The sequence below is a fragment of the Micromonospora thermarum genome, assembly GCF_012034245.1.
In the GTDB taxonomy this organism is placed as follows: domain Bacteria; phylum Actinomycetota; class Actinomycetes; order Mycobacteriales; family Micromonosporaceae; genus Micromonospora; species Micromonospora thermarum.
Window position 1 is genome coordinate 1 of sequence record NZ_JAATEO010000009.1, and the last position, 57,430, is coordinate 57,430.

General features: G+C 74.5%; 51 protein-coding genes, 1 tRNA gene and 1 pseudogene (1 of these 53 cut by a window edge). 35 read left to right on the forward strand and 18 right to left on the reverse strand.

Annotated features, from left to right (window positions below; all coding sequences use genetic code 11):
- Positions 1-557, reverse strand: a 557-nt coding sequence (yczE, locus tag HCJ94_RS10170) for a membrane protein YczE (RefSeq protein WP_168000733.1), incomplete at its 3' end; no start/stop codon positions are given.
- Between the two features lie 58 nt (positions 558-615).
- Between yczE and yczR the strand changes: the two genes are divergently transcribed.
- Entirely contained in the window at positions 616-2,073 is a 1,458-nt protein-coding gene (gene yczR / locus HCJ94_RS10175; RefSeq protein WP_168000734.1) for a MocR-like transcription factor YczR, read from the forward strand.
- Between the two features lie 100 nt (positions 2,074-2,173).
- Entirely contained in the window at positions 2,174-3,484 is a 1,311-nt protein-coding gene (locus HCJ94_RS10180; RefSeq protein WP_168000735.1) for a low temperature requirement protein A, read from the forward strand.
- 84 nt (positions 3,485-3,568) lie between these two features.
- Here HCJ94_RS10180 and HCJ94_RS10185 read toward each other — a convergent pair whose 3' ends face one another.
- The 3 genes from HCJ94_RS10185 to HCJ94_RS10195 form a co-directional block, all read right to left on the reverse strand.
- Positions 3,569-5,392: an AMP-dependent synthetase/ligase gene (locus HCJ94_RS10185; RefSeq protein ID WP_168000736.1), complete on the reverse strand. Its 1,824-nt coding sequence runs from the start codon at positions 5,390-5,392 to the stop codon at positions 3,569-3,571.
- A gap of 138 nt (positions 5,393-5,530) precedes the next feature.
- Complete coding sequence (locus HCJ94_RS10190; protein ID WP_168000737.1) at positions 5,531-6,472, reverse strand: terpene synthase family protein; 942 nt, start codon at positions 6,470-6,472, stop codon at positions 5,531-5,533.
- Positions 6,473-6,599: 127 nt separating this feature from the next.
- Positions 6,600-7,229 carry a TIGR03085 family metal-binding protein gene (locus HCJ94_RS10195; protein WP_168000738.1) on the reverse strand — a complete coding sequence of 210 codons (630 nt, stop codon included), beginning with the start codon at positions 7,227-7,229 and terminating at the stop codon, positions 6,600-6,602.
- A 247-nt stretch (positions 7,230-7,476) separates the two neighbouring features.
- Here HCJ94_RS10195 and HCJ94_RS10200 point away from each other — a divergent pair, with 247 nt between their 5' ends.
- The 6 genes and pseudogenes from HCJ94_RS10200 to HCJ94_RS29590 all read left to right on the forward strand — a co-directional run bounded on the left by HCJ94_RS10200 (position 7,477) and on the right by HCJ94_RS29590 (position 13,446).
- The gene (locus tag HCJ94_RS10200) at positions 7,477-9,363 is read left to right on the forward strand and encodes an ABC transporter ATP-binding protein (protein WP_168000877.1); all 1,887 of its coding nucleotides are present in this window, start codon (positions 7,477-7,479) and stop codon (positions 9,361-9,363) included.
- Between the two features lie 108 nt (positions 9,364-9,471).
- A complete protein-coding gene (locus tag HCJ94_RS10205; protein WP_168000739.1) occupies positions 9,472-11,247 on the forward strand; it encodes an ABC transporter ATP-binding protein in 1,776 nt (591 codons plus the stop codon).
- Between the two features lie 65 nt (positions 11,248-11,312).
- The gene (locus HCJ94_RS10210) at positions 11,313-12,068 is read left to right on the forward strand and encodes a DUF2470 domain-containing protein (protein ID WP_168000740.1); all 756 of its coding nucleotides are present in this window, start codon (positions 11,313-11,315) and stop codon (positions 12,066-12,068) included.
- A 113-nt stretch (positions 12,069-12,181) separates the two neighbouring features.
- On the forward strand, positions 12,182-12,667 hold the full coding sequence (locus HCJ94_RS10215) for an SCP2 sterol-binding domain-containing protein (RefSeq protein WP_168000741.1): 486 nt from the start codon (positions 12,182-12,184) through the stop codon (positions 12,665-12,667).
- Positions 12,668-12,686: 19 nt separating this feature from the next.
- Positions 12,687-12,920, forward strand: a pseudogene (locus HCJ94_RS30055) (glycogen debranching N-terminal domain-containing protein); the annotation flags it as partial.
- Positions 12,921-13,011: 91 nt separating this feature from the next.
- The gene (locus HCJ94_RS29590) at positions 13,012-13,446 is read left to right on the forward strand and encodes a hypothetical protein (RefSeq protein WP_373684235.1); all 435 of its coding nucleotides are present in this window, start codon (positions 13,012-13,014) and stop codon (positions 13,444-13,446) included.
- 73 nt (positions 13,447-13,519) lie between these two features.
- Here HCJ94_RS29590 and HCJ94_RS10225 read toward each other — a convergent pair whose 3' ends face one another.
- The 3 genes from HCJ94_RS10225 to HCJ94_RS10235 form a co-directional block, all read right to left on the reverse strand.
- Complete coding sequence (locus HCJ94_RS10225) at positions 13,520-14,116, reverse strand: TetR/AcrR family transcriptional regulator (RefSeq protein WP_168000742.1); 597 nt, start codon at positions 14,114-14,116, stop codon at positions 13,520-13,522.
- 101 nt (positions 14,117-14,217) lie between these two features.
- Positions 14,218-14,973 carry an ABC transporter permease gene (locus HCJ94_RS10230; protein WP_168000743.1) on the reverse strand — a complete coding sequence of 252 codons (756 nt, stop codon included), beginning with the start codon at positions 14,971-14,973 and terminating at the stop codon, positions 14,218-14,220.
- Positions 14,970-15,707 (reverse strand): ABC transporter ATP-binding protein, encoded by a 738-nt coding sequence (locus tag HCJ94_RS10235; RefSeq protein WP_168000744.1) that lies wholly within the window; start codon positions 15,705-15,707, stop codon positions 14,970-14,972. The genes HCJ94_RS10230 and HCJ94_RS10235 overlap by 4 nt, the downstream gene beginning before the upstream one ends.
- A 166-nt stretch (positions 15,708-15,873) precedes the next feature.
- On the opposite strand from HCJ94_RS10235, the gene hisI reads away from it, so the two are divergent.
- The 3 genes from hisI (at position 15,874) to HCJ94_RS10250 (ending at position 18,549) form a co-directional block, all read left to right on the forward strand.
- Positions 15,874-16,323: a phosphoribosyl-AMP cyclohydrolase gene (hisI, locus tag HCJ94_RS10240; protein ID WP_168000745.1), complete on the forward strand. Its 450-nt coding sequence runs from the start codon at positions 15,874-15,876 to the stop codon at positions 16,321-16,323.
- Positions 16,320-17,867, forward strand: a complete 1,548-nt coding sequence (locus tag HCJ94_RS10245; RefSeq protein ID WP_168000746.1) for an anthranilate synthase component I — start codon at positions 16,320-16,322, stop codon at positions 17,865-17,867. Before hisI ends, HCJ94_RS10245 begins: the two co-directional genes overlap by 4 nt.
- A gap of 103 nt (positions 17,868-17,970) precedes the next feature.
- Positions 17,971-18,549, forward strand: a complete 579-nt coding sequence (locus tag HCJ94_RS10250) for a Trp biosynthesis-associated membrane protein (protein ID WP_168000747.1) — start codon at positions 17,971-17,973, stop codon at positions 18,547-18,549.
- Between the two features lie 51 nt (positions 18,550-18,600).
- Here HCJ94_RS10250 and HCJ94_RS10255 read toward each other — a convergent pair whose 3' ends face one another.
- Positions 18,601-18,858, reverse strand: a complete 258-nt coding sequence (locus HCJ94_RS10255) for a hypothetical protein (protein WP_168000748.1) — start codon at positions 18,856-18,858, stop codon at positions 18,601-18,603.
- 493 nt (positions 18,859-19,351) lie between these two features.
- Here HCJ94_RS10255 and trpC point away from each other — a divergent pair, with 493 nt between their 5' ends.
- The 3 genes from trpC to trpA are packed head-to-tail and all read left to right on the forward strand — an operon-like array spanning position 19,352 to position 22,230.
- Entirely contained in the window at positions 19,352-20,155 is an 804-nt protein-coding gene (gene trpC, locus HCJ94_RS10260; RefSeq protein ID WP_196255915.1) for an indole-3-glycerol phosphate synthase TrpC, read from the forward strand.
- Positions 20,156-20,186: 31 nt separating this feature from the next.
- On the forward strand, positions 20,187-21,422 hold the full coding sequence (trpB, locus tag HCJ94_RS10265; protein ID WP_168000750.1) for a tryptophan synthase subunit beta: 1,236 nt from the start codon (positions 20,187-20,189) through the stop codon (positions 21,420-21,422).
- 4 nt (positions 21,423-21,426) lie between these two features.
- The gene (gene trpA, locus HCJ94_RS10270; protein WP_168000751.1) at positions 21,427-22,230 is read left to right on the forward strand and encodes a tryptophan synthase subunit alpha; all 804 of its coding nucleotides are present in this window, start codon (positions 21,427-21,429) and stop codon (positions 22,228-22,230) included.
- A 139-nt stretch (positions 22,231-22,369) separates the two neighbouring features.
- On the opposite strand, the gene HCJ94_RS10275 is transcribed toward trpA, so the two are convergent.
- Positions 22,370-22,873, reverse strand: coding sequence for an NUDIX hydrolase (locus HCJ94_RS10275; RefSeq protein WP_168000752.1), 504 nt, complete (start codon positions 22,871-22,873; stop codon positions 22,370-22,372).
- A gap of 104 nt (positions 22,874-22,977) precedes the next feature.
- Here HCJ94_RS10275 and lgt point away from each other — a divergent pair, with 104 nt between their 5' ends.
- Together lgt and HCJ94_RS10285 are read left to right on the forward strand one after the other, a co-directional pair.
- The gene (lgt, locus tag HCJ94_RS10280; protein WP_168000753.1) at positions 22,978-24,177 is read left to right on the forward strand and encodes a prolipoprotein diacylglyceryl transferase; all 1,200 of its coding nucleotides are present in this window, start codon (positions 22,978-22,980) and stop codon (positions 24,175-24,177) included.
- 14 nt (positions 24,178-24,191) lie between these two features.
- Positions 24,192-25,379, forward strand: a complete 1,188-nt coding sequence (locus HCJ94_RS10285; protein ID WP_168000754.1) for an FAD-dependent oxidoreductase — start codon at positions 24,192-24,194, stop codon at positions 25,377-25,379.
- A gap of 287 nt (positions 25,380-25,666) precedes the next feature.
- Here HCJ94_RS10285 and HCJ94_RS10290 read toward each other — a convergent pair whose 3' ends face one another.
- The gene (locus HCJ94_RS10290; protein WP_168000878.1) at positions 25,667-26,503 is read right to left on the reverse strand and encodes a GNAT family N-acetyltransferase; all 837 of its coding nucleotides are present in this window, start codon (positions 26,501-26,503) and stop codon (positions 25,667-25,669) included.
- Between the two features lie 155 nt (positions 26,504-26,658).
- Between HCJ94_RS10290 and gltB the strand changes: the two genes are divergently transcribed.
- The 8 genes from gltB (at position 26,659) to HCJ94_RS10330 (ending at position 42,474) form a co-directional block, all read left to right on the forward strand.
- A complete protein-coding gene (gene gltB / locus HCJ94_RS10295; RefSeq protein ID WP_168000755.1) occupies positions 26,659-31,347 on the forward strand; it encodes a glutamate synthase large subunit in 4,689 nt (1,562 codons plus the stop codon).
- Positions 31,340-32,848: a glutamate synthase subunit beta gene (locus HCJ94_RS10300; RefSeq protein ID WP_168000756.1), complete on the forward strand. Its 1,509-nt coding sequence runs from the start codon at positions 31,340-31,342 to the stop codon at positions 32,846-32,848. Before gltB ends, HCJ94_RS10300 begins: the two co-directional genes overlap by 8 nt.
- Positions 32,849-33,062: 214 nt before the next feature.
- Positions 33,063-34,514 (forward strand): MFS transporter, encoded by a 1,452-nt coding sequence (locus HCJ94_RS10305; RefSeq protein ID WP_168000757.1) that lies wholly within the window; start codon positions 33,063-33,065, stop codon positions 34,512-34,514.
- 173 nt (positions 34,515-34,687) lie between these two features.
- Positions 34,688-35,485: an SGNH/GDSL hydrolase family protein gene (locus HCJ94_RS10310; RefSeq protein WP_168000758.1), complete on the forward strand. Its 798-nt coding sequence runs from the start codon at positions 34,688-34,690 to the stop codon at positions 35,483-35,485.
- Positions 35,486-35,561: 76 nt separating this feature from the next.
- On the forward strand, positions 35,562-38,297 hold the full coding sequence (locus tag HCJ94_RS10315) for a type 1 periplasmic-binding domain-containing protein (RefSeq protein WP_309227214.1): 2,736 nt from the start codon (positions 35,562-35,564) through the stop codon (positions 38,295-38,297).
- Positions 38,298-38,473: 176 nt separating this feature from the next.
- Positions 38,474-41,137: an FtsK/SpoIIIE domain-containing protein gene (locus HCJ94_RS30910; RefSeq protein ID WP_168000759.1), complete on the forward strand. Its 2,664-nt coding sequence runs from the start codon at positions 38,474-38,476 to the stop codon at positions 41,135-41,137.
- Positions 41,138-41,139: 2 nt separating this feature from the next.
- Entirely contained in the window at positions 41,140-41,979 is an 840-nt protein-coding gene (locus HCJ94_RS10325; RefSeq protein WP_168000760.1) for a hypothetical protein, read from the forward strand.
- Between the two features lie 72 nt (positions 41,980-42,051).
- Positions 42,052-42,474, forward strand: a complete 423-nt coding sequence (locus HCJ94_RS10330) for a hypothetical protein (RefSeq protein ID WP_168000761.1) — start codon at positions 42,052-42,054, stop codon at positions 42,472-42,474.
- Positions 42,475-42,486: 12 nt separating this feature from the next.
- Here HCJ94_RS10330 and HCJ94_RS10335 read toward each other — a convergent pair whose 3' ends face one another.
- Complete coding sequence (locus tag HCJ94_RS10335) at positions 42,487-42,672, reverse strand: hypothetical protein (RefSeq protein WP_168000762.1); 186 nt, start codon at positions 42,670-42,672, stop codon at positions 42,487-42,489.
- A 253-nt stretch (positions 42,673-42,925) separates the two neighbouring features.
- On the opposite strand from HCJ94_RS10335, the gene HCJ94_RS10340 reads away from it, so the two are divergent.
- On the forward strand, positions 42,926-43,144 hold the full coding sequence (locus HCJ94_RS10340; protein WP_168000763.1) for a winged helix-turn-helix domain-containing protein: 219 nt from the start codon (positions 42,926-42,928) through the stop codon (positions 43,142-43,144).
- Positions 43,145-43,178: 34 nt separating this feature from the next.
- Here HCJ94_RS10340 and HCJ94_RS10345 read toward each other — a convergent pair whose 3' ends face one another.
- Together HCJ94_RS10345 and HCJ94_RS31150 are read right to left on the reverse strand one after the other, a co-directional pair.
- A complete protein-coding gene (locus tag HCJ94_RS10345; RefSeq protein ID WP_168000764.1) occupies positions 43,179-43,607 on the reverse strand; it encodes a nitroreductase family deazaflavin-dependent oxidoreductase in 429 nt (142 codons plus the stop codon).
- A 70-nt stretch (positions 43,608-43,677) separates the two neighbouring features.
- Entirely contained in the window at positions 43,678-45,018 is a 1,341-nt protein-coding gene (locus HCJ94_RS31150; protein ID WP_168000765.1) for a pentapeptide repeat-containing protein, read from the reverse strand.
- A gap of 247 nt (positions 45,019-45,265) precedes the next feature.
- Here HCJ94_RS31150 and HCJ94_RS10355 point away from each other — a divergent pair, with 247 nt between their 5' ends.
- The 6 genes from HCJ94_RS10355 (at position 45,266) to HCJ94_RS10380 (ending at position 50,900) form a co-directional block, all read left to right on the forward strand.
- Positions 45,266-46,087, forward strand: coding sequence for an esterase/lipase family protein (locus tag HCJ94_RS10355; RefSeq protein WP_168000766.1), 822 nt, complete (start codon positions 45,266-45,268; stop codon positions 46,085-46,087).
- A 187-nt stretch (positions 46,088-46,274) separates the two neighbouring features.
- A complete protein-coding gene (locus HCJ94_RS10360) occupies positions 46,275-46,640 on the forward strand; it encodes a YciI family protein (RefSeq protein WP_168000767.1) in 366 nt (121 codons plus the stop codon).
- A gap of 231 nt (positions 46,641-46,871) precedes the next feature.
- Positions 46,872-48,320: a pyruvate kinase gene (gene pyk / locus HCJ94_RS10365; protein ID WP_168000768.1), complete on the forward strand. Its 1,449-nt coding sequence runs from the start codon at positions 46,872-46,874 to the stop codon at positions 48,318-48,320.
- Between the two features lie 70 nt (positions 48,321-48,390).
- Positions 48,391-49,260, forward strand: a complete 870-nt coding sequence (locus HCJ94_RS10370; RefSeq protein ID WP_373684246.1) for an acyl-CoA thioesterase — start codon at positions 48,391-48,393, stop codon at positions 49,258-49,260.
- A gap of 83 nt (positions 49,261-49,343) precedes the next feature.
- Entirely contained in the window at positions 49,344-49,814 is a 471-nt protein-coding gene (locus HCJ94_RS10375; RefSeq protein WP_168000770.1) for an RrF2 family transcriptional regulator, read from the forward strand.
- Positions 49,815-49,952: 138 nt separating this feature from the next.
- A complete protein-coding gene (locus HCJ94_RS10380) occupies positions 49,953-50,900 on the forward strand; it encodes a sulfite exporter TauE/SafE family protein (protein ID WP_168000771.1) in 948 nt (315 codons plus the stop codon).
- 120 nt (positions 50,901-51,020) lie between these two features.
- Here HCJ94_RS10380 and HCJ94_RS10385 read toward each other — a convergent pair whose 3' ends face one another.
- On the reverse strand, positions 51,021-52,454 hold the full coding sequence (locus tag HCJ94_RS10385; protein WP_240944119.1) for a pyridoxal phosphate-dependent decarboxylase family protein: 1,434 nt from the start codon (positions 52,452-52,454) through the stop codon (positions 51,021-51,023).
- An 83-nt stretch (positions 52,455-52,537) separates the two neighbouring features.
- Between HCJ94_RS10385 and HCJ94_RS31445 the strand changes: the two genes are divergently transcribed.
- Positions 52,538-52,684 (forward strand): rhamnogalacturonan lyase family protein, encoded by a 147-nt coding sequence (locus tag HCJ94_RS31445; RefSeq protein ID WP_373684247.1) that lies wholly within the window; start codon positions 52,538-52,540, stop codon positions 52,682-52,684.
- Between the two features lie 170 nt (positions 52,685-52,854).
- Here the strand turns inward: HCJ94_RS31445 and HCJ94_RS10390 are convergent, their stop codons facing one another.
- Together HCJ94_RS10390 and HCJ94_RS10395 are read right to left on the reverse strand one after the other, a co-directional pair.
- Positions 52,855-53,853: an LLM class flavin-dependent oxidoreductase gene (locus HCJ94_RS10390; RefSeq protein WP_373684248.1), complete on the reverse strand. Its 999-nt coding sequence runs from the start codon at positions 53,851-53,853 to the stop codon at positions 52,855-52,857.
- Positions 53,854-53,899: 46 nt separating this feature from the next.
- Positions 53,900-54,379, reverse strand: coding sequence for an Lrp/AsnC family transcriptional regulator (locus tag HCJ94_RS10395; protein WP_168000773.1), 480 nt, complete (start codon positions 54,377-54,379; stop codon positions 53,900-53,902).
- 102 nt (positions 54,380-54,481) lie between these two features.
- Here HCJ94_RS10395 and HCJ94_RS10400 point away from each other — a divergent pair, with 102 nt between their 5' ends.
- Positions 54,482-55,642, forward strand: coding sequence for a trans-sulfuration enzyme family protein (locus HCJ94_RS10400; RefSeq protein ID WP_168000774.1), 1,161 nt, complete (start codon positions 54,482-54,484; stop codon positions 55,640-55,642).
- 31 nt (positions 55,643-55,673) lie between these two features.
- Here the strand turns inward: HCJ94_RS10400 and HCJ94_RS30070 are convergent, their stop codons facing one another.
- A complete protein-coding gene (locus HCJ94_RS30070; protein ID WP_240944120.1) occupies positions 55,674-55,862 on the reverse strand; it encodes a hypothetical protein in 189 nt (62 codons plus the stop codon).
- Between the two features lie 592 nt (positions 55,863-56,454).
- Positions 56,455-56,538 (reverse strand) — tRNA-Leu (locus HCJ94_RS10410).
- Between the two features lie 96 nt (positions 56,539-56,634).
- Here HCJ94_RS10410 and HCJ94_RS10415 point away from each other — a divergent pair.
- A complete protein-coding gene (locus HCJ94_RS10415) occupies positions 56,635-57,255 on the forward strand; it encodes an ANTAR domain-containing response regulator (RefSeq protein WP_168000775.1) in 621 nt (206 codons plus the stop codon).
- A 51-nt stretch (positions 57,256-57,306) separates the two neighbouring features.
- Positions 57,307-57,430: the 5' portion of a hypothetical protein gene (locus tag HCJ94_RS30750; protein ID WP_309227215.1), read on the forward strand. 1,055 nt of this gene lie beyond the right edge of the window; the window shows 124 of its 1,179 coding nt (coding positions 1-124); its start codon is at positions 57,307-57,309; its stop codon lies beyond the right edge, outside the window.

A 57,430-nucleotide genomic window follows, 5' to 3' on the forward strand; every position in this document is an offset into this window, starting at 1 on the left:
GTCAGGGCGTACGCCACCGTGCCCACGCCGACCGTGCCGCCGAGCAACCAGCCCAGCGCCAGCACGGTCACCTCGATGGTCGTGCGAACCAGCCGGATCGAGAAGCGCGGGCGGCGGGCGACGAACCCGGTCATCAGGCCGTCCCGGGGCCCGGGGCCGAGCCGCGCGCCGATGTAGAGGCCGGTGGCCGCCCCGTTGGCGACGATCCCGCTGACCAGCAGGGCCACCCGGGCGGCGAACGGCAACTCCTGGGGCAGCAGCGGCAGCGTGGCGTCGACCACCAGGCCGATCACCACCACGTTGCTCACCGTGCCGACGCCCGGCCGCTGCCGCAGCGGGATCCACAGCAGCAGCACGAGCGCACCGACCGCGATGGTCACCGTGCCGAAGGAGAGCCCGGTCCGCTCCGAGACGCCCTGGTGGAAGACGTCCCACGGATCCAGACCGAGACCGGAGCGGATCATCAGGGCCATGCTCACGCCGTAGAGGACGAGCCCGGCGTAGAGCTGGGCCAGCCGCCGTGCCGGCCGGTACCGGAGATTGCCAATCGCAGCCACGCATGCCACCCTAGGTGCCAATTGGTGAGGGGGAAGAGCCAATATCGTGGGAGTGGCCATGATGAGTCAGGTCCGAGGGGCCCAATTGGCCCGGCTGCTCGGCCAGTGGCACGCGCTGCCGGGCCGCCGGCGCAGCCCCGACTACGCCGCGCTGGCCGGCGCCGTCCGCGGGCTGCTCGCCGACGGCCGGCTGCCGCTGGGCGTACGCCTGCCCGCCGAACGCGAGCTCGCCGAGGCCCTGCGGATCAGCCGCACCACGGTGACCGCCGCGTACCGGGAGCTGCGGGAGAGCGGCCACCTCGCCAGCCGGCGGGGCGCCGGCAGCTGGACCATGCTCCCCGGCAACCACCGGATGGCCGGCACCGGCCTGTGGACCCCACTCGACGACCGCGACATGATCGACCTCGGGGTCGCCGCGCTGGCCGCCCCGCCCGAGCTGCTGCCCGCCGCCCGGGCCGCCGCCGAGGACCTGCCCTGCTACCTGGGCGGGGCCGGATACCACCCGACCGGCATCATCGAGCTGCGGGAGGCGATCGCCCACGCGTACGCCCAGCGGGGCCTGCCCACCTCGCCCGAGCAGATCATGGTCACCAGCGGCACCCAGCACGCCCTGGACCTGGTCCTCCGGCTCGCGCACAGCCCCGGCGGCAGCGTCCTGGTCGAGGCGCCCAGCTACCCGAACGCCCTGGCCGCCCTCGCCGCCCGGCGGGCGCGGATCACCACCCACGGCCTCGCCCTCGACGAGCCCGGGTGGGACGCCGACCTGCTCCTCGGCACCCTGCGCCAGGGTCGGCCCAAGCTCGCCTACCTGATCCCCGACTTCCAGAACCCGACCGGTCACCTGATGCCGGCATCGCTGCGGGAGCGGCTGGTCGCCACCGCGCACGCCGTCGGCACCGACCTGATCGTCGACGAGTCCTTCGTGGACCTGCCGCTGGACGGCACGGTGGTGCCGCCGCCGACGGCGAGCTTCGACCGGCACTCCCGGGTGGTCACGGTGGGTGGGATGAGCAAGCCGTACTGGGGCGGCCTGCGCATCGGCTGGATCCGCGCGTCCGCCCCGCAGGTGCAGCGCCTCGCCGCCGCCCGGGTCGGGGTCGACATGGCCAGCCCGGTGCTGGACCAGCTCGTCGCCGTCCACCTGCTCGCCCAGGCCCCGGCGATCGTGGCGGCCCGCCAGGCGCAGCTCACCGCCCAGCGCGACGCGCTGCTCGGCGCCCTCGCCGAGCGCCTGCCGGACTGGCGGGTGACCGTGCCGCACGGCGGGGTCACCCTCTGGGCCGAACTCGACGGGCCGATCTCCAGCGCCCTCGCCCGGGCCGCCGAGGAGGTCGGCGTACGCCTGGCGCCCGGTCCCCGGTTCGGCCTGGACGGCACGCTGGAGCGCTTCCTCCGGCTGCCGTTCACCCTGCCCGTCGCGGACCTGGTGGAGGCCGTCGGCCGGATCGCCGCCGTCCGGTACGACCTGGACCGCGCCGGCCGCCCACAGTGGCGGGAGCCGGCCGTCATCGCCTGAGGCGTCCCCGGTCACGCCGGTGGGCACCGGGGGCATGTGCGGGGGCGCTGGGTCGGTCAATCCCGCCTGCCCGCACCGCCCCGGCTGAGAGACTACGCAGGTGGAGAGCGTTCGGGGGACGCCATGGCCGCGCGGTGTCCAGCCGAGCGCGCCGGGCTCCCGGGCCACCCGCCTGGAGCTCTTCTACGACCTGGTGTTCGTCTTCGCCTTCCTCAACGTCACCACGGCCGTTGCCGGCAACCCGACCGTGCGCGGCCTGGTTCAGGGCCTGCTGGTGCTGGCACTGCTGTGGTGGGCCTGGACCGGCTTCGCGGTGCTGGGCAACCTCGTCCGTACGGACCAGGGCGTCGTCCCGTTCGTCGGGTTCGCGGCCACGGCCACGGCCTTCGTGTTCGCCCTCGCCATGCCGAAGGCGTTCCGGGAACTCCCCGGCGGCCTGCCGGGGCCGCTGGTGTTCGCGGTCTGCTACTTCCTGATCCGGGTGAGCCAGGTGGCGGTCTTCGGCTGGATGGTCCGGTACGAGCGCTCGCGGTTCCGCCGGCTTCTGCCGGTGGCGCCGGTGCTGGTCGCCACCGGATTCCTCCTCGTCGCCGCGGTGCTGCCGCAGCGGTTCGCCGAAGACCGCGTCGAGCAGGTCGTCCGGCTCGCGCTCTGGCTCGCCGCCATCGGCGTCGAGTACGGGTCGGGACTGGTCCTGCCCGGCACCGGCTGGACCGTGCTCTCCGCCGGGCACTGGGCGGAGCGCCACGCGTTGATCATCCTGGTGGCGCTCGGCGAGACGATCATCGCCCTCGGGATCGGACCCGGCTTCATCACCGGACTGCCGTTGAGCTGGCCAATCATCATCGCGGCGCTGCTCGGCATCGCCGTGGTGGCCGCCCTGTGGTGGGCGTACTTCGACACGCTGGCGCTGGCCTCCGAGCAGACGCTGCACCGGGCCCGGGTTCCGGGAGTCCGCGCCGCTCTTGCCCGGGACGCCTACACCTACCTGCACCTGGTGCTGGTGGCGGGGATCATCCTGCTCGCGCTCGGCCTCAAGGGCCTGTTGGAGGAGGGCGCCGATCCGTCCACGCCGACCTGGGGGCTGCCGCTGCCCGGCTTGGATCTGCTGACGCTCTACGGCGGCGTGGCGCTCTACCTGCTCGGCCTGGTCGCGCTCGGCCTCCGGGTCCTGGGGACCGTGCGCTGGCCGTCGGTGACGGCGGTGGTGCTGCTCGCCGTGCTGGTGCCGGTGGCCGCTTCGCTGGGAGAGATGCTCGCGCTCTCCGTGCTCGCCCTGGCCACCGTCACGGTGGTCGCCGTGCAGACCGTCGTCGACGCGCAGCTGCGGCGGGACGTGCGGGAGGTGGCGCTGCGGGAGCAGGTCACGGCGGAGGCCGACCAGACCGCGTGGCGGGGCCGCCACCTGTGACCCGGTACGGCGGCGGCCCCGCACCCCCGGTACGGCGGCGGCCCCGCACCCCCGGTCGGGGTGCGGGGCCGACGGTCGGACCGCTCAGATCTCGGCGAGCGTGCCCTCGTACATCTTGTCGATCTCGGCGGCGAAGTTCTTCTCCACGCCGCGCCGCTTGATCTTCAGCGACGGGGTGATCTCGCCGTCCTCGATGGTCAGGTCACGCGGCAGGATCGTGGCCTTCTTGATCGTCTCCCACCGGTTCAGCTTGGTGTTGAGCTGCGCGACGTACTCGTCGACCATGGCCTGGGCCTCCGGCGAGGAGACGATCTCGGCATAGCTCCGGCCCTCCAGCGGGGTGCCGGCCGCCCAGCCCTTGATCGCGTCCGGGTCGAGGGTGACCAGCATGGTGCAGTAGTTGCGGGCCTGCCCGATCACCACCGCCTGCGACGTGTACGGGCAGGTCGCCTTGAACATGCCCTCGATGTGCGACGGCGCGATGTACTTGCCGCCGGACGTCTTCACCAGGTCCTTCTTGCGGTCGGTGATCCGCAGGTAGCCCCTCTCGTCGAGGGTGCCGATGTCACCGGTGCGGAAGAACCCGTCCTCGGTGAACGCGGCGGCGGTCTCCTCGGGCAGGTTGTGGTAGCCGCGCATCACCGGCCGGCCCTTGATCAGGATCTCGCCGTCGGTGTCGATCCGGCACTCGAGGTCGCCCAGCGCCCTGCCGACGCTGCCGATCTGGAGCCCCTCCGGCGGGTTGACGAAGTTGCCGGCGCTGGTCTCGGTGAGGCCGTAGCCCTCGGAGATCGGCAGGTTGGCGGCGGCGAAGAAGGTGGCGATCTCGGGGCTGAGCGGCGCCGCGCCCGAGACGAGCACCCGGATCCGGCCGCCCAGGCGGGCCTGGAGCTTGCTGAACACCAGCTTCTCGGCCACCGTGTACTTCAGCTTCAGCCCGGCCGGGACCGGCTTGCCGGCCTGCTCCAGGGCGACCTTCTCCTTGCCGACCCGGACGCCCCAGGCGAAGATCTTGGCCTTCGCGCCGCCGGCGTCCTGGGCGGTGGTGACCGCCTTGTTGTAGACCTTCTCGAAGATCCGGGGGGCGCCGCACATCAGCGTGGGCTTGACCACCGCGAGCAGCTCGACGAGCTTGTCCACCCGGCCGTCGACGTACGTCGGCAGGCCGACGTGGGTCGCCCCGCAGAGCAGTGTCTTGCCGAACGAGTGGGACAGCGGCAGCCACAGGTACTGCAGGTCGTCCTCGCGCAGCAGCCCGAGCTCGGCCTGTGCCACGCCCTCCCAGCACCAGCCGCCGTGCAGCAGCTCGACGCCCTTCGGGCGGCCGGTGGTGCCGGAGGTGTAGATCAGGGTGGCCAGGTGGTCCGGACCGATGCCGGCGACCAGCATGTCGACCAGGTCCGGCTCGGCGGCGAGGGCGCGGGCCCCCTGCTCCTCGAGCTCCGCGAGGGTGAGCTGCGGTACGGCCGCGGCCGGGTCCGCCGCGCCGTCGAAGAGCACGACGTGCGTGAGCCTCGGCAGCTCCGCGCCGGCGATCTTCGCGGCCTGGGCCGGGTTCTCGGCGAACAGCACCCGGGACCCGGAGTCGGCGATGATGTAGGTCGCGTCCTCCGGCTCGGTGGTGGGGTAGACGGTGGTGGTCGCGCCGCCGGCACACATGATGCCGAAATCGGCGAGCACCCACTCGAGTCGGGTGTTCGCCAGGATCGCCACCGGATCCTCCTGACCGACGCCCAGGCCGTGCAGCCCGGCGGCGATCGCCTTGGCGCGGTGGGCCACCTGCTCCCAGTTCAACCAGACCGGCGAGTCGTCCGGGCCCGGGTGGCCGAAAGCGCGGCGGTCGGGACTCGCCGCCACGCGCTTGAGGAACATGTCAGGGATGGAACGGTACGGTACATCGAGAGCCATCGCTGTAGCCGCCTTCGGGGGTGGTGGCGTGACGGGCGTCACGCCAATGTTCGTTACCGAAGAGTATTGCCTGCCCCCGGCCATCGGCTAGCCCTCCCTGCGCCCGCGCCCCACGTCCCACCAGGTGGAACGTGCCGGTCAGGCGTACCGGGCCGCCGTCCGCGACCAGTCGTAGGTGGCGCGGATCCAGGCGCGCCGACTGCGCAGGACCGTCCGCAGCACGTCGTCCCCGGTCGCCCAGAGCGCCGACTCCGCCTCCAGGTACGCCGCCAGCCCTCCGTTGAACCGGTCGGCCGCGGCCCGCAGCGCCGCGGCCTCGTCGCCGCCGGACCCCTCGGCGAGCACGGTGACCAGGTTGTGCGCGTCCCGGCTGCCGCGGGTCTCCTTGCCGTACGAGAAGAGGTCGTTGCACCAGCAGACCAGGTCGGCGGCGAGCAGGTTGAGGGCGGCCAGGGCCGGGTCGGCACGCCGACCCGGCTCCGGCAGCCCGCCGGCGGCCAGGTCGGTGAGGGTGAAGCTGGGCTGCACCGCGCCGGTGTGCCGGCGCATCTGCACGTACTCGTCGAGAACGGGTATCCGGCCGTGTTCCCGGTTGGCCGCCTCCCACAGCAGCGCGAGCAGGTAGTCGCGGACCTGGCTCGTGAAGCGCAGCAGCAGGTCGGGCGGGCCGTGCTGGCGGACCCGCCGGCAGAGGTCGTCCAGCGCGTCGCCCAGCGGGCCGGTGCCGGTCGGCAGTGCCGCCCCCGGGTCGCCCTGCCGGTCCAGCACGTCGAGCAGCGCCGCGACGGTCGGGGCCAGTCGGGTGGGCGCGGCGCCCAGACCGTCCTCGTCGCAGGCGTCGTCCATGACGAACAACCAGGTGATCAGGTCGGCCAGCAGGCGGACCCGCTCGACCGGACCGGCGGGGCAGGCGCGCCCGGCGAGGCCGGCGGCGTCCGCCCGGCGGAGCCGCTGCCCGCTAGTGATCAGTCCGAAGCGTTGCGCCCAGGCGATGCTCTCCCCACCCAGACGCGCCGTCTCGGCGTGCGGTCCGGCAGGGAAGGGCGGCTCGTGAAGCGCCGAGACCGCGAAGGTCCGCATGGTGCTCCCCCTGTCGCGCCGCCCCGGGGCGGGCGGCGCGGCACAGCGTACGGGAGGACGGCATCGGCCGTGGTCGTTGGGGGCGAGGGAGTCCCGGGATATTGTGTGACCGTTTGCGTACAGGCTGTTATATGCCCAGGCGGGCGCCCCGCAACCGGTCGGCGAGGGGCGTCGACCCGTCGACCTGCACGCGCGCCGCGCGCTGTCGGCCGGTCAGGAAGAGCACCAGTTCGCCGGGCGCGCCCACCACCCGGACCGGTTCACCGCCCCGGCCGACGGACAGCCCCCCGTGCCCAGGGGCCTGCACGAACACGTCGGCCGGGAAGCGGCGCAGCGCCACCCGGGCCAGCGGGGCGGCCCGCTTCCACAGCGCCCGGTGCAGCGCGACCGGCAGGTCGCGGGGCAGCCAGTCCGGCCGGGCCCGGCGGACGTCCTCGTGATGGACGAAGAACTCCAGCCTGTTGGCCAGCTCGTCGGTCAGCGGGTTGCTGACCGGGCTCCACGCCGGCGGGCGGCGCACCTGGTCGACCAGTTGGGGCCAGGGCCGGGCGGCGATGTGGCGGCGGACCCGCTCCGCGTACCCCCGCAGCGGCGGGAGCAGGATGCCGCCGGCGGCGTCCGGGCGCCGCTCCCGCAGCACCAGGTGGGCGGCGAGGTCCCGCGTGCTCCAGCCCTCGTTGAGCGTCGGTGCGTCCGGTCCGAGCGTCTGCAGGAGATCGGCGAGCGCCTCGCGCTCCGATCGGGCGTGCCGCGGCATGCATCGATGGTAGGCCCCGTCGCCCCGCGGGGCGGGATCCCGGACCCGCGGTGGCGCGGGCCGGGGCGGGGGACGGCTCCTCCTCCGCCGCCGGGGCTCCGGCCGGGTCGGTGAGCACGGCCACCGCGCCGGCCGCCGTCCGGGCCCGGGCGAAGGGGTGACGGTGGACATGCCCGCCCGGGTCGGCGGACCTGGCCCCGACACGTAAGGATGGGAGAGATAATTGCGGCTTACGGCGGGGGAGAGCGTGGCGAGCGGGACGAGTCGGGACGTGCTCTGGCGGGGACTGGCCGTCCTCGGCCGGGCGATCCGGGAACAGCCGCGGATCTTCGCGGTCGCCGTGACCGGCAGCGTGCTCTTCGGGCTGATGGTCATCGCCAGCGCGTACGTGGTCGGCGCGGTGGTCGGCGACGTGGTGGTGCCGGCGATCGCGGACGGGTCGGCGGAGGTCGGCGTGCTCGCCCTGGCCGCCGTCGCGCTGTTCGGCATCAGCGTGCTGCGGGTGGTCGGCATCTTCGGCCGGCGGCTCGGGGCCGGCTACATGCAGTTCCGCCTCCAGGCCGCGTACCGACGCCGGGTCACCCGGCGCTACCTCGACCTGCCGCTGTCCTGGCACCACCGCAACGCCACCGGCACCCTGCTCTCCAACGCCAACTCCGACGTCGAGGCCGCCTGGTACCCCATCGCGCCCCTGCCCTTCGCCGTCGGCACGCTGGTGATGCTGGTCGGCGCGGTGGTCTCGCTGTTCGTGACCGACTGGGCCCTCGCGCTGGTCGGTCTCGCCGTCTTCCCGGCGCTCTTCGCGCTCAACGTGGTCTACTCGCGCCGGATGGCTCCCCGCCAGGCCCGGGCGCAGCGGCTGCGCGCCGAGGTGAGCGGCATCGCCCACGAGAGCTTCGACGGCGCCCTGGTGGTCAAGACCATGGGGCGGGAGGCGCAGGAGACCGAGCGGTTCGGCGCCCGCGCCCGCGAGCTGCGGGACGCGCTGGTGTCGGTCGGGCGGCTGCGCGGCGTCTTCGACCCGATGCTGGAGACCCTGCCGAGCCTCGGCACGCTCGCGGTGCTGGTGGTCGGCACGTTCCGGCTGCGGGAGGGCGCGATCAGCGTCGCCGAGCTGGTCAGCGTGGCGTTCCTGTTCACCGTGCTGGCGTTCCCGGTGCGCGCCATCGGCTGGGTGCTGGCCGAGCTGCCGCGCAGCGTCGCCGGCTGGGACCGGGTCCGGCGGGTGCTCGACGCCACCGGCGAGATGCCGTACGGCGACCGGGTCCTCGACCCCGCCGACCCTCGGCCGGCCACCCTCACCTTCGCCGACGTCCACTTCGCGTACGAACCGGCCGAGGCGCACCTGCCCGGCGCGGAGGTGCTCGGCGAGGTCAGCTTCACGGTGCCCGCCGGGAAGACGGTCGCCCTCGTCGGGCCGACCGGCGCCGGCAAGTCCACCGTCGCCTCGCTCGCCGTCCGGCTGGTCGACCCACGCGCCGGCACCGTCGCGATCGACGGGGTCGACGTGCGGGACCTCACCGCCGCCTCCCTCGCCGGCACCGCCGCGCTCGTCGCGCAGGTGCCGTTCGTCTTCGACGACACCGTCCGCGCGAACATCACCCTGGACCGCCCGGGCATCGGCGACGACGACGTCTGGGCGGCGCTGCGGCTGGCCGAGGCCGACGGATTCGTCGCCGCCCTCCCCGACGGGCTGGACACGCGGGTCGGCGAGCGGGGCACCTCGCTCTCCGGCGGCCAACGGCAACGGCTCACCCTGGCCCGCGCACTCGCCGGCCGGCCGCGCCTCCTCGTGCTCGACGACGCCACCAGCGCGGTCGACCCCCGGGTGGAGGCCGCGATCCTGGCCGGGCTGCGCTCGACAGCCTCTAGCCCGGGGGCGCCGGGCGCGTCGATCCTCGTGGTCGCGTACCGGCGGGCGACCATCGCGCTTGCCGACGAGGTGATCTACCTGGAGCAGGGCCGGGTGATCGCCCGGGGCACGCACACCGAGCTGCTCGCCACCGTCCCCGGCTACGCCGACCTGGTCACCGCGTACGAGCAGGCCGAGGTCGAGCAGGCCGAGCAGCGCACGTACGACGACGAGGTCACGCCGCCGCTGGCCTCCGGCCTGGAGATGGAGGTGGACCGGTGAGCGCGAGGAGTGAGCTCGCGAGCCCCGCAGTCGCGAACGGAGGGCGGGCCCGGTGAGCGCGAGGAGTGAGCTCGCGAGCCCCGCAGTCGCGAACGGAGGGCGGGCCCGGTGACGGTCTCGGAGGCACCGGAGGCGACCGAGACGACCTGGCGGACGCTGCGGCGTGGCCTGGCGCTCTCCCCGGAGCTGCGGGTCGGCCTGGCCGGCACGCTCGGCCTGGCGCTGGTCTACATGGTCGGCCGCGCGGCCGTGCCGGTGGCGGTGCAGCAGGGCATCGACAACGGCATCGCCGGCGGCCTCAAGCTGGACGTGGTGTGGACGGTCGTGGCCGTCACCGCCGCGGTGCTCGCGGTCACCACCACGTGCGGCTACCTGATGATGCGCCGGCTGTTCACGGTCAGCGAGACGGCGCTGGCCAACGTGCGGGTCCGCGCCTTCCGGCACGTGCACGACCTGTCGATGCTGCACCAGCAGTCCGAGCGGCGGGGCTCGCTGGTGTCCCGGGTGACCAGCGACGTCGACCAGATCACCCAGTTCCTCCAGTGGGGCGGTGTGATCCTGCTGATCAACCTCGGCCAGCTGGTGGTGACCACGGCGGTCATGCTCGCGTACTCCTGGCAGCTGACCCTGGTGGTGCTGGCCGCGTTCGGTCCGGCGGTCTTCGTGATCCGGCGCATCCAGCGGCGCCTCGCCGGGGCGTACGGGGTGGTCCGGCAGCGCACCGGCACGCTGCTCGGTGCGATCGCCGAGAGCGTGGTGGGCGCGCCGGTGATCCGGGCGTACGGGATCGCCGGGCGGACCGCGCGTCGGCTCGACGAGGCGATCGACAACCAGCGGCGGGCCCAGCAGCGGGCCATCCGGATCAGCATCCTGGGCAGCTCGGTCGGCGAGATCGCGGCCGGGGTGGCCCTCGCCGGCGTCGTGGTGCTCGGGGTGCTGCTCGGCGCCGACCGCACGCTGAGCGTCGGCGAGGTGACCGCGTTCCTGTTCCTGGTCACGCTCTTCATCCAGCCGGTGCAGATCGCCACCGAGGTGCTCAACGAGGCGCAGAACGCGATCGCCGGCTGGCGCCGGGTGCTCGACGTGCTGGACGTCGCGCCGGACGTCGCCGACCCGGGCGAGCTGGGGCGCGACCTGCCGCCGGGGCCGCTGGACATCCGGTTCGCCGGGGTGGGGTTCGCGTACCCGGGCGGCGCGCCGGTGCTGCACGACATCGAGGTGGAGATCCCGGCGAAGAGCCGGGTGGCGGTGGTCGGCGAGACCGGCAGCGGCAAGACCACGTTCGCGAAGCTGCTCACCCGCCTGATGGACCCGACCGAGGGGGACGTGCTGCTGTCCGGGGTCCCGCTGCGGGAGGTCCGGTTCGGGTCGCTGCGCTCGCGGGTGGTGATGGTGCCGCAGGACGGGTTCCTGTTCGACGCCACCGTCGCGGAGAACGTTCGGTTCGCCCGGCCGGAGCTGACCGACGACGAGTTGGCCGCCGCCTTCACGGAGCTGGGGCTGGCCGACTGGCTGGACGGGCTGCCGGCCGGCCTGCACACGCCGGTGGGGGAGCGCGGCGAGGCGCTCAGCGTCGGCGAGCGGCAGCTGGTCGCGCTGGCCCGGGCGTACGTCGCCGACCCGGACCTGCTGGTGCTCGACGAGGCCACCAGCGCGGTCGACCCGGCCACCGAGGTGCGGCTGCAGCGCACGCTGGACGCGGTGACCCGGGGCCGGACGACGCTCGCCATCGCGCACCGGCTCTCCACGGCGCAGGCCGCCGACGAGGTGATCGTGGTGGACCGGGGCCGGATCGTGCAGCGCGGCCCGCACGAGGAGCTCGTCCGGGACCCCGAGTCGGTGTACGGGCTGCTCTACGCCTCCTGGTTGGAGCAGACCAGGTAGACGTGGCCGGGTCGGTGCTCTACCCTCCGAGTTAGGTGAGCCTAACCTACTGAGGAGGTCGTGCCATGCGGCCCAGCCCCGCCGAGATCGTCCGTACCCTCGTCGCGGGCCGGCTGCCCGGCCTCGTCCACGTGGCCCACCGCCCCGGCCCGCACCACGTCCGGCACGTCACCGACCCCGACGGCCGGGTGCTGCTGCTGGTGCCGGTCGTCAGCGACCTCGCCGCCGCGCTGCGGCCCACCGCCGGCGGCTGCGAGGTGGCGGCCGTCCTGGACGTGCTCGACCTGCCCCCGGCGGCCGGGGCGCCCGCGCTCGGCCGCGCCTGGGTCTCCGGGTGGGCCCGGCAGCTGCACGGCGCCGAGGCGCGGGCGGCGGCGGTGGACTTCGCCGCCGTCGACGCCACCGGTGACCTGCTCGACGTCGGCACCCGGTTCCGGCTGTTCCGCTTCGAGGTGGTCGAGGCCCGCTGGGAACGCGCCGGCTCCGTCCGGCGGATCGACCCCGGGGCGTACGCCGAGGCGGAGCCGGATCCGCTGCACCCGGTCGAGGCGGCGCTGCTGGCCGACCTCGCCGTCCACCACGCCGAGCAGCTCTCCGCGTACCTGTGCCGGCAGCTCGGCCTGGTCGACGGTGGTGCCGGCGCCGGGCCCCGGGTGGTGCGGCTCGACCGGTACGGGCTGCTCGTCGCGTACGGACGGCCGGGCGTTCCGCGCCGGGCCCGGCTCGCCTTCCCCCAGCCGGTGGCCGACCACGCCGAACTGGCCCGGCTGCTGCACCCGATGCTCTGCCCGCACGCCGGCGTCGGAGAGCGACGCCGGTAGGCACTCCTGCCGCCGTCCGAGGGCGTGCGGCGACGGTCCCGCAACGGTCCTCGAAACCGCCCCGAGGGGCGTTGGCACCCGCCTAGACTGCGGTGGGGTGCGTGGGGGGATCTATGGGCGAGGCCGTCGATGCGTTTTTCCTCGCGCTGGGGCAACGCGGTCGTGCGGAGTTGCCGCCGCGGATTCGAGGAAGCATCCGCGTGGACCTTGTCGACGGCGGTCACACCGATCACTGGCACGTGGACATGACCTCCGACGACGCGGTCGTCGTCACGCGGGAGGCGAAGCCCGCAGACACGGTGATGACGGCCACGCACGAACTCTTCGAGCGGTTGATCCGCGGTGACACGCCGTTGGTCGCCGCGCTGTTCCGCAACGAGGCGACGTCCGCGGGTGACCCCCGTCTGATCCTGACGTTCCGGCGGTTCTTCCCCGCACCGTCCGGCACGCTCGACCCACGGGAGGTGGCCCGGCGGCAGGCGCTGCACGGGCACGTGTGGCGGGAGCGTCTGCGGAAGACGGCCCCCGTGACGCCGGGAGAGGAGATCGATCAGCATCCTCGACGGCAACACCTTCCTCGTTTGCGACGGGCGGGGTGACGTCGATCCGTCACCGAGCGTGCCGACGGGCCTGTTCTCCTACGACACCCGCTTCCTGTCCACGTGGCGGCTGAGACTGGACGGGGAGCGCCTGCGCGCGCTGTCGGTCGACGACATCCGGTACTTCGAGAGCCGGTTCTTCCTCGTGCCCGGGGAGCCCACCCACTACGTCGACGCGAAGGTGTCGGTGATCCGCGACCGGACGATCGGCGGCAGTTTCGTCGAGGACCTCGCCGTCCTCAACCACGGCGACCGCGAGGTGGACCTGACCGTGCGCGTCGACATGGGCAGCGACTTCGCCGACATCTTTCGAGGTCAAGAACCCGCAGCCCAGGAAGGCGCCGGTGGCGGCGATCGTGGAGGAGGGCCAGCTCCGGCTGTGCTACCGGCGCGACCGCTTCCACCGGGAAACCGTGATCTCCACCGACGCCGCCGCCGCGCTCATCGACGCCGCCGAGTACTTCCACGGCCGACTGCCCGAGGCCTTCGCCGGCTACCCGCGAACCCGCACCACGTACCCGGTCGAGTACCCCACCGCGTGCAGCCCGCAGGCCTGGTCGACGGGAACTCCACTGCTGCTGCTGCGCGTCCTGCTCGGCCTCGAACCGCAGGGCGAACACCTCATCGTGGACCCCGAGCTGCCCACCGGCATCGGGCGTATCGAGCTGCTGAACATCCCCGGCCGCTGGGGCAGGATGGACGCCTTCGGCCGCAGCCGCACCCCGGAGGAGGAGGAACTGGACCGGACCCGCTTCCGGGCGCGCCCGCAGGCGCTCTAGGACCGCAGCCGACGCCGAACCCAGGGCCGGAACCGCCCGCGGCCGGTCCCGGCGGCGAAGGCCCGGCCCCGACTCAGGTCGACAGGTCGCCGGTGAGGTAGCGCTGCACGGTCGGGCCGATCGTGGCGACCAGCGTCTCCGGCGCCGCGGAGGCGACGGGTTCCAGCCGGACCACGTACCGCATCATCGCCAGACCGACCAGCTGGCTGGCCACCAGTGAGCCGCGCAGCGGCAGCTCCGCCGGGTCGATGTCGAGGTGGTCGAGGACCCGGCGGAGCACCTGGGTGGTCAGGAACTCCCGCACCAGCCGGGCGGTCCACTCGTTGCTGACCGCCGAGCGCAGCAGGGCCAGCCCGGCCGCGCCGGCCGGCGAGTCCCAGACGCCGAGGAAGGTGCGCACCAGTCGCTCGCCGACGCGCTCGCGGTCGCCGGTGAGCACCTTCGGCAGCACCTCCCGGGGGTCGACCGGCGCCTCCATCGCGGCCAGGAAGAGCTGGTCCTTGCTGCCGAAGTAGTGGTGCACGAGCGCCGGGTCGACCTGGGCGGCGGCGGCGATGGACCGGATCGAGGCCGCGTCGAAGCCCCGCTCGGCGAACGCGGCGCGCGCCGCCTCCAGGATCGCCGCCCGGGTGTCCGGGTTGCCGGGTCGCCGTCCGGTCCGCCGCCTCATCGCCGCCCTTCGCTCGTGTCGTTCCGGTCGCCGCCGGCCGTCGCCGTGTCCCGGCCGTCGCCGCCGGACCCGTCGGCGGGCCCGACGGCGACACCGCCGGATCAGCCGCTGCGCCGCCGCAGGGTGGCCGCGGCCAGCACCAGCGCCAGGACCGCGGCCCCGCCGACGATCGCCAGGTCCCGCCACATCGTGCCGGTCGGCTCGGCGTGCGCGCCGACCTCCTGCAACGCCTCGACCGCGTACGACAGGGGCAGCGCGTCGCTGACCGCCTGGAGCCAGCCGGCCATCTCGTCCCGGGGCACGAAGAGCCCGCAGAGCAGCAGCTGCGGGGCGACCACGACCGGCATGAACTGTACGGCCTGGAACTCGGTGCGGGCGAAGGCGCTGCAGAACAGGCCGAGCGCGACGGCGAGTACCGCGTTGACGGCCGCGACGAGGATCACGAGGCCGCTGCTGCCGGCGGTGTCGAGGTCGAACAGCCAGTACGCGACGGCCGACGCCACCGTCGCCTGCACGACGCCGGCCAGGCCGAACGCGATGCCGTACCCGAAGAGCAGGTCGAGCTTGCCCAGCGGGGTGGTGAGCAGGCGCTCCAGCGTGCCGGTCGTGCGCTCGCGCAGCATCGCGATGCTGGTCACCAGGAACATGATGATGAAGGGGAAGAACCCCAGCATCACCAGCGCGATCCGGTCGAAGGTCGACGGCCGCCCCGGCGGCGTCGGCTGGTCGACGAACATGTAGTAGACCAGCGCGAGCAGCACCGCGGGCACGATCAGCAGGAGCGCCACCGTGCGCCGGTCGTGGCGCAGCTGGCGCAGGATGCGGCCGGTGGTGGCCGCCAGGATCCGGGGGTTCACGACGCCTCCTGTCGGGCCGTGCCGGCCTCGCTCGCGCGGATCATCCGGAGGAACGCCTCCTCCAGGTCGTCGACGCCGGTCGCCCGGCGGACCGCGTCCGGGGTGTCGTCGGCGATGAGCCGCCCCTCGCGGATCAGCAGCAGCCGGTCGCACCGGGCCGCCTCGTCCATCACGTGGCTCGAGACCAGCAGGGTGGTGCCGGCCGCCGCCATCGCGTGGAACCGGGCCCACAGCTCGGCCCGCAGCACCGGGTCCTGCCCGACGGTCGGTTCGTCGAGCACGAGCAGCTCGGGTTCGCCGACCAGCGCGCAGGCCAGCGAGGCCCGGCTGCGCTGGCCGCCGGAGAGGGTGCCGACGAGCTGGGTGGCCGCCCCGCTCAGCCCGACGTCGGCCACCGCCCGGTCGGCGTCGGCGGCGCCGCGCCCGTGCAGCGCCGCGAAGTAGCGGGCGTTCTCGCGGACGGTCAGGTCCACGTACACGCTCGGCGCCTGGGTCAGGTAACCCACCCGGCGACGCAGCTCGGGAGCGCCGGCGGGACGACCCAGCACGGTCACCGAGCCGGACGTGACGACCTGCACCCCGACGACGGCCCGCATGAGCGTGGTCTTGCCGCTGCCGCTCGGGCCGAGCAGACCGGTCACCGCGCCGCGCGGCACCGTCGCGTCGATGCCGTGCAGCACCCGCCGCCCGCCCCGGTCCACGACCAGGTCACGGACGGCGATCGCGTCCTCCATGGCGCACCTCCCCAAAACTCATCAACTGTTGAACTCAACGCTAGGTGAGATTCCGTCCCGCTGGCAAGGGGCTGTCGCGGTTGTGTTTCCGGCCCCCGTGGCACGTGTCCCGCCGCGCCGGGAGCCCCCGGCGGTGTCCAGGGCGCGTACGGGAGAATGGGTGACTGTGCCCGTACCTGACGCGCCGGTGACCGGCGCCGAACGCAGCCCGGACCCGGCCGGCGGCCCGGCCCGGCCCTCCCGCCTGGACCCGGCCATCGCCGCGCGGCTGCGGCGCACGGCGGACGGCCTGGTGGCCGCCGTGGTCCGGCAGCACGACTCCGGCGAGGTGCTGATGGTCGCCTGGATGGACGACGAGGCGCTGCACCGCACGCTGACCACCGGGCGGGCCACGTACTGGTCCCGCAGCCGGAACGAGTACTGGGTGAAGGGCGCCACGTCCGGCCACCACCAGTACGTCCGCTCGGTCTCCCTCGACTGCGACGGCGACGCCCTGCTGGTCAGCGTCGACCAGGTCGGCCCGGCGTGCCACACCGGGCAGCGCACGTGCTTCCACACCGACCTGCCGGTCAGCGGCGTCGCGGCCCCCGGGGACGAGGGGCGGGTCCGGCCATGACCGACGGCACGGTGAGCCCCGACGCGGCGACCTTCGCCGAGCTGGCCGCGCGCTGGCGGGTCGTCCCGGTCACCCGGCGGCTGCTCGCCGACGCGGAGACCCCGGTCGGCGTCTACCGCAAGCTGGCCGGTGGCCCGGGCACCTTCCTGCTGGAGTCCGCCGAGCAGGGCGTCGGCTCGGCGGGGCTGGCCTGGTCGCGGTACTCGTTCATCGGCGTCCGCAGCGTCGCCACGCTGACCGAGCGCGACGGCGCGGCGGTGTGGGCGGGCCGCCCGCCGGTGGGGCTGCCCACCACCGGCGATCCGGTCACCGTGCTGCGCGAGACCGTGGCGGCCCTGGCCGGTCCGGCCGCCGACGCCGGGCTCCCGCCGCTGACCGGCGGCATGGTCGGCTACCTCGGCTACGACCTGGTCCGGCGGTTCGAGCGGCTGCCCGCGCTCACCGAGGACGACCTCGGCGTGCCCGAGCTGGGGATGATGCTCGCCACCGACCTGGTGGTGCTCGACCACTACGACGGCTCGGCCATCCTGGTGGCCAACGCGATCCTGCCGCCGCCCGGCGAGCAGGACCGGGAGGCCGCCGTCGCGGCGGCGTACCACCACGCGGTCGGCCGGCTGGACGCGATGACCACGGCGCTGTCCCGGCCGACCCCGCCGATGATCTCGACCGTCGACCGGGCGCCCGCCGGCGACGTGCTCTGCCGTACGCCCGAGGGGGGTTACCCGAAGGCGGTGGAGGCGGCCAAGGAGGCGATCCGGGCGGGCGAGTGCTTCCAGATCGTCCTCGCCCAGCGCTTCGAACGGCCGACCCACGCCGACCCGCTCGACGTGTACCGGGTGCTGCGCACCACCAACCCCAGCCCGTACATGTACCTGCTGCGCTTCGACGGCTTCGACATCGTCGGCTCGTCACCCGAGGCCCACGTCAAGGTCACCACGGACGCCGAGGGGCAGCGGCGGGCCCTGCTGCACCCCATCGCCGGCACCCGGCCGCGCGGCGGCACCCCCGAGGCCGACGCCCGGCTCGCCGCCGAACTGCTCACCGACCCGAAGGAGCGGGCCGAGCACGTGATGCTGGTCGACCTGGGCCGCAACGACCTGGGCCGGGTCTGCCGGCCGGGCACGGTGGAGGTGCCCGAGTTCGCCACCATCGAGCGGTACAGCCACGTGATGCACATCGTCTCGACCGTGGTCGGCACCCTCCGGGACGACCGCACGGCCTTCGACGCCCTCGCCGCGACCTTCCCGGCCGGCACGCTCTCCGGCGCGCCCAAGGTGCGGGCGATGGAGATCATCGAGGAACTGGAGCCCGTACGCCGGGGCCTGTACGGCGGCACGGTGGGCTACTTCGGCTTCGGCGGCGACCTCGACATGGCGATCGCGATCCGCACCGCGCTGATGCGCGACGGGCGCGCGTACGTGCAGGCCGGCGCGGGGGTGGTCGCCGACTCCGACCCGGCCGCCGAGGACCAGGAGACGCGGAACAAGGCCGCCGCCGTACTCGCCGCGATCGCCGCCGCCGAGACCCTGCGGGCGGCCCGGTGAGGGCGGGGAGCGCCGCGCGGCGGGGCCCGGTGGTGGCTTACCCGGCGAGGGCGGGGAGCGCAGCGCGGCGGAGCCGCGCGGTCCCGGACGGAAGGCCGGCCCGGTGAGCGGCGCCGACACCGGCACGCCCCGCGCGGCGGGCCGGCGCGAACTGACGTACGCGGTGCTGCTCTGCGTGGCCGGCGCGGGCCTCGCGGTGTGGGCGGCGACCCGCACCTGGGCGGTGGAACTGACCCCGCGCCCCGTCCCGCTGCCGCCGGTCCGCGACGGGCGCACCGGCGCCGAGCTGCTGCCCTGGCTGCCGGCGCTGGCCCTGGTCGCGCTGGCCGGCGGGGGCGCGGTGCTGGCCACCCGGGGACGGGTGCGGGGCTTGCTCGGCGGCCTGCTGGCCCTGCTCGGGCTCGCGGTGGCGGCGGGCGGCGCCTACGGGCTGGCCGCCGGCTTCGCCGGCGACGTGAGCCGGCAGTGGCCGCTGCTCTGCCTGGTCGGTGGGGTCCTCACCGCCGGGGGCGGCCTGCTGACGGCGCTGCGGGGACGGCGGTGGCCGGCGATGGGCGCCCGCTACGAGCGGCGTCCCCCGACGGTGACCGCCGCGCGGCCGGAGCCGGGCCCGGTGACCGGCCGACGTACCACCGAGGCGTGGGACGCGCTGGACCGGGGCGAGGATCCGACGCGGGACTGACCGCCCGGTGCCGTCCGGCGAACGGCGCCGGCCGTGGTCGCCCGGGCCGGCTCAGCCCACCGGCTGGCGCTCGCGGGCGGCGGCGCGGGCCGCCGCCAGCTCGGCCACCAGGCGGTCCAGCTCGGCGCGCTGGCGGGCGCGGGCCCGGTCGGCGCACACGGCTTCCCAGGCGTTGCCCCGGGCGGTGCGCATGCGTCCCTCTCCGACCACGGCACGTTCGACGGTGTGCACGACGCCGACGGCGAGCGACGCGACGGTACGGGAGATGGTGGTGAGGCCGATGTTCTGGTGCGATCCGGCAGTGCTCATGATTCAACCCCGTACGGAGATGCGTGTGTGACTCGGGCGGACGCCTCATCGAGTCTGCCCGAGGGACATGCTCGCCGGCTCGCGTTTCGTGCTCGTGACCGGCGCGTCAACTATCCATCGACGGCTCTCACCTGGGAAAGGGCCGTTCGGCCTTGAGCTTGCTCACAGCATCGACGGGCGTCGTCACGGCGTCCGCGAACCGGGCGGGAGCGCTGCCCCGTCGACAGCATCGGGTCGATGTCAGGGGCGATCCGGCCGGGTGCGCGCGGCGGCGCCCGTCGGGGGACGCGGTGGCCGTGCGTGATCCGTCCTTCACCCGAAGTCGGGCATTATGCCGCAGCCCGTTTGGTGAGGAGCGCCATACCCCCGGCGGCCCGCGCCGGGTGGCGCCCCCTAGCATCGGCCCATGACACCCGGAGAGGGGAGTCCGTTGGTGACTGCTGAGCATGCGCACGCGGAGGGGGACGACGCCGTTCCGGCGAAGTCCGTAAGCGTGCTCGACGAGATCCTGGCCGGCGTGCGCGAGGACGTGGCCCGGCGGCAGGAGCAGGTTCCGCTGGAGCGCATCCGGGAGCTGGCCGCCGCCGCCCCGCCGCCCCTGGACGCGTACGCCGCCCTGCGCAAGCCGGGGGTCGCGGTGATCGCCGAGGTCAAGCGCTCCTCGCCGTCCAAGGGCAAGCTGGCCGAGATCGCCGACCCGGCCGACCTGGCCGGCGACTACGCGGCCGGTGGCGCCCGGGCGATCAGCGTCCTCACCGAGGGGCGCTGGTTCGGCGGCTCGCTGGACGACCTCGCCGCCGTCCGCGCCGCGGTGAACATCCCGGTCCTCCGCAAGGACTTCGTCGTCTCCAGCTACCAGGTGCACGAGGCCCGGGCGCACGGTGCCGACCTGGTGCTGCTGATCGTCGCCGCCCTGGAGCAGAACGCGCTGGTCGGCCTGCTCGAGCGGATCGAGTCGCTCGGCATGACCGCGCTGGTCGAGGTGCACGACGAGGAGGAGGCCGACCGGGCGCTGGAGGCCGGTGCCCAGGTCATCGGGGTCAACGCCCGCGACCTGCGTACCCTGGAGGTCGACCGCTCGGTGTTCGAGCGGATCGCGCCTGGCCTGCCCAGCCGTGTCGTCAAGATCGCCGAGTCCGGTGTGCGGGGCCCGCACGACCTGATCCGGTACGCCTCGGCCGGCGCCGACGCCGTGCTGGTGGGCGAGGGACTGGTCACCCAGAAGAGTCCCCGCGAGGCGGTGGCCGAGCTGGTCAACGCCGGCAACCACCCGGCCACGCCCCGCCCGGTGCGCTGACCGCGCCGGGCCCGCAGCGAGAGGAACCGCGATGAGCGCCGACGCTCTGGCCGCCCCGGCCGGTTCGTACCCCGACGCCACCGGCCACTTCGGCCGGTTCGGCGGCCGGTTCGTCCCCGAGGCCCTGGTGGCCGCGCTGGACGAGCTGGACGGGGCGTGGCGCACCGCGACGGCCGACGAGGCGTTCCGGGCGGAGTTCGGCGCGCTGCTGCGCGACTACGCCGGCACCCCGTCGCTGCTCTACGAGGCCCGGCGCTTCTCCGCGAAGGTCGGCGCCCGGGTGCTGCTCAAGCGGGAGGACCTCAACCACACCGGCGCACACAAGGTGCGCAACGTCCTCGGCCAGGCGCTGCTGACGAAGCGCATGGGCAAGAAGCGGGTGATCGCCGAGACCGGCGCCGGGCAGCACGGGGTCGCCACCGCCACCGCCGCCGCCCTGTTCGACCTCGAGTGCGTCGTCTACATGGGCGAGGTCGACACGCAGCGGCAGGCGCTCAACGTGGCCCGCATGCGGATGCTCGGCGCCACCGTCGTACCGGTCACCACCGGCTCGCGGACGCTCAAGGACGCGATGAACGAGGCGATGCGCGACTGGGTCGCCAACGTCGACAGCACCCACTACCTCATCGGGACGGCCGCCGGCCCGCACCCGTTCCCCGCGATGGTCCGCGACTTCGTCCGCGGCATCGGCGACGAGGCCCGCCAGCAGTGCCTCGACCTCACCGGCGCCCTGCCCGACGCGGTCACCGCCTGTGTCGGCGGCGGCTCCAACGCGCTCGGCATCTTCCACGCCTTCGTCGACGACCCGGACGTCCGCCTGTACGGCTTCGAGGCCGGCGGCGACGGCGTGGCGACCGGCCGGCACGCGGCCAGCATCACCGGCGGCTCGTCCGGCGTGCTGCACGGCACCCGCACGTACGTGCTCCAGGACGCCGACGGCCAGACCGTCGAGTCGCACTCGATCTCCGCCGGCCTGGACTACCCCGGCGTCGGGCCGGAGCACGCCTGGCTGCACGACACCGGCCGGGCGACGTACCTGCCGGTCACCGACGCCGAGGCGATGGCCGCGTTCGAGGTGCTCTGCCGCACCGAGGGGATCATCCCGGCGATCGAGAGCTCGCACGCGCTCGCCGGCACCGTCGCGGTCGCCCCGAAGCTCGCCGCCGAACTCGGGCGGGAGCCGGTCGTCGTGGTCAACCTCTCCGGCCGGGGCGACAAGGACGTGCACACCGCCGGGGAGTACTTCGGCATCCTCGACAAGGAGTGACACTGTGAGCCGGATCGGGGTCGCGTTCGACAAGGCCCGCGCCGACGGCCGGGCGGTGCTGGTCGGCTGCATGCCCGCCGGCTTCCCGACGGTCGAGGGCAGCATCGCCGCCATGACCGCGATGGTCGAGGCCGGCGTGGACGTCATCGAGGTGGAGATCCCGTACTCCGACCCGGTGATGGACGGGCCGGTCATCCAGAAGGCGAGCGACATCGCCCTGGCCGGCGGCGTGCGCGTCGCGGACACGCTGCGCATCATCGAGGCGGTCGCCGCGACGGGCGCCCCGGTGGTCACGATGACCTACTGGAACCCGATCGAGCAGTACGGCGTGGACGCGTTCGCCCGGGACCTCGCCGCCGCCGGCGGCACCGGCCTCATCACGCCGGACCTGATCCCGGACGAGGCGCAGGAGTGGCTCGCCGCCTCCGACGCGTACGGGCTGGACCGCACGTTCCTGGTCTCCCCGTCCTCGACCGACGCCCGGCTGCGGATGACCGTCGAGCACTGCCGCGGGTTCGTCTACGCCACGGCGATCATGGGCGTCACCGGAGCGCGGGCGCAGACGTCCGAGGCGGCGCCGGTCCTGGTCTCCCGGGTCCGGGAGGTCACCGACCTGCCGGTGGGTGTCGGCCTCGGTGTCGGCACCGGCGCGCAGGCCAGCACGGTCGCCGGGTACGCCGACGGGGTCATCGTCGGCAGCGCCCTGATCCGCCGACTCCTCGACGCCCCGGACCTGCCGTCCGGCCTGACCGCCCTCCGCGCCCTGAGCGCCGAACTCGCCGAAGGCGTCCGCACCCCCACCCGCTGACCCCCACCCGCGCCCCCGTCGATCTTGCAGTTTAGGCCCCTCCTTTGCGCGGAATGCCCTCTTTGTCCGGGCAGAAGGTGCAAGATCGCGGGGGCGCGGCTCGGGCGCGCGGGGCGGGGCGGTGGCGCGGGTCGGGCGGTCAGGGGTGGGTTGCGGGGGTTGCCGGGGGGACGCTGCGCGGGGTCGGGGGAGCGGGCGGCGGCGGGAAGTCGCGGACGACACCGCTGCGACCCGACAGGGCGTCGGCCAGGGCGGCGCGGGTGGTCGGGGTCAGCACCTCGGGCAGCGTGGTCGGGTCGTGCCAGGAGAGGCGGCAGCCGCCGGTCGGGGCGCCCGCCGGCGCCGAACCGACCGTGCGGGCGCGGAAGACGTGCACGAGCACGTCGGGCAGCGGGCCGCCCCGGCCCGCCGGCGGCGTGCCCGGCTCCGCCAGGTGGTAGAGCCCGACGAGGTCGACCACGTCGATGTCCCAGCCGGTCTCGGCCCGGATGTCCCGGCGCACCGCCCGGACCGGGCTCTCCCCCGGGCGCAGGCGCCCGCCGGGCAGCGCGTACCGGCGTTCGCCCCGGCCCTGACGGCACAGCAGCACCCGACCGGCGCCGTCGGTGACGACGGCGGCGACGGCCCAGGTGAGCGCGCTCATGACACCCGAGCCTACGGCGGTGGCCACCGGAAGTCATGGAACGGCGACCGGGCCGGCGGACCGGGGTGCCACGGGAGGGCCGGTCGGCGGTAGCCTGTGCATCCGTGACCCTCGCCTCGCAGACACCCCTGGCGGCCCTGCCCAGCCCGACCACCGCCGTGTGGCAGGTGGGCCCGGCGCCGATCCGGGCGTACGCGCTCTGCATCATCGTCGGCATCGTGGTGGCCTGCTGGGTCACCGAGCGGCGGCTGCGCCAGCGCGGCGTCGCGCCCGGCGCGGTGCTCGACATCGCGGTGTGGGCGGTGCCGGCCGGCATCATCGGCGCCCGCATCTACCACGTGATCACCTCCCCGGAGAAGTACTTCGGCACCGGCGGCGACTGGCTGAAGGTGTTCTTCGTCTGGGAGGGCGGCCTCGGGATCTGGGGCGCCATCGCGGGCGGCGCGGTCGGCGCGTGGTTCGCCGCCCGCCAGCTCGGCATCCCGTTCGCCGTGGTGGCCGACGCCGCCGCCCCGGGCCTGGCGCTGGCGCAGGCGATCGGCCGGCTCGGCAACTGGTTCAACAACGAGCTGTACGGCGGCCGCACCACTCTGCCCTGGGGGCTGGAGATCCACCGGATGGACCCGGACAACCCGGGCCGGGCGCTGCGCGACGACGCGGGCCGGCCCATCCTGGAGGAGGGTCTCTACCACCCCACCTTCGCCTACGAGCTGCTGTGGAACCTGGGCGTCGCCGCCCTGGTCCTCGTCCTCGACCGCCGGTTCAAGCTGGGCCGCGGTCGGGCGTTCGCGCTCTACGTGATGGGCTACACGGCCGGCCGGTTCTGGATCGAGCTGATGCGCACCGACGAGGCGAACACGATCCTCGGCGTACGCCTGAACGTCTGGACGGCGGCGGTGGTCTTCCTCGGCGCGCTGGTCTACTTCCTGCGGGTGCGCGGCCCCCGGGAGTACCTGGTCCCGGTCGGCGCCACCGCGACGCCCGCCCCCGAGTCGGACCTGTCCCAGGTCGACCTGTCGGCCCGCGAGGCGGGTTCGCGCCCGGTGGCCCCGGAGGGGTACCGGGTTGTCGACGAGGAACAGTTCCGGCGCTGGCGGGAGACCGGCGAGCTGCCGCCCGAGGCGGCGGACGTGCCCGCGGCCCGCGCCGACGACGCGGACGCCGACGAGGCGCCGACCGCCGCCGACGCCGCCCCGGCCGACCGATCGCCCGAGCCGGCGCGCCAGGCGGCGGGCGGTGACGCGGAGGCCGGGGACGCCGGGGCGCCGGACGCCGGCGCCCGCCCCGCCGACCGCGACAGCTGAGCGGGGGGCGCCGCATGCGCAGCTCGGTCGTGATCGGAGCCGGCATCGGCGGTCTCGCGGTCGCCGGCGCGCTGGCCCGCTCGGGGTGGCGTGTCACCCTCGTCGAGCGGGCCGACCGGATCCGCCCGGAGCCCACGGCCGTGGTGCTCTGGCCCAACGGGGTCCGCGCACTGCACGCCCTCGGCCTCGGTGCCGGGCTGGACGCGATCGCCACGCCGCTTCCCGACGGCGGGGTACGCCGTCCCGACGGCCAGTGGCTGGTGCAGCCCCGCCCCACCCCGGCCGACCGGATGCCGGTCGTGGTGCACCGCGAGGACCTGCACGACGCGCTCATCGCCGGGCTGGGTGACGGGGTCGAGCTGCGGACCGGCGTGACGGTCCGCACGGTCCGCGCCGAGTCCGGCGCCCGCCCGTCGGTCGGCGACGGGCGGCACACGATCGAGGCCGACCTGGTAATCGCCGCCGACGGCACCGACAGTGTCGTCCGTCGGCAGCTCGCCCCCGAGGCGGCCGTGGTCAGCTCCGGCTCCGCCGCCTGGCGGGCGGTGATCCCCTGGTACCGGGCGCCCCGGCTGCCCGCCGACACCCTGCCCGCCGGCGAGGTCCTCGGCGCCGGATACCGGTTCGTGTCGGCGTCGCTCGGCGAGCGCGGCTCCTCCGGGGCGTCCAGCCGCGGCGGCATCTACTGGGTGGCCACGGCCGCCGGCGCGCCCCGGCCCGAGCCGCCGGAGACCCAGCTCGCCCTGCTGCGCCGCTGGTACGCGGGCTGGCCCGCCCCGATCGCCGACCTGCTCGACGCCACCGACCCCGCCGACCTGGTGCAGCAGGAGATCCGCGAGCTGCGCCCGCTGCCCCGCGCGTACGGCTTCCCGGCCGGCCCGGGGGGAGTGGTGCTGCTCGGTGACGCGGCCCACGCCATGCCGCCGCACCTCGGCCAGGGCGCCTGCCTCGCCTTCGAGGACGCCGCCACGCTCGCCGCGCTGCTGCGCGAGTCCCGGCTACCCGACGCGGTGGTCGCGTACGACCGGGTGCGCCGGCCCCGCGCGGCGGCGGTGGTCCGGCAGACCCGCCGCATGTCGGCGGTGCTCCAGGCCCGGGGGCGTCTCGCCCTGCGGGCCCGCGACGCCGCCCTCGGCACGCTGAGCCCCCGCCTGCTGGCCAGCGCCGCCGCGAGCGCGGCGCAGTGGCGCCCGCCGTCCTGACGCCGCTTCCGCCCGCCGCTCCGTCCAGCGTTCCGGGAGTGTCCCGCCGCGTCGCGATTCCCCGGGGAGTCCGGTGTCGCGCCCGGCGCCCCTTTGCTCTGCTTCACCCCACGCACTGGATTCGGGGCGACGTCGTTGCGTCCGTTGAAGCAGAGCAAGGCCCGTAGCGAAAGGCCCGAAGCGAGCGAGGGGAGCAGCGCGCGAGGGAAGCAGCGCACCAGGGGAGCAGCGCGCAAGGGGGAGGCGGACAAGCGGGTGAGCCACGCGGGAGGTGCCGCGCGCCCGGGTCAGGGGACGACGGGCGCGGGTTCGGCGATGCAGGCGGTGCCGATGCGGCGGAAACCGACCCGCAGGTAGACGCGGGCGATCTCCTCGCTGCCCGCGGAGAGGAAGACCAGGTCGGTGCCGGCGGCGCGCAGCGCCCGGGCCAGGGCGGCGGTGACCGCGGCGCCCAGGCCGCGGCGGCGGCCGGCCGGCAGGGTGGCCACACCGGCGATCTCGGCGACGTCGCCGACCCGCATCGCCATCCCGCTGGCCAACGCCCCCTCCTGCGCCGTGCCGGCCAGGGCCGACAGCCGCCGGCCGTCGGCGACGCGGGCCCGCTCCTCCTCCAGCGCCGCCATGTCGAGTTCGGGGAGGGCGGCGTCGCGCTCGGCGGGGCCGCCCGCACCCCGGCCGGTGCCGGGTGCCGCGAAGCCGACCGCGGCGACGGCCCGGCGGGCGGCCACCGCCGCCGCGAAGTCCGGGTCCGCCGGATCGAGCAGCCGCACCGGTACGTCGGTGAGCGTCGCCGGGTCGGCCAGGGCGGCCGGGTCGAGCACCATCAGCGGCGCCTCGAGCACGGACAGGCCCGCCGAGCGGGCGATGGCCAACAGGTCGGGCGTGACCTCGTGGACCCATTCGAAGGCCTCCGGCAACCCGAGCTCCCGCTGGCGCTCGCGGACGGCCGCGACGTCGGCGAGGGTGGGGGCCGCGGCGGCGTCGAGGCGGGGCCGGGCGTAGAACGGCCAGCCGGCGTCCTCGCGGACGAACAGCACCAGGGCACCGTGCTCCTCGGCGCGGGCGGCGTCACGCGGCACCGCGTCGTAGAAACGCTCCAGCCGGTCGACCGTATCCTTGTGCAGGGGATCCACCGCGCGAGACTACACGTCCCAGACTCTGGAAGGTGTGATCAATCTGCACTGGCCTTGCGCCGACCCCCCTAACGTAGACTCAAATGACCCCTGAGGGCCGACGTCGTCCCCACCGAGATCCAACCTGAGTGACGACAGGAGGCCCGGTGGCCTTTCCGTACCCGCACAGCAGCCCGCAGCAGGTCCCGCACCTCGGCCCCGGCGCGCCGGCGGCCGGGCTCTACGATCCCGCGCACGAGCATGACGCCTGCGGGGTGGCCTTCGTGGCGGACCTGCACGGCCGGCGCTCGCACGCGGTCGTGGCGAACGGGCTCGGCGCGCTCTGCCGGCTGGACCACCGGGGTGCCCGCGGCGCGGAGCCGAACACGGGCGACGGCGCCGGAATCATGATCCAGGTGCCGGACGCGTTCCTGCGTACGGTGGTGGACTTCCCGCTGCCGCCCGCCGGCGAGTACGCGACCGGCCTGGTCTTCCTGCCCGACGACGACGAGGCCGAGGCGCGCGCCCGCCGGGTGGTGGAGAAGTACGCGCTGGTCGAGGGCGCCGACCTGCTCGGGTGGCGGGACGTGCCGGTCGACCCGTCCGGCCTCGGCGAGACGGCCCTCGCGGCGATGCCCCGGGTACGGCAGCTGTTCCTCGCCGCGCACCGGCTGACCGACTCGCCGGACGGCCCGGCCGGGTCCCGCCTCGGCGGCGTCGAGCTGGAGCGGGTGGCGTTCTGCGTCCGCAAGCAGGCCGAGCGGGAGTCCGCCGAGCGCGGCGTGCCGGCGTACTTCCCGTCCCTGTCCGGCCGGACGATGGTCTGGAAGGGCATGCTCACCCCGGACCAGTTGCCGGAGTTCTACCCGGAGCTGACCGACGAGCGGGTGGAGAGCGCGATCGCGCTGGTGCACTCCCGCTTCTCGACCAACACGTTCCCGTCCTGGCCGCTGGCGCACCCGTACCGCTTCATCGCCCACAACGGCGAGATCAACACCATCCGCGGGAACCGCAACTGGATGCAGGCCCGGGAGGCGCTGCTGCGCACCGCGAACCTGCCGGGGAACATCCGCCGGATCTTCCCGGTCTGCACGCCCGCCGCCTCCGACTCGGCCAACTTCGACGAGGTCCTCGAACTGCTGCACCTCGCCGGGCGGAGCCTGCCGCACGCGGTGCTGATGATGATCCCCGAGGCGTGGGAGAACGACCCGGACATGCGCGCCGACAAGCGCGCCTTCTACCGGTTCCACGCCAGCCTGATGGAGCCGTGGGACGGGCCGGCGTCGGTGGCGTTCACCGACGGCGAGATCGTCGGCGCGGTGCTGGACCGCAACGGCCTGCGCCCGGGCCGCTGGTGGCAGACCGCGGACGGGCTGGTCGTGCTCGGCAGCGAGGCGGGTGTGCTCGACCTGGACCCGGCCACCGTCGTCGCCAAGGGGCGCCTCCAGCCGGGGAAGATGTTCCTGGTCGACACCGTCGCCGGCCGGATCGTGCACGACGACGAGATCAAGGCGGAGCTGGCCGCGGAGCGGCCGTACGCCGACTGGCTGCACGCCGGTCTGATCGATCTGACCGATCTGCCGGCCCGCGAGCACATCGTCTACACCCACGACTCGGTCCGCCGCCGGCAGCAGACCTTCGGCTACACCGAGGAGGAGCTGAAGATCCTCCTCGCGCCGATGGCGCGCGCCGGCGCCGAGCCGATCGGCTCGATGGGCACGGACACGCCGATCTCCCCGCTGTCCACCCGGCCGCGGCTGCTCTACGACTACTTCCACCAGCTCTTCGCCCAGGTCACCAACCCGCCGCTGGACGCGATCCGCGAGGAGCTGGTGACCAGCCTGCAGTCCACCATCGGTCCGGAGGGCAACCTGCTCGACCCGGGCCCGGCGAGCTGCCGGCAGATCGTGCTGCCGTACCCGGTGATCGACAACGACGAGCTGGCGAAGATCCTCTCCATCGACGAGGACGGGGACCTGCCCGGCTTCAAGGCGGTCCGGGTCTCCGGGCTGTACCGGGTGCGCGAGGGCGGCGCCGGCATCAAGGCCCGCCTGACCGAAATCTGCCGGCACGTCTCCGAGGCGATCGAGGACGGCGTCCGCATCCTGGTGCTGTCCGACCGGGACTCCAACGCCGACCTGGCCCCGATCCCGTCGCTGCTGCTCACCGCGGCGGTGCACCAGCACCTGGTCCGCGAGCAGACCCGTACGCAGGTGGCGCTGATCGTGGAGTCCGGGGACTGCCGGGAGGTGCACCACGCGGCGGTGCTGATCGGGTACGGCGCGGCGGCGGTCAACCCGTACCTGGCCTTCGAGTCGGTGGAGGACATGATCTCCACCGGCGCGCTGGTCGGCGTGGAACCCGCCACGGCGGTCCGCAACTACGTCAAGGCGCTCGGCAAGGGCGTCCTGAAGATCATGTCCAAGATGGGCATCTCCACGGTGTCCTCGTACTGCGGCGCGCAGGTCTTCGAGGCGGTCGGGCTGGACACCCGCCTGGTCGAGCGCTACTTCCGGGGCACCCCCAGCAAGATCGGCGGCATCGGGCTGGGCGAGATCCACGCCGAGGTGGCCGCCCGGCACTCCCGCGCCTGGCCCGCGCCGGGCGCGACGGCCACCGACCTGCTGGAGGTCGGCGGCGAGTACCAGTGGCGCCGTGAGGGCGAGCTGCACCTGTTCAACCCGGAGACGGTCTTCCTGCTCCAGCACGCCACCCGCAGCCGGCAGTACGACGTCTTCCGGAAGTACACCGCGAAGGTCGACGAGCTGGCCGCGAAGGCCGGGTCGCTGCGCGGCCTGTTCACGCTGCGCGCCGGGGTGCGCCCGCCGGTGCCGATCGAGGAGGTGGAGCCGGCCACCGAGATCGTCAAGCGGTTCGCGACCGGCGCCATGTCGTACGGGTCGATCTCGGCCGAGGCGCACGAGACCCTCGCGATCGCGATGAACCGCCTCGGCGGCCGGTCCAACACCGGCGAGGGCGGCGAGGACGTCGAGCGGCTGTACGACCCCGAGCGCCGCTCGTCGGTCAAGCAGATCGCCAGCGGCCGCTTCGGCGTGACGACGGAGTACCTGGTCAACGCCGACGACCTCCAGATCAAGATGGCGCAGGGCGCCAAGCCCGGCGAGGGCGGCCAGCTGCCCGGCAACAAGGTCTGGCCGTGGATCGCAAGGACCCGCCACGCCACGCCCGGCGTCGGGCTGATCTCCCCGCCGCCGCACCACGACATCTACTCCATCGAGGACCTGGCCCAGCTGGTGCACGACCTGAAGTGCGTCAACCCGTCCTCGCGGGTGCACGTCAAGCTGGTCAGCGAGGTCGGCGTGGGCACGGTCGCGGCGGGCGTGGCCAAGCTCAAGGCCGACGTCATCCTCATCTCCGGCCACGACGGCGGCACCGGCGCGTCCCCGCTGAACTCGTTGAAGCACGCCGGCACCCCGTGGGAGCTGGGCCTGGCGGAGGCGCAGCAGACGCTGCTGCTCAACAAGCTCCGCGACCGGGTCACCGTGCAGGTCGACGGCCAGCTCAAGACCGGCCGGGACGTCCTGATCGCGGCGCTGCTCGGCGCGGAGGAGTTCGGCTTCGCCACCGCCCCGCTGATCGTCGAGGGCTGCGTGATGATGCGGGTCTGCCACCTGGACACCTGCCCGGTCGGCATCGCGACGCAGAACCCGGTGCTGCGCGAGCGGTTCACCGGCAAGCCGGAGTTCGTGGAGAACTTCTTCCTCTTCCTCGCCGAGGAGGTCCGCGGGTACCTGGCCGAGCTGGGCCTGCGGTCGATCGACGAGGCGATCGGGCGGACCGAGCTGCTCGACGTCACCCCGGCGATCGACCACTGGAAGGCCGCCGGCCTCGACCTCGCCCCGGTGCTGTACCTGCCGGAGCTGCCGGAGGGCACCGCCCGCCGGGGCGTCCGCGCCCAGGACCACGGCCTGGAGCTGGCGCTGGACAACGAGCTGATCGCGCTCGCCGAGCCGGCCCTGCGCGACGGCGTCCACGTCCGCGTCGAGGTGCCGGTGCGCAACGAGCACCGCAGCGTCGGCGCGATGCTCGGCGGTGAGGTCGTTCGCCGGCACGGCGGCGCCGGCCTGCCCACCGACACCATCGAGTTCGACCTGCGGGGCACGGCCGGGCAGTCGTTCGGCGCGTTCCTGCCGCGCGGGGTCACCCTGCGGCTGCACGGCGACGCCAACGACTACGTCGGCAAGGGCCTCTCCGGCGGCCGGCTGGTGGTCCGGCCGGACGAGGCCGCGCCGTTCGTGAACTCCGAGGCCACCGAGGGCGCGCGGGCCGAGGACCAGATCATCGCCGGCAACACGATCCTGTACGGGGCGACCGCGGGCGAGGTCTTCCTGCGCGGCCGGGTGGGGGAGCGGTTCGCGGTGCGCAACTCGGGCGCGGTGGCCGTCGTCGAGGGCGTCGGCGACCACGGCTGCGAGTACATGACCGGTGGCACCGTGGTGGTGCTCGGCCCGACCGGGCGCAACTTCGCGGCCGGCATGTCCGGCGGGACCGCGTTCGTGTGGCGGCTGGACCGGCGGCGCGTGAACGCCGAGCTGGTCGACCTGGCGCCGCTGCGCGAGGAGGAGCGGGCCGCGCTGCACGAGTTGGTGCAGCGGCACTTCGCCGAGACCGACTCGGCGGTCGCCGAGGAGCTGCTCAAGCGCTGGCCGGAGGCGGTGGAGGAGTTCACCGCCGTGGTGCCCCGGGACTACCGCCGGGTGCTGGAGATCATGCGGGCCGCCGAAGCCGCCGGCCACGACGTCGACGACGCGGTGATGAGCGCCCTGGGCGCGCCGTCGGCCGCGTCGGTGCCGCCCGCCCCGCGGGCGGTCGCCCAGGAGGTGGCTCGTGCCTGACCCGAACGGTTTCCTGCGCTACGACCGGCGGCTGCCCGCGCGCCGGCCGGTGCCGGTGCGGATCATGGACTGGCGCGAGGTGTACCCGCCGGCCGGCGAGGACCTGGTCCGCGAGCAGGCCACCCGCTGCATGGACTGCGGCATCCCGTTCTGCCACGACGGCTGCCCGCTGGGCAACCGCATCCCGGACTGGAACGACCTGGTCCGCACCGGCAACTGGGACGCCGCGGTGGAGTCGCTGCACGCCACCAACAACTTCCCGGAGTTCACCGGCCGGCTGTGCCCGGCGCCCTGCGAGGCGGCCTGCGTGCTCGGCCTCGGCGGGCAGCAGCCGGTCACCATCAAGCAGGTCGAGGTGGAGATCGCCGACGCGGCCGTGGCCCGTGGCGGGCTGCGTCCCCGGCCGGTGCCGGCGCCGACCGGGAAGTCCGTCGCGGTGGTCGGCTCCGGCCCGGCCGGGCTCGCCGCCGCACAGCAGCTGGCGCGCGCCGGTCACGCCGTCACCGTGTACGAGCGCGACGACGCCCTCGGCGGCCTGCTGCGGTACGGCATCCCCGACTTCAAGCTGGAGAAGCACCACATCGACCGGCGGCTGGCGCAGCTCGCCGCCGAGGGGGTGCGCTTCCGCACCGGGGTGAACGTCGGCGTCGACGTGACCGCCGAGGAACTGCGCGCCGAGCACGACGCGGTGCTGCTCGCCTGCGGCGCGCTCGCCGGCCGGGACACCCCGGGCACGCCGGGCCGGGCGCTGCGCGGCGTCCACCAGGCGATGGAGCACCTGGTCGCCGCCAACCGGGTGGTCGCCGCCGCCGGGGACGGCAACCCGGCGCTCGCGGTGCTGCCCGACGGCACCCCGATCGACGCGGCCGCCAAGCACGTCGTGATCATCGGCGGCGGCGACACGGCGGCCGACTGCCTGGGCGTCGCCCACCGGCAGGGCGCGGCCGGCGTGCACCAGCTCGACCTGTACCCGCAGCCGCCCCGCTCCCGGGACGAGGAGCGCGACCCGTGGCCGACGTGGCCGTGGGTCCTGCGCGAGTACCCGGCCCACGAGGAGGGTGGCGAGCGCGTCTTCGCCGTGGCCGTACAGGAGTTCGTCGACGACGGCACCGGCGCGGTGCGGGCGGTCCGCATCGCCGAGGTGACCGTGGAGAAGCGCGACGGCCGGCGCATCGTCACCGCGCTGCCCGGCTCGGAGCGGGAACTGCCGGCCGACCTGGTCCTGCTGGCGATCGGCTTCGAGGGCACCGAGGAGCAGCCGCTGCTCGACCAGCTCGGGGTGACCCGCAACCCGCGTGGCGCGGTGGACGCCCGCCCGGACTGGCAGACCGACGTCGACGGGGTGTTCGTCGCGGGCGACATGCACCGCGGCGCCTCGCTGATCGTGTGGGCGATCGCGGAGGGCCGGGCGGCGGCCTCGGCCATCCACGCGTACCTGGGCGGCGCGGGGTCGCTCCCCGCTCCGGTGGAGCCCGCCGCGCAGCCCCTCGCAGCCCGCTGACCTCGCCGGACGCCCCGGTTCCGGCCCTCGCGGGGCCCTGGGACCGGGGCGTCGGCGTGTCCGGTTCGTGCCCGGTTGGTGCCGGCCGCCCGGACCCACCGGTGAACCCCCTCACGAACAGGGGCGGAGAGGTTTAGCGCGGGTCAGACTTGTCGCCGGCCGGACCCGGACGGGTCCGGCTTTCGTCTGTCGCCGTCCTGGCCGGGAGGTCCTCGTGGCGCTCGGAACCACCTTCGCCGCGCTGCGTCACCGCAACTACCGCATCTGGGCCGCCGCCGGGTTCGTCTCCGTCGTCGGCACCTGGATGCAGGTGCTCGGAGTCAACTGGTACGTGCTGGCCGAGACCGGTTCGGCGACGTCGATGGGGCTCGCCATCCTTCTCCAGGCGATCCCCACCCTCCTGCTCAGCGCGTGGGGCGGGGCACTGGCCGACCGGCTGCCCGCCCGTCCGCTGCTGATCGGGGCGCAGGGCGCCCACGCGGCGCTCGCGGCCGGCCTCGCCGTGGTGGCCGCGACCGGCGCCGGCGGGCTCCCGGCCATCTACGCGATCTCGCTCGCCTCCGGCGCGGTGTCCGCGATCGAGGGCCCGATGATGGGCCGCTGGGCCTCGACGTTGGTGGACCGGGACACTCTCGGCAACGCGCTCGCCCTCGGGTCGCTCACCAACTCCGCCGGGCGCATCCTCGGCATGAGCGCCGGCGCCGTCGTGGTCGCCGCCGCCGGCCCCGCGCTGCTGTTCGCCGTCAACGCCGCGAGCTTCGTCGCGGTGGTGGTGGCCCTGTGCGCCGTCCGCGAGCGCGACCGGTACGCCCCGGAGCCGGTCGACGCGGCACCGGACTCCGGTGGGATCCGGGCCGGCTTCCGCTACCTGCTGCGGCAGCCGGTGGTGCTGGTGGCGCTGGCCCTGTCCTTCGTACTGGGCAGCCTCGGCCGCAACTACCAGGTGACGATGGCCGCGATGAGCGACGGGCCGCTCGGCGGGGGCGCCGCCGGGTACGGGCTGCTGTCCACCGTCTTCGCCGTCGGCACCGTACTCGGGGCGCTCGTGGCCGCGCGTCGTCGCGATCTCGGCTACGGTGTGCTGATCGGCGCCGGACTGCTGGCCAGCGCGCTGCAGATCGTCGCGGGGCTGGCGCCGGGCACCCTGAGCTTCGCCGCCGTCATCCTGCCCGTGGCCGCCGCCGCGGTGGTCATCGACACCACTGTCGGCACCCGGGCCCAGCTCGACACCGACTACGCGATGCGCGGGCGGGTGCTCGGCGCGCTGGCGGTGACCGGGTCCGTGTCGGCCGCTGTCGGCGCGCCGCTGCTCGGCTGGCTCTCCGAGCACGCCGGTCCCCGGCAGACCCTGGTGCTGGCCGGTGCGGTCACCGTGGTGGCCGCCGCCGCGGCCGGGGTGGCCCTCGACCGGCTGCGGGAGCGCCGGCTGTGCAACCGGGTCGCGCGGGTGCTCGCCGCCTCCCGGGTACGGCGTCCGGCCCGCCGGGTCGCCGCGTCCGCGGGCCGGGTCGTCCGCCCGGCGTCGCGGGCCGTCGAGGGCGTCCGACCGTCCCCGCACGGTGCCGTCCGGGCGCCACGGGTCGGGGTGGGCCCGTGGTCCCGGCGGCCGTCGACGACCCGGCCGCGGAACCGCACCGGTGCCGGAGCGCCCCTGCCGGGCCGGTGACCGGAGCCCGTTCACCATCTCCTCCGGGTGCGCCAGGCAGGGACTCCATCGCTGAACGCCTATTCACTTGATCTAAATGTTTCGATAGCATTACCGGCTAGTAACAACCGTTGCATCCCTGGCCACGCGCGCGGTCACAGGGCCCCACCACCCCTGTCCTGTGGAGGTCCCTCATGCCACACCGCCCGCTGGCCCGCGCCCTGGGCGCGCTGGTCGCCGTCCTCACCTCCGTCACCGGCGCGGTGCTCGTCCCCGGCACCGCGCAGGCCGCGACCGTCAACTACGTCGCCCTCGGCGACTCCTACTCCTCCGGCGTCGGCGCCGGCCCGTACGACCTGTCCGGCTGCCTGCGCAGCCAGAAGTCGTACGCCCCGCTCTGGGCCGCGGCCAACGCCGTGACCAGCTTCCGCTTCCCCGCCTGCGGCGGCGCGGTCACCGCCGACGTCATCAACGAGCAGGTGAGCTCCCTGAGCACCAGCACCACCCTGGTGACCATCACGATCGGCGGCAACGACGCCGGCTTCGCGGACGTGATGACCACCTGCCGGTTCGGCAGCACCTCCAGCTGCACCAACGCCGTCAACAACGCCAAGTCGTTCGCCACCACCACCCTCCCGGGCCGGCTGGACGCCACGTACGCGGCCATCCGCAACCGGGCCCCGAACGCCCGCCTGATCGTGCTCGGTTACCCGCGCCTGTTCGAGACCACCTACTGTGGGCTGTTCGCGATGAGCACCTACAAGCGGACGATCCTCAACGAGGCCGCCGACGTGCTCGCCGGCGTCATCGCCGCCCGGGCCGCCGCGGCCGGGGCCACCTTCGCCGACACCCGCCCCTACTTCGCCGGCCACGGCGTGTGCGCGTCCGACCCGTGGATCCGGGACGTCACCGGGGTCATCGAGGCGTACCACCCGGACGCCGACGGCTACCGCTACGGCTACCTGCCCGCGCTGAACGCCGTCACCCGCTGACCCGCACGGCCCGGCGGCCGACGGTCCACCCCGGACCGCCGGCCGCCGGCCGTCTTGCCGAGATCCGCCACACTGGGTGGATCGGACGGACACGGTGCGCCACTGCCCGGAGGTGACCATGCGGGAGTCGACCAGCCAGAAACCCCCCACCCGGGACCGGCTGCCGATCGGCGGGTGGGAGTTCCTCGCGCTGCTCGCGCGCCTGCTGCCCCGGCCGCGCCGGGGCGACCGCCGGCTTCCGGTGCTCTGGCTCGTCCGTCCGCCCGGCACGCCCGACGTGCTGGCGCTCGTCCGTCGGTTCCTCGGGCAGGGCCCCCGACGGCGCGTGCCGCACGCCGTCATCGACGCCGCCGCGCAGCCTCCCGGCACCGAGGTCCCCGCGCTCCTGCGCGACCTGCACCGGCAACTCTCGCTGGAGGCCTTCGGCACGGCCCGGCTCCGGTTCCGGCACTACCCGCTCGCCGACTGGCTGATGCAGCAGAGCCTCAGCGTCGGGCTGGACGCCGACGAGGGCCGTTCCGCGCTGGTCCGCCGGCTGCGCGACCGTCGCGGGCCACGCGGCGCCGCCGAGCCCCTGCCCGCCGGCGGGGACACCGTGTCGATCGCCTCGCACGTGCTGCTCTGGCTGGTCCGCCGGGCCGTCCCCGGGGCGGTGTTCCGGCTCGCCGTCTCCGGTCGGGTGCCCGTGATCGGCCGGCACTACCGCTGGTTCATGCGCCAGCAGTACCTGGCGCCACGGCAGTCGGTCACCTTTCTCGGCTTCGCCGAACGGCTCACCGCCGGGTGGCGCGACGGGGAGCAGCCCGACCAGGTCAACAAGCTGCTGCTGCACGCGTTCCTGGAGGACCTGCGCCAGGCGTACCGGCGGCGGCCGTGGCGTCCGGCCGACTGGCGTCGCACCGCGTACCCGGTGCTGCTGCTCGACAACGTCGCCCCCGGCAACCTCGGGCACGTGCTGGTCTGCCTGCTGACCGACGTCCGCAACGAGACCGGGCGCAACGACCCGCTGCTCGTGGTCGCGGCCGGCGACGAACCCCCGGCGGAGCTGACCGAGCCGCACCCCCTCGACGAGGCCGACGAGGCGTACGACGAATGGTCCGCGGCCCTGCCCGAGATGCGCCGGCTGCGCCGGGCGGCGGCCTGGCTGGTGGTGCTTCGGCCCGATCCGGTCGAGACCGGCCCGCCGCCGCGCGGCGGCCTGCGCCCGTTCAGCGCGCCCGAGCCGCCCTGGTGGTCCCGCCGGTTCCTGCCGGCGGCGCTGGCCGTGGTGCTGGTCGCCACCGGTGGCGCCTGGGCCGGCACCCGGTGGGGCACCGGCTGCCACCCGTCGCTGAGCGGCGGGCGGGTCGCGGTCGAGCTGGTCGACGGCGAGTGCGTCGGCTACAGCGACAGCGCGGCCCAACTGTTCAACGACGACCCCGGCCAGGATCGGCTGCGCGCGGTCCAGGAGCGCATCTTCGCCCAGAACCGGGCCGCCGAGGAGGTGTGGCGGCGCAGCGATCGCCGCCGTCCCTACCTGACCCTGGTCTACTTCGGCACCCTCACCGGCAACCGCACCCGGGCCGACGAGGAGTCCTACGTGTCCGAACGCGAGGAACTGGAGGGGATGGCGACCGCCCAGTACGCGCTGCTCAAGGAGTCGGCCGGCGCGGACGGCGCCGCGCTGCTGCGCGTCGTCGTCGCCAACGGCGGCCGGCAGATGCGGCACGCCGACCGGGCGGTCGCGATGCTCGCCGACCTCGCCCGCGACGATCCCACGGTGCTCGGCGTGGTCGGCATGGTGGAGAGCCGCGCCAGCACCGCGCGGGCCCTCGCCGAGCTCAACCGGGTCGGCCTGCCGGTCCTCGCACCCACCCTGTCGGCCGACCGGATGGACGCCAACTCGCGCCTCTACCTCCAGGTCAGCGCGCCCAACACCGACCAGGTGCGGATGGTCGAGGCGTACGCCCGGCAGGTGCTCAAGGTCGACGAGGCGCACGTCTACTGGACGACCGGGGAGGGCAGCTCCTTCGAGAAGGATCTCTACGTGAACACCCTCGTCGACGGCCTGAAGGAGCGCTTCGGTGCGCGGCTCACCCGGCTGGAGGAGTGGCGCACCGGCAAGCGGCTCACCGCCGAGTGCGGCTACGACGGCCTGCTCTTCTTCGCCGGCCGCTGGTCGGAGTTCGACGGCTTCCTGCGCGCCCTGCGCGAGTGCGGCGACAACCCGCCCCGGCACCTCGTCGGCGACGACTCGGTCAACCGCTACATCGCCAACCCCGGGCTGCGCGCCGCCGCCCCCGGCAACATCCCCGTCACGTACGTGTCGAAGGCGTCGCTGGGCACCTGCGCGGCGTTGCGGGCCGCGCAGCAACGGCGCGACGAGGCCCGGGCGAGCTTCCTGACCTGGATCCAGGCCGACGACCTGCTCGACCCGCCGCGCTGCCGCCCCGACCGGCCGCACCCCGTCGGCGAGCGGGTGAGCCTCGCGTACGACGCGGCGATGATGATGGTCCGCGCGGTGGAGAGCCTCGCGGCGCGGCTGCACCACGCCGACGCGGGGCAGCGGTGGGAGCCGACGGCGGTCAACCCGGTCGGCGTGCACGCCGAGGTGCTGCGGCAGAACGCCGGCACCGGCTACCCGGGGGTGTCCGGCCTGATCCGGTACCCGCCCGACTCCGGCGAGCCGGTCGACAAGCGGCTCGCGTTGCTGCGGGTCGAGCGGGTGCCCGACGTGGCCGCCGAGCCGGTCGAGGTCTGGCACTGCGGCGCCGCCGACCGTCCCACCCCGACGCCCGCCCCGTGCGCGGCCACCGGGTCGCCCCCGCGCTGACCGGCGTGTCGCGTCGCGTTCGGACTGTCCCGGCGTCCCCGGGGTCGGTTAGGGTTCTCGGCGGACCAGGCCGTGCCTCGAAGCCACCGCCCCGCCGCGCCGTGCGCCCCTCGGGCCACGCGGCGGGAGGTGGGGACACGGCCTGACAGGGCGAGGCGACGGGAGCGGCAACGAGGGTGGGCAGGCTCGCGTCGGCGTACGGCCAGGCGGTCGCGGCCCACCGCGCGGCCCGCGCGCACCTCGACACCGCCCGCCGGGCCCTCGGCGCGGCCCCGGCCCCGGCCGCCCCGGCGGGAGCCGCCGACCTGCTCGCGCGCCTCGCCCAGCTCGGCGACGCCCTCGCCACGCCCACCCCCGGCGCCACCCCGCTCGCGGCGGGCCCGGTGCCGGTCCGCCTCGGCGACGCCGACACGGCGGGCGGCGCCTTCCCGGTCGTCGTCCCGCTGGGCAGCGGCCACCACCTCGCGGTCGACACCGACGCCCGCGACCCCCGGGTCGCCGGTCTGCTGCGCGCCGTCGTGCTCCGCCTGCTCGCCACCGCCCCGCCCGGCGGGGTCCGGGTCGCCGGCCTCGACACCGCCGCGCTCGGCGCCACCTTCGGGCCGCTGCGCCCGCTCGTCGACGCCGGCGTGCTCGACCCGCCGGCGACCACCGAGGCCGAGGCCGGCGCGCTGCTCGACGCCGCCGAGGCGCACGCCCGCGCGGCCCGTGCCGTCGACCGCCCGGACCAGGAGCTGCTGCTCGTGGTCGCCGCGTCCCTGCCGCCACCCCGGGAGGCCGCCCGCCTCGCCGCGCTCACCCACGCCGGCCCGGCCGCCGCGGTGTGCGTCCTTTTCGCCGGGAGCGGGGCACCGGCCCTCGGCGCGACGACCAGCGTCCGGCTCACCGGGGAGCACGCCCACGTGGGCGACCCGCCCGGTGACCCGTTCAGCGTCGACGGCACCGGCCTGGCCGCCCCGGTACGCCTCGACGGCGACCCGCCGGCCGCGTCCGTGGCCGCCCTCGCCGGGCACCTGGGCGCCGCCGTCCGGCACGGCGCGACGGTGCGCTTCGCCGATCTGCTGCCCGAGCGGCGGTGGGCGGAGTCGTCCGCCGCCGGGCTGCGCACGGTCGTCGGCCGGGCCGGCCGCGACCCGGTCACCGTCGCGTTCGACGACGCCACTCCACACTGGCTGGTCGGCGGCCGCACCGGCGCCGGCAAGACGGTCTTCCTCCTCGACGTCCTGTACGGGCTGGCCGCCCGCTACTCCCCGGCCGAGCTCCAGCTCTACCTGCTCGACTTCAAGGAGGGGGTGAGCTTCACCGAGTTCGTCCCCACCGGCCGGGACCCGTCCTGGCTGCCGCACGCGCGGGCGGTCGGCATCGAATCCGACCGGGAGTACGGCGTCGCGGTCCTCCGCGAGCTGCGCCGGGAACTGCACCGCCGGGCCACCGCGTTCAAGCGGCACGGCGTCACCAAACTCGCCGACCTGCCCCGGGAGACGCCATTGCCCCGGGTCGTCGCGGTGGTCGACGAGTTCCACGTGCTGCTCGCCGGCAACGACCCGCTCGCCCGCGAGTCGGTCGACCTGCTGGAGGAGCTGGCCCGCAAGGGCCGCTCGTACGGCGTACACCTGGTGCTCGCCAGCCAGAGCACGACGGGCATCGAGGCCCTCTACGGCCGGGCGGAGGCGATCTTCGGGCAGTTCGCCCTGCGGGTGGCGCTGCCCGGCGGTGGCGGCGTGCTCGACCCGCTGAACGACTCCGCCGCCACCCTGCCGGTCGGGTCCGCCGTGCTCAACACCGCCGCCGGGGCGGCCGGCGCCGACACCGTCGTCCGCTTCCCCGACGCCCACGCGGCCGCCGCCGACCTGGCCCGGCTGCGCCACGAGCTGTGGGAGGCCCGCCCGTCCGGCGCGCGGCCCCCGTCGGTCTTCAAGGGGTACGACACCGCGCGGGTGGAGGACGACCCCACATTCACCGGGCTGCGTCCCGGTGGCCGCCGCCCGCTCGCCCTGGTCGGCCGCACGGTCGACGTGGACGGCACGTCGGCGCTGTTCCTGATGGACAGCACCCCCGGCCGGCACCTGGCGGTCGTGGGCACGTCCGTCGCCGCCGCCGAGGTGCTGCGCGCGGCCACCCTCAGCCTGGCCCGCCAGCACAACCCCGGTGACGCGCGGTTCCTGCTCGCCTCCCTCGTCACCGCCGCCGCCCCGGCCGTCGACGACACCGCCGACGTGCTCGCCGCCGCCGGCCACCCGGTCGAACGCCTCGACGCCCAGGCGCTGCGGGACCGGCTCGCCGTGCTCGCCGACGCGCCGTCGGCCACCGACAGCACGGACCAGCCGGCAACGGCCGGCGATGCTGCCCAGCCCGGGGCGACGGGTGGCGCTGGCGGGCCGGCGTCGGCCGGTGGTGCCGACCGACAGGGGGTGACCGGTGGCGCGGCCCGGCCGGGGGCGGCGGCCGGCACCGCCCGGACCTATCTCGTCGTGTTCGGGATGGACGCCGCGACCAGCGTGCTCGCGGCCGCCGACCCGACGACCTTCCGCAGCGGTCACGACGACCTGCGGCAGGTGCTCCGGCAGGGGCCCGGGCAGGGAGTGCACCTGCTCGGCTGGTGGCGCGGCCTGCGCCGGCTCGCCGACGACCTCGGCGGTACGCACAACCGCGACGACGTGGCCTGCCTCGTCGCCCTGAACGTGCCCGGCGCCGACCTCGGGCTGCACCTCGGCGTGCCCGACCTGAGCTACCAACCCCGCGCCGACCGGGCACTGCTGGTCGACCGGCACGACCACCGCACCCGGCTGATCGTGCCGTTCGCCCGGGCCGGCCAGCCCGACGACGACGGGGAGGGCTGAGCGTGGCCACCTTCGCCGACTACGCCGCGCTGGCCCGGCTGCTCGCGGAGCAGCGCCGCGCCGGCGAGCAGGGCGCCGCCGTGGAGGCGGAGCGCCGGCGCAACCTGCACGCCGCCGTCGACTCCCTCCAGCACCGGCTCACCGCCCAGGGGCAGCGCCTCGACCACCTCGGCCGCGCCATCGGCGCCGCGCACCCCACCGACGAGGTACCGCCCCACCCGGCACCGCCGGGCGCTTCGGGGTCCTCGTCCGGTCCCGCGTCGTCGACCGGGCACCCCGGCACGCACCACGAACCGGGGGAGGGGCAGTCCGGCGGCGCAGCCGCCGTGCCGGGGCGGCCGGGTGTCGGGGCGTACTCCCAGGGTCGTGAGACGGCGCTGGCGGTGCCGGCGGCGGGCGCGGTGCCCGGGCCTCGTGCGGGGGAGGTTGACCCGGCGGCGGAGCTGGAGCTGGCGCGGCGCTACGCCGACGAGGCCGACCGGCAGGGGCACCAGGCCGAGCTGCTGGCCCAGCGACCCCCGCTGCTGCCGACCTGGTCACCGGTGGCGCGGGCGCTAGCCGTGTACCTGGGCTGCGCCGCCGTCGGCGTGCTGCTCATGCTGGTCATGGTGCTCGCGTCCGGCGTCGGGGTGGTCGACCTCGGCACCCTGTACGCGTGGATGTGCGCGGGGCTGCCCGCCGTGTCGCTGATCGCGGGCTGGCTGGTGCTCGGCCGCTGGGGGAGGCCGCCGATGGTCGCCGGGACGCCGCCCCGCTACCCGGTGCTGGGCATCCTGGTCTGCTTCCTCGCCCTGCCGCTGGCCTACTGCGGCTACCTGCTGCTCTTCCGCGCCGTCTTCTGAGCGGTCCGCCAGCGGAAGATTTCGGCCCCTGGAGGGGCCGCTTCTTTCCACGGCCTGTCTAGGGTGGACAGCGTGACGGATGCGGTGCGTGACGGTGGTGTGCTCGACGGGTTCCACATCGGGTACGTGCCTGTCGGCGTCGGATCCGAGGTGTCCGACTTCGCCAGCGAGTGGGAGGACGTCCGCCTCGCCACCCGGGTCTGGGAGCGGCAGGTGACCGACGGCTATCGGGTCGACCTGCGCGTCCACGTCCTGCGGGGTGACCGGCTCACCGACCTCGCCGCGCTGCGGGACTTCCTCGCCGAGTACCAGGAGCGCGACCCGGCCTCGTGGGCCCCGACCGACTTCGCCCACGGCACGAGCCCGGGCGGGGTCACCGACGATCAGGCGTTCTGGCTCGTCGAACCCGGCGTCGCCGTGACCGTGCTGGTCGACCCGGAGCGCGTGGACCGAGACCAGGTGGTCGCCACGGCGCTCAGCATCCGCCCGGTCTGACGCGCCGACACGTCAGCCCGTGTTCCTGACCCTGGCGGTCTTGACCAGTTGGGCGAAGCGCACGTCGGTACACGGGTAATCCTCGCCGCAGCCGCAGAGCCAGCGGGCCACCACGCGAGGCGGATGAGCGAAGAGGATGTCGTCGGCGTCCGCGACATCCTCGCCGGACGCCAGGGGGGTGGTGTCGTCGTTGTCCACGGCGGCTCCTGTCCGAGTCCGAGTCCTGCTGATGCCGATGCCGCTGTCGTGCGGCGGCCACGGCACGCCCGGCCGGCCCTACGGGTCGACCGACCGGACGCTCTGCGCGGTGGGGAAGGACCAACTCCAAGGGTGCTGACCAGGGAGTCGATCGATTCGGAGCCTAGGATAACAAGCTATCGCAGTCAAGCTATCACTTGCGATAACAAGGTGAACGGTGGTCGAATGACGGTGCTGACCAGGGAGTACCGCCATGCCACCGAGCCCCAAGTGGGTTGAACTTGCTGAACACATCCGCAATCAGATCGCCTCGGGCGAGCTGTCGCCGGGCGAGAAGTTGCCGTCGACATCGCAGCTCTGCCAGATACATGGCGTCTCCGCGATCGTGGTCCGGAACGCGATGTTGACCCTCAAGGCGGAGGGCCTGGTGGTGGGTGTGCCCGGCGTGGGTGTGTTCGTCGCCGAGCGTTGAGGTCGCGCGGAATCGGTCCGGCGGGGCGGCCGCGTTAGGCGCGCTCCACGATCACCACCGGGATCTCCCGGTCGGTGTCCTTCTGGTAGCGGGCGTAGGTCGGGAACACCGCCGTCATCAGCTCCCACAGCCGGGATCGCTCCTCGGCGGTGGCGGTCCGCGCCCGGGCGGGGAAGCGCTCCGCGCCGACCTGCACCTGGACCTCCGGGTCGTCCCGCAGGTTCAGGTACCAGTACGGGTGGTGGGCCGCCCCTCCGTTCGAGGCCACCAGCAGGTAGCGGTCGCCGTCGCGGCCGTAGATCAGGGCGGTGCGGCGCAGCGTGCCGGAGCGGCGGCCCCGGGTGGTGAGCAGCAGGGCGGGATAGCCGTGGAACGTGCCGCCGTCGGCGCCGTCGCTGGCGACGTACCGCCGGACATGGCTGGCGACCCACCCGACCGGACTGTCCTCGATCACCTCGCTCATCCCCGCAGCGTAGCCGCTTCGGCGCGGCGGCAGATCCTCCAAGATCGCTCTCGCCGGCGCGGCGGACGCTTCAGGGCTCGGTCAGCAGCAGCCAGTCGTCGTCGACCGGGCTGGCATGCCAGCCGTCCGGCCAGACATGGGCGTGCGCCGTGCTCGCGCGAGCCTGGTCGACGCCGGGGCGGCGGGCGAACGTCGCCCCGCCGAATCTCGCCCGGCCGTGGAAGCGCGCGCGGCCGAAACTGCCCTTGTTCTCGAAGCGTGCCTGCTCGAACCACGCCTCGCCGCCGAACTCGGTGAACCGGAACATCGCCAGGTCGGCGAAGCGGGCTTGGCGGAAACCGGCGTACCCGCCGAACACGGCATGCTCCATGGACAGGCCGGCGCGGAAGTCCGCCTCGCGGAACGTGGCGCTGTCGGTGAACCGGGCGGTGTCGAAGGTGGCCGTCTCGCGGAACGTCGTGCCCCGGAACGTGGCCCGGCCGAAGGTGGCGCCCCGGCCGGACAGCACGCCCCCGAGGTCGGCCCGGTCGAAGCTGGCCCGCTCGACGTCCGCGCCGTCGAGCACGATCTCCGCGTCCCCGGTGGCTCCGTCGAGGAACAGTTCCTCGAACGTCGCCCCCAACGACAGCCGTCCGCGCAGGGTCGCGCCGGTGAGGCGGGTGGCGCCCGTGCAGACCGCCCCGGTGAGGTCGGCGTCGACCAGGGTGCAGCCGGTGGCGTCGAACCCGTCCAGCCGGGCGCCGGTCAGGTCCAGGCTGACGCCGGGCCAGAACTGGTCGCCGTCCGCGCGCAGGTGCCGGGTCAGCACCCGCTGGGCGGTGCGGCGTACCTCCGTCTCGCGCGGGTCGTCCGCCGGCGGCATCCGGAGGTACGCGCAGAGCACGGCCACGATGGTCGGCCGCTGCCCCGGATTGTCCTGACCGAGCCGCTCGAGGGCGTGCAGGCCGCCCAGGCGGACGGCGGCGTTGTCGCTGCCGAGCAGCTCGACGGCGCGGGTGTACAGCTCGGTCAGCCGGCGCTCGGCGGCGTCGTGCTCGGCCGCCTCGGCCTGGCGTTCCTGGTGCCGTTGCGCCGCGTCGGCGACGGCCTCCGCGTGCGCCTGGACGCGTTCGCGGTGCGTCTGGTCCTGGGCGGCGACGGCCTCCTGGTGCCGCTGCGCGCGTTCGCTGATCCACTGCCGGCGGGCGGCGAGCAGCAGCGCGAGGCCACCGCCGGTGCCGGCCACCACGGTCAGGCCGGTGCGGATGGCGTCGACGCGCAGCGTGGCCCGGGTGTCCGGCTGGGTGGCCCGGTCGGCCTCGCCGAGCAGCGAGTCCAGCACCCACCAGCCGAGGGCGACGGCGAGCAGCAGCCCGACCAGCACCAGCCACCACGGCATCACCCGCAGTCGCTCGTCGGGTGGTGAGGTCACGGCCACAGCATGCCACCGGGACGTCACCGGGTGGGGGACCGCGCCGACACCGTTGCCTCGCAACACCTTTCGTGGCGTCTCGACTCCAATATGGACAAACGGCACCCGGAATGCCGGAATGCGCCTCTGATGGAACAACGGGTTACCGGAGCGTAACTTGGCATTGACGAGCCTGAATCAATGGCCCCATCATCGTTCGCACCGGTCGATCGGACACCGCACCCACCACCACCCCGGAGGTGCAGCCATGCTGCTCCGAAAGACCGCCACCGTGCTCGCGGCAGCGCTCGCCGCGACGCTCGCCCTCCCGGCCGCGACCGCCGCCGCGGAGCCCGCACCGACCGCTCCGGCGGCGTCCGAACCCACCGCCGTCCCAGCCGCCGAGGACACCGCCGAACGCGCCGACGCCACCGCCAACCCGGTGATCGTCGTCGGTGGCCTCAGCGGCTTCGCCGCCGTCTACGAGCCGATCGCCGCCCGCCTGCGCGGCGACGGCTTCCGTCCGTTCATCTACGAACTGCCGGGGCTCGGCTTCGGCGACATCCCCACCTCCGCCCGCGCCTTCGCCGGGTACGTCGCCCAGGTCCGTGCCGCCACCGGTGCGGCCAAGGTCGACGTCGTGGCGCACTCGCAGGGCGGCCTGGTGGCCCGCTACTACCTGAAGCGGCTGAACGGCACCGACGCCGTCGGCCGGTACGTCAGCCTCGGCACTCCCGAGCAGGGGACGTACGTGGCCAACATCCTCAACTTCATCGGACTCGGCAGCTGTGCGGGCGTCGTCTCCTGTCAGCAGATGATGACCGGCTCGGACTTCATCGACGACCTCAACGCCGGCGACGACACCCCCGGCGCGGTCCGCTACACCACCGTGCGCACCTGGCAGGACGAGTTGGTCCGCCCGGTGGACAACGCCGCCCTGGCCGACGGGGCCACCAACGCGCTGATCCAGGCGTGGTGCCCGCTGCGGCTGGTCGGGCACCTCGGGCTCGCGCTCGACGGCACCACGTACACGGTGATCCGGCAGGCGCTGCGCGACCAGGCGATCCGCCCCAACTGCTTCGCGCTGTAGGCACGACCTGTCCGCGCCGGCGGGGCGGTCGGTGCATCGACCGCCCCGCCGGCGCGTCCACCCGACGCAGCCGCGTGCCGGGGTTGCCGACGAAGTTGGCCGTACCGAACCCCGGCTCGTGGGACGCTGTGCCCGTGCCGTCGGCGTGACCACCCGCCGCCGGTGCGACGGGCGGGAGGAGAGCGCCATGACGGGGACGCCGGAGGTCGACTTCGCGCTCGACACGTACGAGTGCATCGTGCTCTATCCCGGCGCGTCCGGGCGGGCCCTGCCCGCGGAGACCGTGCAGCGGCTCCAGGCTGAGCACAACGCCCACATGCGGGCCATGCAACGGCGCGGGATCATCCTGGTCGCCGGGGCGGTGGACGGGCCCGCCCGCGAGCCGGACCCGCCGCTCGGGTTCGGCCTGGCCCGCACCGGCTCGGTGGACGACGTCCGCAGCGTGATGGAGGCCGACCCCGCCGTGCAGGCCGGCCTCTACAAGGTCGACGTGATGAGCTTCTACTGCCCGGCCGGTTCGCTGGAGTTTCCGCTGGCCAAGACCCAGAGCTAGGGCCGGTTCCATGGGCGTTCGTCGACCGGCCGGGCACCGTTCACCCACGCCCGGCGGCCGGGCTGACACCGGACGGTACGATTCCGGGCGCGCGGTCGCCGATGCCCGCCGTCACGACGTCCCCGGCGTGTGTCCCACCGCCGGCCGCGCACCCGCGCATCGTCGGACAAACGTTGTTCGCAGTGCGACAGGGGTCGGCCCGCAGTCCGGCCCGGAGGAGAGACTAGCCTGATGGGCGTGACACGCCGCGCGAAGATCGTCTGCACACTTGGTCCCGCCACGTCCTCGCCCGAGCGCATCCGGGGGCTCGTCGAGGCCGGCATGAACGTGGCGAGACTGAACTTCAGTCACGGCAGCCACGCCGACCACGAAGCCGTCTACCGGCTCGTACGGGAGGCGGCCGACGCGGCCGGCCGCCCGGTGGCGGTGCTGGCCGACCTGCAGGGCCCGAAGATCCGCCTCGGCCGCTTCGCCGACGGCCCGCACGAGTGGCGCACCGGCGACTCCGTGGTCATCACCAGCGACGACGTCCTCGGCACCAGGGACCGGGTCTCCTGCACCTACAAGAAGCTGCCGCAGGAGGTGAAGCCCGGCGACCGGCTGTTGATCGACGACGGCCGCGTCGCGGTCGAGGTCACCGACGTCAGCGGCAACGACATCCGCTGCCTGGTCACCGAGGGCGGCCCGGTCTCCAACAACAAGGGCGTGTCGCTGCCGAACGTGGCGGTCAGCGTCCCCGCGCTGTCCGACAAGGACTCGGAGGACCTGCGGTTCGCCCTCGGGCTCGGCGTCGACCTGATCGCGCTCTCCTTCGTCCGGTCCGCCGACGACATCAAGCTCGTTCACGCGATCATGGCCGAGGAGGGCGTGCACCGGCCGGTCCTGGCGAAGGTCGAGAAGCCCGAGGCGGTGGACCACCTCGAGGCGATCGTGCTGGCCTTCGACGGTGTCATGGTCGCCCGCGGCGACCTCGGCGTGGAGCTCCCGCTGGACCAGGTCCCGCTGGTGCAGAAGCGCGCCGTGCAGCTCTGCCGGGAGAACGCCAAGCCGGTCATCGTCGCCACCCAGATGCTCGACTCGATGATCGAGAACTCGCGGCCCACCCGCGCCGAGGCGTCCGACGTCGCGAACGCCGTCCTCGACGGCGCCGACGCGGTGATGCTCTCCGGCGAGACCAGCGTCGGCAAGTACCCGGTGCTCACCGTCAGCACCATGGCCAAGATCGTCACCACCACCGAGGCCGGCTCGATCGGGGTGCCCCGGCTCCAGCACGACCCGCGGACGCACGGCGGCGCGCTCACCGTCGCCGCGTCGTCGATCGCCCGGGCCATCGGCGCCAAGGCCCTGGTGGCGTTCTCGCAGACCGGCGACACCGTCCGCCGGCTGTCCCGGCTGCACTGCGACCTGCCGCTGCTCGCGTTCACCCCGGTTCCCGAGGTGCGCAACCAGCTCGCGCTGTCCTGGGGCGTGGAGACCTTCCTGATGCCGTTCGTCGAGCACACCGACGACATGTTCCGCCAGGTCGACGAGGCGCTGCTCGGCCTGGGCCGGGCCAACCCCGGCGAGTACGTCGTGATCGTCGCGGGCAGCCCGCCCGGCACCCCCGGCTCGACCAACACGCTGCGCGTACACCAGCTGGGGTCGCTGGTCGACGCCGCCTCGGCAAGGGCGTTGCAGTGAGCGCGCGGAGTGAGCCGGGGTTGCGAGCCCCGCAGTCGCGAACGGAGACAGCTCAGTGAGCGCCGCGGAGATCGCGGTCGGCCAGGCCGCCGTCGACCAGTTGCTGGAGGTTCTGGACCTCACGCCGACCGGCGAGATGGCCTTCCGGGGGATGAGCCCGCCGGTCGGTCCGCAGCGGGTGTACGGGGGGCAGGTCGCCGGCCAGGCCCTCGTCGCCGCCGGTCGCACCGTCGACCCGGAGCGGTTCGTGCACTCGCTGCACGGCTACTTCGTGCGCCCCGGCGACCCGGTCGAGCCGATCGAGTACCAGGTGGAGAACATCCGCGACGGCCGCTCGTTCTCGGTCCGCCGCTCGGTCGCCCTCCAGCACGACAAGCCGATCTTCTTCATGTCCGCGTCCTTCCAGCGGGTGGAGGAGGGGCTGGACCACCAGGCGCCGGCCCCGCTGGACGTGCCCGGGCCGGACGAGGTGCCGACCATGAGCGACCGGCTCGCCCGCTACCCGGAGCGGCTCGGCATCTGGGCGCAGATCCCGCGCCCGATCGACGTCCGCTACGTCGGCGAGCCGGGCTGGGTCCGCCCCGGTGACCGTCCCGCCGAGCCGCACCAACGGGTGTGGATGCGGATCGACGGCAAGCTGCCCGACGACCCGCTGCTGCACGCGTGCGCGCTGACGTACGCCTCCGACCTGACCCTGCTGGACTCGGTGCTCTCGGTGCACGGCGAGGTCTGGGGGCCCGGCGGCGTGGTGGGCGCGAGCCTGGACCACGCGCTGTGGTTCCACCGCCCGTTCCGCGCCGACGAGTGGTTCCTCTACGACTGCTGGAGCCCGTCGGCGTCCGGCGCGCGGGGGCTGGCGAGCGGCCGGATGGTCACCCGCGACGGGCGGCACATCGCGAGCGCCGTCCAGGAGGGCCTGCTGCGCCGGGTCGGCGCCTGACGCTGCGCCAGCTGCGGCGTGCCTGGCCGATCGGCCGAGGGGTGATCGGCCAGGCGGGGTGACTGCCGGATAACCTGTCCGGCATGCGTCTCTCCGCCCGGGTCGACTACGCCCTCCGCGCGGTCGCCGAGCTCGCCTCGGTGACCGGCGGCAACACCGCCGGGCGGGGGCGGCCGGTGACCGCCGACCAGATCGCCCGCGCCCAGGACATCCCGCCGAAGTTCCTGGAGAGCATCCTGCTGCAACTGCGCCGGGGCGGCATCGTGCACGCCCAGCGGGGCCCGGAGGGCGGCTACTGGCTGGCCCGGCCGGCGGCCGAGATCTCCCTCGCCGAGGTGATCCGGGTGATCGACGGGCCGCTCGCGCATGTGCGGGGGCAGCGACCGGAGGATCTCGGCTACCACGGGGCCGCGCGCGCCCTCCAGGACGTGTGGATCGCCCTGCGGGCCAGCGAACGGCAGATCCTCGAACTGGTGACCGTCGCCGACGTGGCCGGTGGCACGCTCCCGCCGCGGGTCACCGAACTGGCCGCCGACCCGGCCGCCTGGACCTGACCGGCCGGCCACCCGCCGCACCACCCCGGGCTGACCCCGCGCCTGTCCCACTGACCGAACAGGGGCTTGACCCCGGCACCCCCCGTCCCGCATTGTCGACCAAGTCGATAGGAGATACCCAAAAACTCGGGAGGTGGCGTGCGCAAGCTGCTCGTCCTCGCGCTCGTCGGGCTCGCCGCGCAGCTCGTCGACGGCGCGCTCGGCATGGCGTACGGGCTCACCTCCTCGACGCTGCTGCTGCTCGCCGGCGTCGCGCCGGCCGCCGCCTCGGCGTCGGTGCACCTCGCCGAGATGGGCACGACGCTCGCCGCGGGTGTGGCGCACTGGCGGTTCGGCAACGTCGACTGGCGCGTGGTCGGCCGCATCGCCGTGCCCGGCGCGCTCGGGGCGTTCGCCGGGGCCACGTTCCTCAGCGCCATCTCCACCGAGGCCGCCGCCCCCTGGATGGCGGCCATCCTGTTCACGCTCGGCGCGTACCTGCTGGTGCGCTTCTCCCGGCCGCTGCGCACCGAGCGGCGCGCCGGCCGGCTGCGCGGGCGCTTCCTCGGGCCGCTCGGCCTGGCCGCCGGTTTCATCGACGCCACCGGCGGCGGGGGCTGGGGGCCGGTGGCCACGCCCGCGCTGCTGGTCAGCGGCCGGATGGAGCCGCGCAAGGTGATCGGCTCGGTCGACACCGCCGAGTTCCTGGTCGCCGGCGCGGCCAGCGTCGGCTTCCTCCTCGGCCTCGGCTCCGAAGGCTTCCTGCTACCGATGGTGGCCGCCCTGCTGGTCGGCGGCCTGATCGCCGCCCCGCTGGCCGCGTGGCTGGTCCGCATCGTGCCCGCCCAGCTGCTCGGCGCGGCGATCGGCGGCGTGATCGTGCTGACCAACGCCCGCACGCTGATGCGCGCCGCCGACCTCGGTGGCGGAGCCCGACCGGCCCTGTACGCGCTTCTGGTCGCCGGCTGGGTCGCCGCGCTCGGGTTCGCCGTCCGGGCCCTGCTGCGCGCCCGCCGCGCCCGGGCGCTGGCGAACGCCGCCCACCCGGCCCCGCCCGCCACCGCCGACCCCACCCCCGAGCCGGCCACCGCCGCCCTCACCCACTGACCCCCGGCGCTCACCCCGCCCCCGCTCCCGTTGATCATGACGTTGGCGGGTGGTTCGATCTCCACATCACCCGTCAACGTCATGATCGACGAGGCGCCCCGGGTCGGGCCGGGCCGGGCGTCAGTGGGGGAGGAGGGTGTCGGCCGCCGCGCTGAGCAGGGTCCAGGCCTCGTCGACGTGGGCCTTGGTGGTGTGCGGTGAGCCGACCGCCAGCCGCAGCGTGTGCCGGCCGGCCACGCGGGTGTGCGTCAGGTGCACCCGGCCGCTCGCGTTCACCCGGGCGAGCAGTTCGGCGTTGACCGCGTCGTCGGCCCGCAGCCGGAAGCAGACCAGCGAGTACGGGTGCGGCGCGGCCAGCTCGAACCGGTCGTCGGCGCGGACCCGGTCGGCGAAGCGGGCGGCGAGCGCCACCCCGGACCGGATGTGCGCGCGCAGGCCCTCCACCCCGTACCAGCGCAGGACGAACCACAGCTTCAACGCCCGGAACCGGCGACCCAGCGGCACCTGCCAGTCCCGGTAGTCGATCACCGCCCCGGACTCGGTGGCCGCGTTGCGCAGGTACTCCGGCAGCACCGTCAGCGCCTCGATCAGCTCGCCCCGGTCGGCTACCCAGAACGCGTCGCAGTCGAACCCGGTGAGCAGCCACTTGTGGGGGTCGAAGCAGTACGAGTCGGCGTACTCCAGGCCGGCGTGCCCGGACCGCAGCTCGGGGCAGACCGTCGCGGCACCCGCGTACGCGGCGTCGACGTGCAGGAAGATCCCGTACTCGGCGCAGATCGCGCCGATCTCCGGCAGCGGGTCGACGGCCGTCGTGGAGGTGGTTCCCACGGTGGCGACCACGATCGTCGGCACCACCCCGTCGGCCCGGTCCGCCTCGACGGCGGCCCGCAGCGCGGCCGGCGACATGGCGAGTGTCTCCGGGTCCACCTCGACCACCCGGACGCCGTCGGCGCCCAGCCCGGCGATCCGCGCGGCCTTCTCGATGGACGAGTGGCCCTGGGTGGACGTGTACGCGCGGTAGCGGCGGTCGACGCCGCCCTCCCGCCACCGGCCGCCGCTGGCCCGGTGCACCGCGACCAGTGTCGCCACCAGGGTCGCCGAGCTGGCCGAGTCCTGGATGACGCCGCCGCCGGCGCCGGCGGACCGGAACCGCTTCGGCAGGTCGAGCAGGTCGGCGAGCCAGTCCAGCATCGCGGTCTCCAGCTCGGTGCAGGCCGGCCCGGTCGCCCAGAGCATTCCCTGCACGCCCAGCCCCGAGCTGACCAGGTCGCCGAGCACGCTCGGGCCGGACGTGTTGGCCGGGAAGTAGCCGAAGAAGCCGGGGTGCTGCCAGTGCGTGAGGTGCGGCGTGACCAGCGTGTCGAGGTCGGCGAGGACCGCCTCGACCGGTTCACCGCGTTCGGGCGGCCCGTCCGGGAGGGCGGCGACCACCGTGCCGGGCGGGGCCGCCGAGGTGACCGGGCGCTCCGGCAGCGTGGCCCAGTAGTCGGCGATCCAGTCCACCACCGCGTGCCCGGCGCGGCGGAACTCCTCGGGGGTCATGTGCGCAGCCATCCCGCGAGTGGATCAAGAATGGCGGGGCGGAGGCAAGGACAGCGGCCGATTGTGTCGAGAAAGCGCTTGCCCTAGCATCGCCGCTGCGCGGAGCCACATACGCCGACGTCAATACGTCGGGCTCCACCCCGGCCCTGTCTGCCGACATCCTCGGCGACTGGCGCGAGGAGGTCGGCTGGCGCACCGCCGACAGCCGCGCCCCGCCCGCGCCGGACATCCACCTGCGCTGACGCGAGAGAATGAGGCACCGGGCCGGAGCCGCGGAACCCGCTGACTCCGACCCGGTGCGCCACACCGTGGCACCCCCGACCCGTCCCGACCGGGAATGCCGTACCACCACCGGAACCCAAGCTATGCGCGCCGCGCGTCCCGCGAGTGACGTCGGAGTAAAGATCGTGTTTCAGGTGTTCCGGGACAACCCACCGGCGATCAGCTCGAACGACCGCACCCGGTCGGCCACGTCGTACACCAGCGTGGTGAGCATCAGCTCGTCCGCACCCGTACGCTCCAGCAGGTCCCCGAGCTGCCGCCGGACCGTCTCCGGCGAACCCGTCGCCTGCCCCTCCCGGCGCTGCGCGACGAACTCCCGCTCCAGCTCCGTGTACGGGTACGCCGCCGCCTCCTCCGGCGTGGCGAGGGGCTCCGGCCGGCCCGCGCGCAGCTTCAGGAACGACAGCCCCGCCGGCCCGGCCAGCCACTCGGCCCGCTCGTCGGTCTCCGCGCACACCGCGTTGACCGCCACCATCGCGTACGGCCGCTCCAGCCACCGCGACGGCCGGAAGCTCTGCCGGTACAGCGCCAGCGCCGGCAGCGTGTTCTGCGCGCTGAAGTGGTGCGCGAACGAGAACGGCAGGCCCAGCAGCCCGGCCAACCGGGCGCTGAACCCGCTTGAGCCCAGCAGCCAGACCGCCGGCCGCTGCCCCAGGCCCGGCGTGGCCGTGATCGGCCCCGGGTCCTCACCGGTGAAGTAGTTCATCAGGTCCGTCAGCTCCCGGGGAAACCCCTCCGCCGACAGCCCCTCCATCGTCCGGCGCAGCGCCAGCGCCGTCATCTGGTCCGTGCCCGGCGCGCGCCCGATGCCGAGGTCGATCCGGCCCGGATGCAGCGCCTCCAGGGTGCCGAACTGCTCGGCCACCACCAGCGGCGCGTGGTTGGGCAGCATCACCCCGCCCGAGCCCAGCCGGATCGTGCTCGTGCGCGCCGCCAGGTGCGCCAGCAGCACCGCCGGCGCCGACGACGCGATCGCCGGCATGTTGTGGTGCTCGGCCACCCAGAACCGGTGGTACCCGAGTTCCTCCGTCCGGCGGGCCAGCTCGGTCGTGTGCCGCAGCGCCTCCCCGGCGCTCGCGCCGCGCGCCACCGGAGCAAGATCAAGAACAGACAACGGTACGTCGATCACAACCGTCGCCAACCGCCCGACCGTCACGTCTGTTCCGGATCGTGCCCTATCCCACGCCGCGCGCCTGCTCGAAGATCAGGCTCGTCTGGGTGTGCTGCACCGCCGGATCCACCGCCAGATGGTCCAGCACGAAGTCCCGCAACGCGTCCGCCGACGCCGCCCGCACGTGCAGCACGTAGTCCTCCGCGCCCGCCACGTGGAACACCGACACCACCCCCGGCAACCGCACCGACCGCGCCCGGAACGCGTCCACCACCGCCCGGTCGTGCGCCGACAGCCGCACCGACACCAGCGCCTGCAACGGCAGGCCCACCGCCGTCGGGTCCACCTCCGCGTGGAACCCCCGGATCGCCCCGCACTCCCGCAACGCCCGCGTACGCGCCAGGCAGGTCGACGGAGCCACCCCCACCCGTTCGGCGAGGGCGTTGTTCGGCAGGCGGCCGTCCGCGGCCAGCTCCGCCAGGATCGCGCGGTCGGTGTCGTCCAGGCTCGCGTACGGCCGCACATCGTTCGGTGCAACGGGCATGCCGCCATCCTCTCCCGAATCGCACAGCCTTGCCTAGGGCATCTGCCGAATGATGTTCGATCCTATTGCTCTGCATACCTCACATGTTCGATCCTTCCCGGCATGACGACCGTGGACACCCGAGCCGTGCACGCCGGCCGCGACGACCTCGCCGCCCTCGGCGTCCACGCCGCGCCCATCGACCTGTCCACCACCAACCCGCTGCCCTCCGTCGACACCGGCGGCGACGCGTACGAGACCCTCGCCACCGGCGGGACCCTCCCACCCGGCGGCACCGCCGTCTACCAGCGGCTCTGGAACCCCACCGTCGCCCGCTTCGAGACCGCCCTCGCCGACCTCGAAGGCACCACCGACGCCGTCGCCTTCGCCAGCGGCATGGCCGCCCTCACCGCCACCCTGCTCGCCGCCACCCGGGAGGGGAAGCGGCACCTCGTCGCCGTCCGCCCCCTCTACGGCGGCACCGACCACGTCCTCGCCACCGGCCTGCTCGGCACCGACGTCACCTGGGCCCGCCCCGACGAGGTCGCCGCCGCCGTCCGGCCCGACACCGCGCTCGTCCTCGTCGAGACCCCCGCCAACCCCACCCTCGACCTCGTCGACATCGCCGCGCTCGCCCGCGCCGCCGGGCACGCGCCACTGCTCGTCGACAACACCGTCGCCACGCCCGTGCTCCAGCAGCCCGCCCGGCACGGCGCCACCCTCGTCCTGCACAGCGCCACCAAGAGCATCGGCGGCCACGGCGACGTCCTTGCCGGCGTCGTCGCCTGCGACACCGACTGGGCCAGCCGGCTCCGGCAGGTGCGGGCACTCACCGGCGCGATCCTGCACCCCCTCGGCGCGTACCTCGCCCACCGCGGCCTTCAGACCCTCCCGCTGCGCGTCCGCGCCCAGCAGGCCGGCGCCGAGAAACTCGCCGCCTGGCTCGCCGACCACCCCGCCGTCACGCGCGTCCACCACCCCTCGCTGCACGACCCCGCCGGGCTCGTCGGCCGCCAGATGGCCGGCCCGGGCAGCCTCCTCGCCTTCGAGGTACGCGGCGCCGCGCCCGCCGCGGCCGCCGTCGCCGGCGCCTGCCGGCTCATCACCCACGCCGTGTCGCTTGGCGGCGTCGACACCCTGATCCAGCACCCGGCGTCGCTCACCCACCGGCCGGTGCAGGGGGAGGCCAAGCCGGTCGGCGGGCTGCTGCGGCTGTCGGTCGGCCTGGAGGACCCGGAGGACCTGCGCACGGACCTGGAGCAGGCGCTCGCCGCGATCGCCTGACGGTCCAGCCGGAGCGTGCCTGCACCGCGCGTCACGACTTCGGGCCGACGTGGCGGTCGAGTGCGACGACGGCTTCCCGTCGCGCGACGGACAGCGACCACGGAAAGTTCATCCGCCAGGAGATGCCCAGCAGGTCGAGGGCCCACTGGCAGTGGTTCATGATGTCGGCTGAGCGATTCGAGAACATGTAGCGCGGATAGAGGTACTCCTTGCCGCGCACCGGCACCCGATTGGTGAACCGGGTGCCGTCAGAGTGGAACAGCCCGCGGAGGAAGTGTCCTGCCTGCTCGGTGACGATGTCACGTTGTCAGTCGGCGAGCACGATCGGCCGCTGATGCTTCTTGCCCGGGCCGTGCTGCGAAACAGGCATGGCCGGTGCTTTCCGGTGCTCTGCACCGCCACGCAACCTCGCTTCTGAATGCGTTGGACCTTGTTCGCGAGAACAGTCCGCATCGCGGTGTCGCACGCGTCGATGAGGTTGGGCCACGCGTCGGCGCAGTAGATGCGGAGGACGGGGGTGGGGTCGGACGTGACGAGGTGACCGTCGCCGAGATACAGGCCGAGCAGGTAGGCGTATGCCGCCGGATCAGTCAACTTGGCGACATCGGGCGCGCACCGGAAGCAGCGCGTCGCCGTGCCGAACATCGCCGGCTCGGGCCGGTCGACGCACCAGTGCCAGACCGTCGTGTACGGCAGGGAGAGTGTGCGGGCCACTGCCTTGATGTTGTAGCCGCGGGCACGAAGGGCGCGGGCGCGTGCCCGCATCTCTGGTGGATGCACACCTGAATCTTCGAACAGGTGTATGACAAGAGTGCCGGGAGCGGGACTTGAACCCGCACGCCCTTACGGGCAGATGCTTTTGAGGCATCCGAGTCTGCCGATTCCTCCATCCCGGCATCCCCCTCACGAGGGTGTGGCTCACTGTACCCGACTAGGCTCATGCGGGAGCATGGGTGGTAGCCGTGCTGAGAACGATGGTGGGGGTAAGGCTCGTGGCCGAGACGCAGACGGACGCCGAGCGCAGGCGCGTACTGATCGCCGAGGACGAGGCGCTCATCCGGCTGGACCTCGCCGAGATGCTCGCCGAGGAGGGCTACGAGGTCGTCGGCGAGGCCGGCGACGGTGAGACCGCCGTCCGGCTCGCCGAGGAGCTGAAGCCCGACCTGGTCATCCTCGACATCAAGATGCCGATCATGGACGGGCTGGCCGCCGCCGAGCGGATCGCCGGCGCCCGGATCGCCCCGGTGATCATCCTGACCGCGTTCAGCCAGCGGGACCTGGTGGAGCGGGCGCGGGCGGCCGGCGCGATGGCGTACCTGGTGAAGCCCTTCCAGAAGAGCGACCTGGTGCCGGCGGTGGAGATCGCCCTGTCGCGGTACTCGGAGATCGCCGCCCTCGAGTCGGAGGTCGCCGGCCTGACCGACCGCCTGGAGGTCCGCAAGACCGTCGAGCGCGCGAAGGGCGCGCTGATGACGACGTACGGGATGACCGAGCCGCAGGCGTTCAAGTGGATCCAGCGCACGGCGATGGACCACCGGATGACCATGAAGGAGGTCGCCGAGCGGATCCTCGCGGAGACCGCCGGCGGCGAGGTGGCCCGCCCGGCCACCTGAGGACCCACCCGGCCGGTCCGGGTGCCGCCCCGGATCGATAGCATCGGATCCGTGTCGGCGCGGCGGCTGGTGGCGGTGCTCACGGCCGTCGTGCTGCTCGCCGGCTGCGAGCGGGCCACGTCGTTCGACGGGCCGGAGCCCCCGCTGAGGCCCGCCTGGGCCTCGCTGTCCCTTC

Excerpts from the sequence above, each read along its gene's own strand:
- yczR (WP_168000734.1), top strand. The coding sequence starts at position 616 with ATGATGAGTCAGGTCCGAGGGGCCCAATTGGCCCGGCTGCTCGGCCAG.
- HCJ94_RS10185 (WP_168000736.1), bottom strand. The coding sequence starts at position 5,392 with ATGGCTCTCGATGTACCGTACCGTTCCATCCCTGACATGTTCCTCAAG.
- HCJ94_RS10190 (WP_168000737.1), bottom strand. The coding sequence starts at position 6,472 with ATGCGGACCTTCGCGGTCTCGGCGCTTCACGAGCCGCCCTTCCCTGCC.
- HCJ94_RS10195 (WP_168000738.1), bottom strand. The coding sequence starts at position 7,229 with ATGCCGCGGCACGCCCGATCGGAGCGCGAGGCGCTCGCCGATCTCCTG.
- HCJ94_RS10210 (WP_168000740.1), top strand. The coding sequence starts at position 11,313 with ATGCGGCCCAGCCCCGCCGAGATCGTCCGTACCCTCGTCGCGGGCCGG.
- HCJ94_RS10215 (WP_168000741.1), top strand. The coding sequence starts at position 12,182 with ATGGGCGAGGCCGTCGATGCGTTTTTCCTCGCGCTGGGGCAACGCGGT.
- HCJ94_RS10225 (WP_168000742.1), bottom strand. The coding sequence starts at position 14,116 with ATGAGGCGGCGGACCGGACGGCGACCCGGCAACCCGGACACCCGGGCG.
- HCJ94_RS10235 (WP_168000744.1), bottom strand. The coding sequence starts at position 15,707 with ATGGAGGACGCGATCGCCGTCCGTGACCTGGTCGTGGACCGGGGCGGG.
- HCJ94_RS10245 (WP_168000746.1), top strand. The coding sequence starts at position 16,320 with ATGACCGACGGCACGGTGAGCCCCGACGCGGCGACCTTCGCCGAGCTG.
- HCJ94_RS10255 (WP_168000748.1), bottom strand. The coding sequence starts at position 18,858 with ATGAGCACTGCCGGATCGCACCAGAACATCGGCCTCACCACCATCTCC.
- trpB (WP_168000750.1), top strand. The coding sequence starts at position 20,187 with ATGAGCGCCGACGCTCTGGCCGCCCCGGCCGGTTCGTACCCCGACGCC.
- HCJ94_RS10275 (WP_168000752.1), bottom strand. The coding sequence starts at position 22,873 with ATGAGCGCGCTCACCTGGGCCGTCGCCGCCGTCGTCACCGACGGCGCC.
- HCJ94_RS10285 (WP_168000754.1), top strand. The coding sequence starts at position 24,192 with ATGCGCAGCTCGGTCGTGATCGGAGCCGGCATCGGCGGTCTCGCGGTC.
- HCJ94_RS10310 (WP_168000758.1), top strand. The coding sequence starts at position 34,688 with ATGCCACACCGCCCGCTGGCCCGCGCCCTGGGCGCGCTGGTCGCCGTC.
- HCJ94_RS10340 (WP_168000763.1), top strand. The coding sequence starts at position 42,926 with ATGCCACCGAGCCCCAAGTGGGTTGAACTTGCTGAACACATCCGCAAT.
- HCJ94_RS10345 (WP_168000764.1), bottom strand. The coding sequence starts at position 43,607 with ATGAGCGAGGTGATCGAGGACAGTCCGGTCGGGTGGGTCGCCAGCCAT.
- HCJ94_RS10355 (WP_168000766.1), top strand. The coding sequence starts at position 45,266 with ATGCTGCTCCGAAAGACCGCCACCGTGCTCGCGGCAGCGCTCGCCGCG.
- HCJ94_RS10360 (WP_168000767.1), top strand. The coding sequence starts at position 46,275 with ATGACGGGGACGCCGGAGGTCGACTTCGCGCTCGACACGTACGAGTGC.
- pyk (WP_168000768.1), top strand. The coding sequence starts at position 46,872 with ATGGGCGTGACACGCCGCGCGAAGATCGTCTGCACACTTGGTCCCGCC.
- HCJ94_RS10375 (WP_168000770.1), top strand. The coding sequence starts at position 49,344 with ATGCGTCTCTCCGCCCGGGTCGACTACGCCCTCCGCGCGGTCGCCGAG.
- HCJ94_RS10385 (WP_240944119.1), bottom strand. The coding sequence starts at position 52,454 with ATGGCTGCGCACATGACCCCCGAGGAGTTCCGCCGCGCCGGGCACGCG.
- HCJ94_RS10395 (WP_168000773.1), bottom strand. The coding sequence starts at position 54,379 with ATGCCCGTTGCACCGAACGATGTGCGGCCGTACGCGAGCCTGGACGAC.
- HCJ94_RS10400 (WP_168000774.1), top strand. The coding sequence starts at position 54,482 with ATGACGACCGTGGACACCCGAGCCGTGCACGCCGGCCGCGACGACCTC.